Source organism: Burkholderia sp. AU4i, assembly GCF_000466765.1.
GTDB classification, from domain to species: domain Bacteria; phylum Pseudomonadota; class Gammaproteobacteria; order Burkholderiales; family Burkholderiaceae; genus Burkholderia; species Burkholderia cepacia.
Window position 1 is genome coordinate 161,960 of record NZ_ASSI01000060.1, and the last position, 48,426, is coordinate 210,385.

92 protein-coding genes (2 of these 92 only partly in view) are annotated in these 48,426 nt (G+C 60.4%); 13 read left to right on the forward strand and 79 right to left on the reverse strand.

The genetic code is table 11. The features are described from left to right. On the forward strand, window positions 1–395 hold the 3' portion of the coding sequence (locus L810_RS47150; RefSeq protein WP_155836220.1) for a hypothetical protein. The gene continues 295 nt to the left of window position 1, outside the view; 395 of the gene's 690 nt are visible here — the last part of the coding sequence; its start codon lies beyond the left edge, outside the window; the stop codon is at window positions 393–395. Between the two features lie 12 nt (window positions 396–407). On the opposite strand, the gene flhD is transcribed toward L810_RS47150, so the two are convergent. Continuing rightward, a complete protein-coding gene (gene flhD / locus L810_RS14055) occupies window positions 408–725 on the reverse strand; it encodes a flagellar transcriptional regulator FlhD (protein ID WP_021158968.1) in 318 nt (105 codons plus the stop codon). Between the two features lie 108 nt (window positions 726–833). Here flhD and L810_RS47155 point away from each other — a divergent pair, with 108 nt between their 5' ends. Further along, complete coding sequence (locus tag L810_RS47155; RefSeq protein ID WP_155836222.1) at window positions 834–1,106, forward strand: hypothetical protein; 273 nt, start codon at window positions 834–836, stop codon at window positions 1,104–1,106. Between the two features lie 279 nt (window positions 1,107–1,385). Here L810_RS47155 and L810_RS14060 read toward each other — a convergent pair whose 3' ends face one another. The 6 genes from L810_RS14060 to L810_RS14080 form a co-directional block, all read right to left on the reverse strand. Beyond that, the gene (locus tag L810_RS14060; RefSeq protein ID WP_021158969.1) at window positions 1,386–1,877 is read right to left on the reverse strand and encodes a hypothetical protein; all 492 of its coding nucleotides are present in this window, start codon (window positions 1,875–1,877) and stop codon (window positions 1,386–1,388) included. Window positions 1,878–1,894: 17 nt separating this feature from the next. Beyond that, window positions 1,895–2,179 (reverse strand): hypothetical protein, encoded by a 285-nt coding sequence (locus L810_RS14065; protein WP_042974490.1) that lies wholly within the window; start codon window positions 2,177–2,179, stop codon window positions 1,895–1,897. Next, window positions 2,179–2,373 (reverse strand): hypothetical protein, encoded by a 195-nt coding sequence (locus L810_RS47160; RefSeq protein ID WP_155836224.1) that lies wholly within the window; start codon window positions 2,371–2,373, stop codon window positions 2,179–2,181. Before L810_RS47160 ends, L810_RS14065 begins: the two co-directional genes overlap by 1 nt. A 110-nt stretch (window positions 2,374–2,483) precedes the next feature. Further along, window positions 2,484–2,663 (reverse strand): hypothetical protein, encoded by a 180-nt coding sequence (locus L810_RS14070; RefSeq protein ID WP_021158972.1) that lies wholly within the window; start codon window positions 2,661–2,663, stop codon window positions 2,484–2,486. Between the two features lie 31 nt (window positions 2,664–2,694). Continuing rightward, on the reverse strand, window positions 2,695–2,916 hold the full coding sequence (locus tag L810_RS14075; protein WP_021158973.1) for a hypothetical protein: 222 nt from the start codon (window positions 2,914–2,916) through the stop codon (window positions 2,695–2,697). 42 nt (window positions 2,917–2,958) lie between these two features. After that, entirely contained in the window at window positions 2,959–3,288 is a 330-nt protein-coding gene (locus tag L810_RS14080; RefSeq protein WP_155836226.1) for a hypothetical protein, read from the reverse strand. A gap of 255 nt (window positions 3,289–3,543) precedes the next feature. Here L810_RS14080 and L810_RS14085 point away from each other — a divergent pair, with 255 nt between their 5' ends. Together L810_RS14085 and L810_RS14090 are read left to right on the forward strand one after the other, a co-directional pair. Beyond that, on the forward strand, window positions 3,544–4,056 hold the full coding sequence (locus tag L810_RS14085) for a hypothetical protein (RefSeq protein ID WP_042974492.1): 513 nt from the start codon (window positions 3,544–3,546) through the stop codon (window positions 4,054–4,056). A gap of 37 nt (window positions 4,057–4,093) precedes the next feature. Next, window positions 4,094–4,630: a hypothetical protein gene (locus L810_RS14090; protein ID WP_021158976.1), complete on the forward strand. Its 537-nt coding sequence runs from the start codon at window positions 4,094–4,096 to the stop codon at window positions 4,628–4,630. A 59-nt stretch (window positions 4,631–4,689) separates the two neighbouring features. Here L810_RS14090 and L810_RS14095 read toward each other — a convergent pair whose 3' ends face one another. The 35 genes from L810_RS14095 to L810_RS14230 form a co-directional block, all read right to left on the reverse strand. Further along, window positions 4,690–5,040 (reverse strand): hypothetical protein, encoded by a 351-nt coding sequence (locus tag L810_RS14095; protein ID WP_257008857.1) that lies wholly within the window; start codon window positions 5,038–5,040, stop codon window positions 4,690–4,692. Window positions 5,041–5,231: 191 nt separating this feature from the next. Further along, complete coding sequence (locus tag L810_RS14100) at window positions 5,232–5,588, reverse strand: hypothetical protein (RefSeq protein WP_042974495.1); 357 nt, start codon at window positions 5,586–5,588, stop codon at window positions 5,232–5,234. Between the two features lie 464 nt (window positions 5,589–6,052). Next, window positions 6,053–6,523: a hypothetical protein gene (locus L810_RS47165; RefSeq protein ID WP_155836228.1), complete on the reverse strand. Its 471-nt coding sequence runs from the start codon at window positions 6,521–6,523 to the stop codon at window positions 6,053–6,055. 72 nt (window positions 6,524–6,595) lie between these two features. Further along, window positions 6,596–6,829: a hypothetical protein gene (locus L810_RS14105; RefSeq protein ID WP_021158977.1), complete on the reverse strand. Its 234-nt coding sequence runs from the start codon at window positions 6,827–6,829 to the stop codon at window positions 6,596–6,598. Window positions 6,830–6,949: 120 nt separating this feature from the next. Further along, a complete protein-coding gene (locus tag L810_RS14110; protein WP_042974496.1) occupies window positions 6,950–7,237 on the reverse strand; it encodes a hypothetical protein in 288 nt (95 codons plus the stop codon). Window positions 7,238–7,302: 65 nt separating this feature from the next. Further along, window positions 7,303–7,959 (reverse strand): DUF6283 family protein, encoded by a 657-nt coding sequence (locus L810_RS49050; protein ID WP_051392249.1) that lies wholly within the window; start codon window positions 7,957–7,959, stop codon window positions 7,303–7,305. 12 nt (window positions 7,960–7,971) lie between these two features. Continuing rightward, complete coding sequence (locus L810_RS14120; RefSeq protein ID WP_021158980.1) at window positions 7,972–8,208, reverse strand: hypothetical protein; 237 nt, start codon at window positions 8,206–8,208, stop codon at window positions 7,972–7,974. 47 nt (window positions 8,209–8,255) lie between these two features. Further along, the gene (locus tag L810_RS14125) at window positions 8,256–8,849 is read right to left on the reverse strand and encodes a hypothetical protein (protein WP_042974499.1); all 594 of its coding nucleotides are present in this window, start codon (window positions 8,847–8,849) and stop codon (window positions 8,256–8,258) included. A 66-nt stretch (window positions 8,850–8,915) separates the two neighbouring features. Continuing rightward, entirely contained in the window at window positions 8,916–9,065 is a 150-nt protein-coding gene (locus tag L810_RS47170) for a hypothetical protein (protein ID WP_021158982.1), read from the reverse strand. A gap of 215 nt (window positions 9,066–9,280) precedes the next feature. Then, window positions 9,281–10,336, reverse strand: coding sequence for an A1S_2505 family phage non-structural protein (locus L810_RS48685; RefSeq protein ID WP_063625730.1), 1,056 nt, complete (start codon window positions 10,334–10,336; stop codon window positions 9,281–9,283). Between the two features lie 181 nt (window positions 10,337–10,517). Continuing rightward, window positions 10,518–10,736, reverse strand: coding sequence for a hypothetical protein (locus tag L810_RS47175; protein ID WP_155836230.1), 219 nt, complete (start codon window positions 10,734–10,736; stop codon window positions 10,518–10,520). Window positions 10,737–10,800: 64 nt separating this feature from the next. Further along, window positions 10,801–11,001: a hypothetical protein gene (locus L810_RS45160; RefSeq protein ID WP_081712849.1), complete on the reverse strand. Its 201-nt coding sequence runs from the start codon at window positions 10,999–11,001 to the stop codon at window positions 10,801–10,803. A gap of 23 nt (window positions 11,002–11,024) precedes the next feature. Then, a complete protein-coding gene (locus tag L810_RS14140; protein WP_081712854.1) occupies window positions 11,025–11,309 on the reverse strand; it encodes a hypothetical protein in 285 nt (94 codons plus the stop codon). 83 nt (window positions 11,310–11,392) lie between these two features. Continuing rightward, on the reverse strand, window positions 11,393–12,244 hold the full coding sequence (locus L810_RS45165) for a TraB/GumN family protein (RefSeq protein WP_306415667.1): 852 nt from the start codon (window positions 12,242–12,244) through the stop codon (window positions 11,393–11,395). 62 nt (window positions 12,245–12,306) lie between these two features. Continuing rightward, window positions 12,307–12,678: a hypothetical protein gene (locus tag L810_RS47180; RefSeq protein WP_155836231.1), complete on the reverse strand. Its 372-nt coding sequence runs from the start codon at window positions 12,676–12,678 to the stop codon at window positions 12,307–12,309. After that, window positions 12,675–13,130, reverse strand: a complete 456-nt coding sequence (locus L810_RS47185; protein ID WP_155836233.1) for a hypothetical protein — start codon at window positions 13,128–13,130, stop codon at window positions 12,675–12,677. The genes L810_RS47180 and L810_RS47185 overlap by 4 nt, the downstream gene beginning before the upstream one ends. A gap of 19 nt (window positions 13,131–13,149) precedes the next feature. Beyond that, window positions 13,150–13,713 carry a site-2 protease family protein gene (locus L810_RS14155; protein WP_051392251.1) on the reverse strand — a complete coding sequence of 188 codons (564 nt, stop codon included), beginning with the start codon at window positions 13,711–13,713 and terminating at the stop codon, window positions 13,150–13,152. Between the two features lie 184 nt (window positions 13,714–13,897). Continuing rightward, window positions 13,898–14,047, reverse strand: coding sequence for a hypothetical protein (locus L810_RS47190; RefSeq protein ID WP_021158987.1), 150 nt, complete (start codon window positions 14,045–14,047; stop codon window positions 13,898–13,900). A gap of 52 nt (window positions 14,048–14,099) precedes the next feature. Further along, window positions 14,100–14,381: a hypothetical protein gene (locus L810_RS14160; protein ID WP_042974505.1), complete on the reverse strand. Its 282-nt coding sequence runs from the start codon at window positions 14,379–14,381 to the stop codon at window positions 14,100–14,102. Window positions 14,382–14,450: 69 nt separating this feature from the next. Continuing rightward, a complete protein-coding gene (locus L810_RS47195) occupies window positions 14,451–14,723 on the reverse strand; it encodes a hypothetical protein (RefSeq protein ID WP_155836234.1) in 273 nt (90 codons plus the stop codon). 44 nt (window positions 14,724–14,767) lie between these two features. Further along, the gene (locus tag L810_RS47200) at window positions 14,768–15,022 is read right to left on the reverse strand and encodes a hypothetical protein (protein ID WP_131754336.1); all 255 of its coding nucleotides are present in this window, start codon (window positions 15,020–15,022) and stop codon (window positions 14,768–14,770) included. A gap of 152 nt (window positions 15,023–15,174) precedes the next feature. Beyond that, entirely contained in the window at window positions 15,175–15,642 is a 468-nt protein-coding gene (locus tag L810_RS14165) for a hypothetical protein (protein WP_021158988.1), read from the reverse strand. A gap of 108 nt (window positions 15,643–15,750) precedes the next feature. Then, window positions 15,751–16,827: a hypothetical protein gene (locus L810_RS14170; RefSeq protein WP_042974508.1), complete on the reverse strand. Its 1,077-nt coding sequence runs from the start codon at window positions 16,825–16,827 to the stop codon at window positions 15,751–15,753. 80 nt (window positions 16,828–16,907) lie between these two features. Further along, window positions 16,908–17,288 carry a hypothetical protein gene (locus L810_RS14175; protein WP_042974511.1) on the reverse strand — a complete coding sequence of 127 codons (381 nt, stop codon included), beginning with the start codon at window positions 17,286–17,288 and terminating at the stop codon, window positions 16,908–16,910. Window positions 17,289–17,314: 26 nt separating this feature from the next. Beyond that, the gene (locus L810_RS14180; protein ID WP_021158990.1) at window positions 17,315–18,292 is read right to left on the reverse strand and encodes a hypothetical protein; all 978 of its coding nucleotides are present in this window, start codon (window positions 18,290–18,292) and stop codon (window positions 17,315–17,317) included. 25 nt (window positions 18,293–18,317) lie between these two features. Further along, window positions 18,318–18,761 (reverse strand): hypothetical protein, encoded by a 444-nt coding sequence (locus L810_RS14185; protein WP_021158991.1) that lies wholly within the window; start codon window positions 18,759–18,761, stop codon window positions 18,318–18,320. Next, window positions 18,758–19,240 carry a hypothetical protein gene (locus tag L810_RS14190; protein WP_021158992.1) on the reverse strand — a complete coding sequence of 161 codons (483 nt, stop codon included), beginning with the start codon at window positions 19,238–19,240 and terminating at the stop codon, window positions 18,758–18,760. Before L810_RS14190 ends, L810_RS14185 begins: the two co-directional genes overlap by 4 nt. A gap of 70 nt (window positions 19,241–19,310) precedes the next feature. Next, window positions 19,311–19,733 (reverse strand): hypothetical protein, encoded by a 423-nt coding sequence (locus L810_RS14195; RefSeq protein WP_021158993.1) that lies wholly within the window; start codon window positions 19,731–19,733, stop codon window positions 19,311–19,313. A gap of 37 nt (window positions 19,734–19,770) precedes the next feature. Continuing rightward, window positions 19,771–20,307, reverse strand: a complete 537-nt coding sequence (locus L810_RS14200; RefSeq protein ID WP_042974513.1) for a hypothetical protein — start codon at window positions 20,305–20,307, stop codon at window positions 19,771–19,773. A gap of 53 nt (window positions 20,308–20,360) precedes the next feature. Beyond that, window positions 20,361–20,963, reverse strand: a complete 603-nt coding sequence (locus L810_RS14205) for a hypothetical protein (protein WP_042974515.1) — start codon at window positions 20,961–20,963, stop codon at window positions 20,361–20,363. A 37-nt stretch (window positions 20,964–21,000) separates the two neighbouring features. Further along, window positions 21,001–21,438, reverse strand: coding sequence for a hypothetical protein (locus tag L810_RS14210; protein ID WP_021158996.1), 438 nt, complete (start codon window positions 21,436–21,438; stop codon window positions 21,001–21,003). Between the two features lie 37 nt (window positions 21,439–21,475). Then, window positions 21,476–22,003, reverse strand: a complete 528-nt coding sequence (locus L810_RS14215; RefSeq protein ID WP_021158997.1) for a hypothetical protein — start codon at window positions 22,001–22,003, stop codon at window positions 21,476–21,478. A gap of 88 nt (window positions 22,004–22,091) precedes the next feature. Then, on the reverse strand, window positions 22,092–22,535 hold the full coding sequence (locus tag L810_RS14220; protein ID WP_155836236.1) for a hypothetical protein: 444 nt from the start codon (window positions 22,533–22,535) through the stop codon (window positions 22,092–22,094). Between the two features lie 294 nt (window positions 22,536–22,829). Further along, complete coding sequence (locus tag L810_RS14225; protein ID WP_021158999.1) at window positions 22,830–23,132, reverse strand: hypothetical protein; 303 nt, start codon at window positions 23,130–23,132, stop codon at window positions 22,830–22,832. Between the two features lie 38 nt (window positions 23,133–23,170). Next, on the reverse strand, window positions 23,171–23,374 hold the full coding sequence (locus L810_RS14230) for a hypothetical protein (protein WP_021159000.1): 204 nt from the start codon (window positions 23,372–23,374) through the stop codon (window positions 23,171–23,173). A 52-nt stretch (window positions 23,375–23,426) separates the two neighbouring features. On the opposite strand from L810_RS14230, the gene L810_RS14235 reads away from it, so the two are divergent. Further along, window positions 23,427–23,681 carry a hypothetical protein gene (locus L810_RS14235; RefSeq protein WP_042974520.1) on the forward strand — a complete coding sequence of 85 codons (255 nt, stop codon included), beginning with the start codon at window positions 23,427–23,429 and terminating at the stop codon, window positions 23,679–23,681. 16 nt (window positions 23,682–23,697) lie between these two features. Here L810_RS14235 and L810_RS14240 read toward each other — a convergent pair whose 3' ends face one another. The 9 genes from L810_RS14240 to L810_RS14265 all read right to left on the reverse strand — a co-directional run bounded on the left by L810_RS14240 (window position 23,698) and on the right by L810_RS14265 (window position 26,674). Next, window positions 23,698–24,246, reverse strand: coding sequence for a hypothetical protein (locus tag L810_RS14240; protein WP_155836238.1), 549 nt, complete (start codon window positions 24,244–24,246; stop codon window positions 23,698–23,700). Between the two features lie 116 nt (window positions 24,247–24,362). After that, complete coding sequence (locus L810_RS14245) at window positions 24,363–24,686, reverse strand: hypothetical protein (protein ID WP_042974522.1); 324 nt, start codon at window positions 24,684–24,686, stop codon at window positions 24,363–24,365. Window positions 24,687–24,703: 17 nt separating this feature from the next. Beyond that, on the reverse strand, window positions 24,704–24,832 hold the full coding sequence (locus tag L810_RS49055; RefSeq protein ID WP_257008859.1) for a hypothetical protein: 129 nt from the start codon (window positions 24,830–24,832) through the stop codon (window positions 24,704–24,706). Next, window positions 24,823–25,329 (reverse strand): hypothetical protein, encoded by a 507-nt coding sequence (locus L810_RS47205; protein WP_155836240.1) that lies wholly within the window; start codon window positions 25,327–25,329, stop codon window positions 24,823–24,825. Before L810_RS47205 ends, L810_RS49055 begins: the two co-directional genes overlap by 10 nt. Before the next feature lie 15 nt (window positions 25,330–25,344). After that, window positions 25,345–25,470 (reverse strand): hypothetical protein, encoded by a 126-nt coding sequence (locus L810_RS49060; RefSeq protein ID WP_257008860.1) that lies wholly within the window; start codon window positions 25,468–25,470, stop codon window positions 25,345–25,347. 113 nt (window positions 25,471–25,583) lie between these two features. Then, the gene (locus L810_RS14255) at window positions 25,584–25,892 is read right to left on the reverse strand and encodes a hypothetical protein (RefSeq protein WP_021159004.1); all 309 of its coding nucleotides are present in this window, start codon (window positions 25,890–25,892) and stop codon (window positions 25,584–25,586) included. Window positions 25,893–25,918: 26 nt separating this feature from the next. Beyond that, entirely contained in the window at window positions 25,919–26,083 is a 165-nt protein-coding gene (locus L810_RS47210) for a hypothetical protein (protein WP_021159005.1), read from the reverse strand. Further along, entirely contained in the window at window positions 26,083–26,373 is a 291-nt protein-coding gene (locus L810_RS14260) for a hypothetical protein (RefSeq protein ID WP_021159006.1), read from the reverse strand. Before L810_RS14260 ends, L810_RS47210 begins: the two co-directional genes overlap by 1 nt. 7 nt (window positions 26,374–26,380) lie before the next feature. Further along, window positions 26,381–26,674 (reverse strand): hypothetical protein, encoded by a 294-nt coding sequence (locus L810_RS14265; RefSeq protein ID WP_042974527.1) that lies wholly within the window; start codon window positions 26,672–26,674, stop codon window positions 26,381–26,383. A gap of 403 nt (window positions 26,675–27,077) precedes the next feature. Here L810_RS14265 and L810_RS14270 point away from each other — a divergent pair, with 403 nt between their 5' ends. From L810_RS14270 to L810_RS14280, 3 genes are read left to right on the forward strand one after another with little or no spacing between them, the layout of a single operon-like run. Then, window positions 27,078–27,401 (forward strand): helix-turn-helix domain-containing protein, encoded by a 324-nt coding sequence (locus L810_RS14270; RefSeq protein WP_021159008.1) that lies wholly within the window; start codon window positions 27,078–27,080, stop codon window positions 27,399–27,401. A 10-nt stretch (window positions 27,402–27,411) separates the two neighbouring features. Continuing rightward, a complete protein-coding gene (locus tag L810_RS14275) occupies window positions 27,412–28,746 on the forward strand; it encodes a type II toxin-antitoxin system HipA family toxin (protein ID WP_021159009.1) in 1,335 nt (444 codons plus the stop codon). Between the two features lie 50 nt (window positions 28,747–28,796). Continuing rightward, window positions 28,797–29,243, forward strand: coding sequence for a hypothetical protein (locus L810_RS14280; RefSeq protein ID WP_021159010.1), 447 nt, complete (start codon window positions 28,797–28,799; stop codon window positions 29,241–29,243). 104 nt (window positions 29,244–29,347) lie between these two features. Here the strand turns inward: L810_RS14280 and L810_RS14285 are convergent, their stop codons facing one another. From L810_RS14285 to L810_RS47215, 3 genes are all read right to left on the reverse strand, one after another. Then, a complete protein-coding gene (locus tag L810_RS14285; RefSeq protein WP_021159011.1) occupies window positions 29,348–30,106 on the reverse strand; it encodes a hypothetical protein in 759 nt (252 codons plus the stop codon). Window positions 30,107–30,151: 45 nt separating this feature from the next. After that, complete coding sequence (locus L810_RS14290) at window positions 30,152–30,955, reverse strand: DUF2491 family protein (protein ID WP_021159012.1); 804 nt, start codon at window positions 30,953–30,955, stop codon at window positions 30,152–30,154. A gap of 86 nt (window positions 30,956–31,041) precedes the next feature. Beyond that, window positions 31,042–31,797, reverse strand: a complete 756-nt coding sequence (locus L810_RS47215) for a hypothetical protein (RefSeq protein WP_155836242.1) — start codon at window positions 31,795–31,797, stop codon at window positions 31,042–31,044. A gap of 250 nt (window positions 31,798–32,047) precedes the next feature. Here L810_RS47215 and L810_RS14300 point away from each other — a divergent pair, with 250 nt between their 5' ends. Together L810_RS14300 and L810_RS14305 are read left to right on the forward strand one after the other, a co-directional pair. Then, window positions 32,048–32,455, forward strand: a complete 408-nt coding sequence (locus L810_RS14300) for a hypothetical protein (RefSeq protein ID WP_021159014.1) — start codon at window positions 32,048–32,050, stop codon at window positions 32,453–32,455. A gap of 92 nt (window positions 32,456–32,547) precedes the next feature. Continuing rightward, window positions 32,548–32,832, forward strand: coding sequence for a hypothetical protein (locus L810_RS14305; RefSeq protein WP_042974533.1), 285 nt, complete (start codon window positions 32,548–32,550; stop codon window positions 32,830–32,832). 132 nt (window positions 32,833–32,964) lie between these two features. Here L810_RS14305 and L810_RS14310 read toward each other — a convergent pair whose 3' ends face one another. From L810_RS14310 to L810_RS14345, 9 genes are all read right to left on the reverse strand, one after another. After that, window positions 32,965–33,579, reverse strand: a complete 615-nt coding sequence (locus tag L810_RS14310) for a hypothetical protein (RefSeq protein WP_021159016.1) — start codon at window positions 33,577–33,579, stop codon at window positions 32,965–32,967. Between the two features lie 32 nt (window positions 33,580–33,611). Then, entirely contained in the window at window positions 33,612–34,214 is a 603-nt protein-coding gene (locus tag L810_RS14315; RefSeq protein ID WP_257008861.1) for a rhomboid family intramembrane serine protease, read from the reverse strand. Between the two features lie 51 nt (window positions 34,215–34,265). Beyond that, window positions 34,266–34,772 carry a hypothetical protein gene (locus L810_RS14320; RefSeq protein WP_021159018.1) on the reverse strand — a complete coding sequence of 169 codons (507 nt, stop codon included), beginning with the start codon at window positions 34,770–34,772 and terminating at the stop codon, window positions 34,266–34,268. A 100-nt stretch (window positions 34,773–34,872) separates the two neighbouring features. Beyond that, on the reverse strand, window positions 34,873–35,154 hold the full coding sequence (locus L810_RS14325; protein ID WP_021159019.1) for a hypothetical protein: 282 nt from the start codon (window positions 35,152–35,154) through the stop codon (window positions 34,873–34,875). Between the two features lie 71 nt (window positions 35,155–35,225). Next, on the reverse strand, window positions 35,226–35,738 hold the full coding sequence (locus L810_RS14330) for a hypothetical protein (protein WP_042974535.1): 513 nt from the start codon (window positions 35,736–35,738) through the stop codon (window positions 35,226–35,228). Between the two features lie 252 nt (window positions 35,739–35,990). Then, window positions 35,991–36,473 carry a hypothetical protein gene (locus L810_RS14335; RefSeq protein WP_042974537.1) on the reverse strand — a complete coding sequence of 161 codons (483 nt, stop codon included), beginning with the start codon at window positions 36,471–36,473 and terminating at the stop codon, window positions 35,991–35,993. 13 nt (window positions 36,474–36,486) lie between these two features. After that, a complete protein-coding gene (locus L810_RS47220; protein WP_155836244.1) occupies window positions 36,487–36,690 on the reverse strand; it encodes a hypothetical protein in 204 nt (67 codons plus the stop codon). Window positions 36,691–36,738: 48 nt separating this feature from the next. Beyond that, window positions 36,739–37,014: a hypothetical protein gene (locus tag L810_RS47225; protein WP_021159022.1), complete on the reverse strand. Its 276-nt coding sequence runs from the start codon at window positions 37,012–37,014 to the stop codon at window positions 36,739–36,741. Between the two features lie 9 nt (window positions 37,015–37,023). Next, on the reverse strand, window positions 37,024–37,263 hold the full coding sequence (locus tag L810_RS14345; protein ID WP_021159023.1) for a hypothetical protein: 240 nt from the start codon (window positions 37,261–37,263) through the stop codon (window positions 37,024–37,026). Window positions 37,264–37,274: 11 nt separating this feature from the next. Here L810_RS14345 and L810_RS47230 point away from each other — a divergent pair, with 11 nt between their 5' ends. Beyond that, a complete protein-coding gene (locus L810_RS47230) occupies window positions 37,275–37,631 on the forward strand; it encodes a hypothetical protein (RefSeq protein ID WP_155836246.1) in 357 nt (118 codons plus the stop codon). A gap of 57 nt (window positions 37,632–37,688) precedes the next feature. On the opposite strand, the gene L810_RS14355 is transcribed toward L810_RS47230, so the two are convergent. The 4 genes from L810_RS14355 to L810_RS14370 form a co-directional block, all read right to left on the reverse strand. Then, entirely contained in the window at window positions 37,689–38,033 is a 345-nt protein-coding gene (locus L810_RS14355) for a hypothetical protein (RefSeq protein ID WP_042974545.1), read from the reverse strand. Window positions 38,034–38,117: 84 nt separating this feature from the next. After that, complete coding sequence (locus L810_RS14360; protein ID WP_021159024.1) at window positions 38,118–38,492, reverse strand: hypothetical protein; 375 nt, start codon at window positions 38,490–38,492, stop codon at window positions 38,118–38,120. Between the two features lie 368 nt (window positions 38,493–38,860). Beyond that, window positions 38,861–39,499: an RES family NAD+ phosphorylase gene (locus L810_RS14365; RefSeq protein WP_021159025.1), complete on the reverse strand. Its 639-nt coding sequence runs from the start codon at window positions 39,497–39,499 to the stop codon at window positions 38,861–38,863. Then, window positions 39,499–40,134, reverse strand: coding sequence for a hypothetical protein (locus tag L810_RS14370; protein ID WP_042974548.1), 636 nt, complete (start codon window positions 40,132–40,134; stop codon window positions 39,499–39,501). The genes L810_RS14365 and L810_RS14370 overlap by 1 nt, the downstream gene beginning before the upstream one ends. Before the next feature lie 206 nt (window positions 40,135–40,340). On the opposite strand from L810_RS14370, the gene L810_RS14375 reads away from it, so the two are divergent. Together L810_RS14375 and L810_RS14380 are read left to right on the forward strand one after the other, a co-directional pair. Further along, on the forward strand, window positions 40,341–40,781 hold the full coding sequence (locus tag L810_RS14375; RefSeq protein ID WP_021159027.1) for a LexA family protein: 441 nt from the start codon (window positions 40,341–40,343) through the stop codon (window positions 40,779–40,781). Beyond that, the gene (locus L810_RS14380; protein WP_021159028.1) at window positions 40,778–42,076 is read left to right on the forward strand and encodes a Y-family DNA polymerase; all 1,299 of its coding nucleotides are present in this window, start codon (window positions 40,778–40,780) and stop codon (window positions 42,074–42,076) included. Before L810_RS14375 ends, L810_RS14380 begins: the two co-directional genes overlap by 4 nt. 215 nt (window positions 42,077–42,291) lie before the next feature. Here L810_RS14380 and L810_RS14385 read toward each other — a convergent pair whose 3' ends face one another. The 12 genes from L810_RS14385 to L810_RS47245 all read right to left on the reverse strand — a co-directional run. Then, window positions 42,292–42,684 (reverse strand): hypothetical protein, encoded by a 393-nt coding sequence (locus tag L810_RS14385; RefSeq protein ID WP_042974550.1) that lies wholly within the window; start codon window positions 42,682–42,684, stop codon window positions 42,292–42,294. A gap of 268 nt (window positions 42,685–42,952) precedes the next feature. After that, window positions 42,953–43,945, reverse strand: coding sequence for a hypothetical protein (locus tag L810_RS44005; RefSeq protein ID WP_021159030.1), 993 nt, complete (start codon window positions 43,943–43,945; stop codon window positions 42,953–42,955). A 123-nt stretch (window positions 43,946–44,068) separates the two neighbouring features. Further along, on the reverse strand, window positions 44,069–44,302 hold the full coding sequence (locus L810_RS48415) for a hypothetical protein (protein ID WP_179945671.1): 234 nt from the start codon (window positions 44,300–44,302) through the stop codon (window positions 44,069–44,071). A 59-nt stretch (window positions 44,303–44,361) separates the two neighbouring features. Continuing rightward, window positions 44,362–45,045, reverse strand: a complete 684-nt coding sequence (locus tag L810_RS48420) for a hypothetical protein (RefSeq protein ID WP_021159032.1) — start codon at window positions 45,043–45,045, stop codon at window positions 44,362–44,364. Between the two features lie 174 nt (window positions 45,046–45,219). After that, complete coding sequence (locus tag L810_RS14405; RefSeq protein ID WP_021159033.1) at window positions 45,220–45,549, reverse strand: hypothetical protein; 330 nt, start codon at window positions 45,547–45,549, stop codon at window positions 45,220–45,222. 229 nt (window positions 45,550–45,778) lie between these two features. Continuing rightward, the gene (locus L810_RS47240) at window positions 45,779–45,955 is read right to left on the reverse strand and encodes a hypothetical protein (protein ID WP_021159034.1); all 177 of its coding nucleotides are present in this window, start codon (window positions 45,953–45,955) and stop codon (window positions 45,779–45,781) included. A gap of 41 nt (window positions 45,956–45,996) precedes the next feature. Beyond that, window positions 45,997–46,458, reverse strand: coding sequence for a hypothetical protein (locus L810_RS14410; RefSeq protein ID WP_042974552.1), 462 nt, complete (start codon window positions 46,456–46,458; stop codon window positions 45,997–45,999). Window positions 46,459–46,557: 99 nt separating this feature from the next. After that, a complete protein-coding gene (locus tag L810_RS14415) occupies window positions 46,558–46,905 on the reverse strand; it encodes a hypothetical protein (RefSeq protein WP_155836248.1) in 348 nt (115 codons plus the stop codon). Between the two features lie 378 nt (window positions 46,906–47,283). Next, window positions 47,284–47,703, reverse strand: a complete 420-nt coding sequence (locus L810_RS14420; RefSeq protein WP_042974557.1) for a hypothetical protein — start codon at window positions 47,701–47,703, stop codon at window positions 47,284–47,286. 23 nt (window positions 47,704–47,726) lie between these two features. Further along, window positions 47,727–47,951, reverse strand: coding sequence for a hypothetical protein (locus tag L810_RS14425; protein ID WP_042974559.1), 225 nt, complete (start codon window positions 47,949–47,951; stop codon window positions 47,727–47,729). 24 nt (window positions 47,952–47,975) lie between these two features. Then, a complete protein-coding gene (locus L810_RS14430) occupies window positions 47,976–48,323 on the reverse strand; it encodes a hypothetical protein (protein WP_051392254.1) in 348 nt (115 codons plus the stop codon). Next, a protein-coding gene (locus tag L810_RS47245; protein ID WP_155836250.1) for a hypothetical protein crosses the window boundary here: on the reverse strand, window positions 48,320–48,426 show its end. Its footprint extends 118 nt past the window's final position; the window shows 107 of its 225 coding nt (coding positions 119–225); its start codon lies beyond the right edge, outside the window; it ends in the stop codon at window positions 48,320–48,322. Before L810_RS47245 ends, L810_RS14430 begins: the two co-directional genes overlap by 4 nt.

The window sequence follows — 48,426 nt, forward strand, 5'->3', positions numbered from 1 at the left end:
CGCCCGCCGGCGCCGTGATTCGGCTCGACGATCGAATGGTGCATTGGACGGCGGATACGGCCGTCCGAGTGGCGGCTTTCGTCGGACATTTTCCGGAACCTGGCGATGAAGTCGCGATCGCTCAGCTCGAAGCTGGCATCGCCGCCTTAGCCGAGGGCCTCTATGCGGGAGCGCCGCGCGTGCGGGACGGATTCCGCGTTCTGCTGGATGACGAGTGCTGGTCGGCAACTACGCTCGACGATGAACTCGAAACGACGCTACTGCGGGAAGCGAAGGCCGCGGGGCACTGGATCGAGATGTGCTCGTATTGCGGTAAGCCTGCCGCCAGGCCGGATCCGAAATGGCCGTACAGCATGTCACTGTCTCGATGCGTGAAGCATCTTACTGACCGCTGACAACCGACGGCCTTACAGTTGTTCTGCGGGCTGACCGGCCATCAGAATGGCAGCGTGCCTGTTTCGGTGGATCTCGCTACGCCCTTTGTCCGCCAGTGCAGACAGGAAAGTTCGATCGTCCAGCCTGAACCTGCATAGCAGCTGGTTGATATTCGCGACCTTGACGACCTGGGCGATTGTCAGATTGCCCAGGATTTCGGCCACTTCTGCGGAGATCCCCAGCCGGAACATTCCGGTGTCGCGGTCCTCGCGCAGCATACGTTGCGCGAGCAAGAGATAAGACATGTTCAGTTCCCGAATCTCGGTCGGGATGTCGTGATTCGATTGCATGGCCGGTGCCTTACCTGATTTATCGCGTGACCCGCCTCGACAGATCCGCTGTTTCGGGGTAGCCGCGCTTTCGAGTGGCGCAGGTCAGGTGAGATTTTGCAGGAACCGATGCTATACGAATTTCTTGCTAAGAAGCTACACCAGCCAGATTTTTTTGTCAGAATTGCAACAAATTCGCCTCTTTCTTCTTTTCTAGTTCCTGATGAGAACGCTTTTTTGAGCCGTGAGCACCGCGATTTCGCGCCGGTACCTCTTTACGAGATCGAGATCGCGTTGCGTTGGATTTGGAATTCGCGACAGATCGCTGTTGTCTCCGATATCGCGGAGCTTGACCTTCCGGCCGATCAGATTCGTCGCGGCCCGCTGGATGAAGTCCCATAGATCTCCCCCGGCATCCGCGTCTCGGATACGACCGCGTCGACGACACGCATGGAAAAACCTTCTGCCCGGCGCCTCGCTGCCGTTCAAACCCCACGACTGTCTTCGATTACATCATGGAGCACCAACGATGCGCTCGTCGTCAGTGTCCCCCGCGAGCATGACACGCATCGGGTGCAGGACGTAGGGATTCCCGCCCTTGTCTACCTTTCCTGAATGGACCTCGACCATGATCTGGGATCGCGCGCTCGAGTGTCGCCATGTGGCTCACCTGCCCGCCCGTCAGACACTCGGGGTGGTCCGCACCGGCGCACCGCGCTTGACGAAGAACTTGTCGACCCGCGCGTCGATGCCGGCCCGATAGCGCAGGAGCTTCGCGGCATTTGTCGCTTGCCATTCCAGATCGAAGGACTGGAGAACGGTTGAATCGATACGATGCGCGATCAGGTAGTACACCACTGCTCTGACTTTCTTCCCCTTCACATTGGCGTAATGCCGCGCGAGCTTCACCGCGTTACGCGCCGCCGGCGTGTACGACTTGACCTTGTGCGCCCGGAAGCCGCTGCACTTGCGCTTGGCCGCGAGGATCTGATCCTTGTCCGATACCCAGAAGCGGCCGGACCAGCCAACAAACCCGGCCGTGTCGACCGACCACGTTCCATCGCGGAACTCCGCTTCCACGGCGTTTCCGCTCCCGTCCTTCAGCCGATATTTCCTGGTCAGGCTCGGCTTGACGTTGAAGCTGAAATGGCCTTCTTGTTCTGTCCACTGCACGGTAGCTTTCCCCCTCACTATTTCTGCCTGTCGCTTTCGGCGTTGGCCCGCCGATAGCTCCTGTAGGTGCGCCACATCAGGGCAGCCTGGCACGCTCCGCCCAGGATACCCAATGTCGCGAGAAAACCGACATCGAATTCGCGCTGGAATAACAGGACTGCGATGATTACCAGAGTGGCGCCACAGATCAGGCGCAGGCCCCACTCCACACCGTCTTTCCGGGTAGAAGGCAGCGCTATGATGGCGACGTCGCCGATCGCCGAAATCAACAACGCCAACGCTATGATGTCCCACCCGTCCATCACTTCTGCTCCCATTTTTCGGCGAACGCCTGCATGCGCACTGTCTCTTCCGGCTCGACTTCGCGAAGCGATTTGATGACCGACCAGCGTCCATCCTGATACAGGATCTTCTTGGCCTTGCGGAGAGCCTGAACACGACGGTCTAGCACGAGATCGTATGGCTGGCGCCCGTAGCGTCGGCGAGGCGTTTGCACTCCGTTTCGATGCCACCAGTCAGCATCTTACGGAAGGTGCTCTGCCCGCTCTCGATCGCGTCGAGAATCATCGATTCGAGCTTCGTGTAGGTCGAGGTCATCGCGAGTCCCTAGAGCAGCTCGTACTTTTCCATCAATTCGAGCTTCCGGCTTTCCTTGCGACGCCGATCTTCTCGCGATTCTTCGGTCGGGACGATATCGCGTTTCGCCGCGAGCGTCGCGTCGTATCGCTCCGTCTCGGCAATCAGGTTGACGAGTTCCTTCAGTTCATTCTTTGCTCGCGTGAACATGCCAGTTCCTTCGTGTCAGAGTTGAGAGGTATTACGCGACCAAACAGACGTGGTCCGCGATCTCCGAATGCGACATTCCGCCATCGTAATAGTCCTTCAGCGATTGCTCGTTCTCGCGCACGTACGCTTCGACCTTCGTCGGGTTGTTCATGCCGACTTCGCGCACCGTCTTGATCTCACGGAGAACGTTCGGCACGACGCCCTGCTCGAGGACGTTTCCGGTCTTCGCGGCCTGGATAGCATTCTGGCCCATTTTCTAAATTTCCTGAGATTGACGAAACGGCGTGATGGAATTTTAGTGCAGCTTCTCGCCCCAGCCGTGCGCCGCCGGATCGATGACCGGACAGGCCTGCCGGATAAGACTGTCGAACTCACAGTCGATCTCGCTCCAGTCGTCAGCGTCGGCGAAAATCAGCCGACCGCGATCGGCAGCGCCGATGTAGCGCACGAGATTGCCGTGGATCTCGAACTCGTCGCCTTGCGCATTGATATCCACGAAGGTGCAGCAATACATCGCGCCGACTTCGAGAGCGTTGCCAGCGTGGTCCGTGATCACTGCAACCGGCGCATGCACGGGAGCGGTTGTTTCCGTGGGCGCCAAACGGGCGTGGTTCAATACGTTCATGGATGTCCTGTTGGTTGGTGGCTGACTTGCCATGCGCCCACTATAGCGGCGCGTACACCCCATACAAGATCGCACGAAACTCGCTTTCCCGGCTTTCCCTCGTTTTTTAGGTGTCGATTCCTGTTCGGAATCAGGTGAGCTTTTTCGGGAATCAGATCCTGATGCAATCGATTCTGGTCCGCGCGCCGGACCTTGAATGGTGCGCGCCTCCTGGGATAATCCGTCCATACCCGATCACGAGGAACGGAATTCACCATGCATCTCGCTCACACCGATCAGCGCCGGACCCCGGCACGCGCCGCCGGCGCCCTGCCACTCGGCTCCATTCTCGGCTCCGTCCAGGTGCCTGGCCACGTTATTCGCCTCTCTGACCAGTTGGCTGGCGAGTTCTACACCGCCGCCGAGGAAATCGAGTTCTGCGGCGATCAGGTCGAGACCTTCGCGATCCCGCCGTGGGCCAGCCGCGACGGTGCCGCGTGGCTTCCGGATCTCGCTGTGCTCGGCTACCGCCGCGCTGACAGCGGCCACCTGGGCCGTGAGGAACTGCTCGTGGCGACCGCGGCCGCAGACATGCACATGGACGGCGAGGGCCTGGTGCTGATGGTAGTGCTGCACAACGACGGTCTGACCTTCCGACAAGGAAAGGTCCGCCACAAACCGAAAGCGGGTGACTGGTTCATTTTCGACGATCGATTGCCTCACGGCGTTGATGAGGCACCCGGCCGGGCAGCATTTCTCGGCTGGAACATCCCGATCGTGCCGCTCTGATCGACGACTATCGCTCCCCATTCTTGAGAGGAACACGATGAAACAACAGGACATCAAGGTCGGCTGCATCTATACCGACGGTAAGGCGGGCCTGCGCCGGGTAACGGCTGCTGGCCCGGAATACAAGCTCTACGACAGCCAGGAGGAAACGGACTGTCTCCAGTACGAGGTCGTCACGAGCGCGGCGGCAGGGTCTGTTGTCGAGCGTGGCAAGTCAGTCGACGGTAAACCGCTCGCCCACTCCACACGCCAGTCGTTCGCGGCATGGGCAAAGGCCGAGGTGCCGGCCGACCAGCTTGAGCAAAAAGTCGCTGAGTTCGGCGCAAAGCGGGTCAAGCTGACCCCACCTCAGGCCACACTCATGCGCACCTTTGACCCGGCGGACGAGCTCAAGACGGGTACGCATTGGTGCTGTGAGCCTGACGAGCTACGCCCAGCTCGCGCGTGCCAGGACAAGGGCCTGCTCGCGATCGATGGCGAGCCGGGCCGAGGCGAGCATTTCGAGGTCAAGCTGACGCTCCTCGGCATCGAGGTCGTGCGGCTCATGACGACTGGCGTAACGGTGCCAGCGTAACCGTACTTCATCTGGTCTATTGTCGGTCGGGCCACAGTCCGCGGCCCGACGACACTCGATTACCTGGCGGCGTTAGCGCGAGCATCAGTGCGCGCGACCATTCTCAGCAGTTCGGCCCGAATGAATTGCGGGAGCGTTTCACCATTCCCCATCCTAATGAACGCCGCCCGATGCTCGCGTGAACGCGAGCACAGCGCCTCCAGCTTTTTGAATGCCTCAAGTGACGCCCGGTAGTTATCTGTCTGGCGCACGAACTGACTCCACCAAAATTCAAGCGTGGTCACCCTACTGCGCATGAGCGCGGACGCGATCACATGGTCTCTGACCTCGCGCTCTTCTGGCGGAATGCTGCCGACTGCAAAGTGATCGAAGGGTTCGGTCACATACCTCTCGTCGAGAGGAGTGTCCATGTGCCGAGTCCGCTGACCGTCGTGCATAAAGGTCAGGCTCGGATCGAACGGTTCCTGAGCGTATTCCGACGACGGCCGCGGAATAGAGCCGGCCGGCGGAGCACCTACGCCCTGTTTGTCGTGGAGATGATGCATGGTGATGTCTTCCTGGCTTGTCACAGCGGCCAAAAACTCGGCGCACCTGCTTCTTTTCAGCCTTGGTCGCTCGTCGGCTGTTGGCCGGCGCGGGCCTCATCCTCAAATGCGCCATGGTTTCCCGGGCACACCTCTAACGGTTGTTCGTCGTAGCGTCGCATGTCGATATCGCGCAAAACTTTGGCGCTAAGCCCGAACTCCTCACGATACGACGCGATACCCCGGCTGATGACTTGCTCGAATCGTCTGAAATCCTCCTCCGTTTCGGCAAGCACGAGAGCCATAACGGGCTTTGCCTCGGTGTCCCCGAAACCCACTCGTGGCAGAGTGTGCATTGCATAGAACGTCTGGCCTGCCGGGAGCGCGTTGCAAAATGCCTCTACGGCTTTCTTAAGTTGTTCTTCGTTCAACATGACGTTTCCTTCTCACTTTTTCTATGGAGCAGCAGGCGTCGACCAGGGCCACTTCGAGGTAACTGCTACGTTGAACGACGCAACCAAGCAGACCATTGCAAACGCACTCGCGCGGGCCGAACGCATACGCCCGCAGACCCCGGCCGCCGACACCGCTCTAGCAACTGCAGATCGGCTTGTTTCTCTGCTGGGCTGCATCAACGTCGCGCAGCACTTGCCGCAGTGCCTGACGAGGATGGACGTACGCACAACCAAACGCCCCCTACCGGATCGATTTGCTTTTAACGCCATCGTCCCACGCCTGCAGCGCAGCCGACTTAGTTCGCATCGGGGTACCACGGACTCCCCCCGGAAAGTGCGACTTCGCGCAATACGCGGTCCAATACGTCGGCCCCTTCGTCACGGCCGGCTGCTCACCACATCGCGGACAGGGTTCGTGCATCAAATCCATCATTGTTCTTTCGTCAGTGCGCCGGAACGACGTAGTCCCCGTTGGGGCGCTTGACGACCGTCGCTGGCATTCCGTCGTGCTCGCGATGCTCGACGGTCCACGCTTCCACCACTGGCGCCTCACCAGTCAGTAGCTGGACGCGCACGGTGTTCGTGCCTGGTTTGACAACGACACATCCGGTGGACGGGCGAAGGCCATCATCCGGACGGCCTCCGAGCCAATACGCTTTCCACGGACGAGAATCTTCGGGACATGGGTCGAAGCCAAGAATCGGTACTGCATGGCCATCAACCTGCACCTTGTATCCCGGCCCAATGACAATGTCCGGGTTACCCATGCCGGATTGGTCCATGTAGTAACGAGCCAGATCCCGCGCGTACGGAAACGCGATTGCCGATGCAACGATTAGACCGGTGATGCCTACTGCGACGTAACGCGCTCGACGTTCGAGCTTACCCAGCGCCGAAGTGAATACATTTACCATGTCGATCCTTCCCCATTCATACGGGATTAGCTGCGACCACCCGATTTACCAAGCAGCCGAGCCCAGCTTGTATTATTTGCCCCGCGCCGCCGCGTAGATTGCAGCCATGTCGACCTCGCCGGCGACGATCGCTTGCAGCACGTCATCGGAGAAAGCCTTGACGACGCCGAGCTTGCGCGCCTTCAGCTCGACAGCTGCAGCTTCTTGCCACTGCTCGCTGTCGGTCAGTTCCGGCTCCAGGTCGGGATGAGTCGACACGTAGCCAGCCATCACATTCTTTGCTTCGCTCCGAATTTTTCTCGGCATTTCTCTGCTCCTTTCAGGGACTATCGGCACACTTTCAAAGTGTGCCAGCCGGTTCCCACGAATCTAGCCATCGCAGCGGGCCGAGCGGATCGTTTTCCCGATCTGGATTCTCGCCGCCAACTATCGCGTAAAGACCACACCGATCGCTGGCAACATGACCAGCAGGCCCAATCCGATCAGGAACAGTACCTTCGCTCGCCAGCCCTTGGCCAGGTCGATTCCGATACGGTTGCTCAAAGCTCCCCACACCATTGCTACAAAGAGCAACACCCCGCCCCTGGTCGTTTCGTGAACGCCCAGGGCCATCATTGCCAGCTCGTACACCGCAAAAACCGCCGTGCCCATCGCGGCGGCGAATGTCACATCGTTGAACGTCGGACGACGAAGCTTTACTCCAAGGATCTGCATGGCTGGTCTTTTCGGGTTAGCCGGAACTTGGCAACCACAGGTTAACGGATTCGAACGGAGCAGCCTTAAATGCGGATGGCGGCCCGCACCGCGTCACCAGCGGCCTTCTCGTACAGCCGAGCGCTCTCATGGCTGTCGTCGCATGCGCGGCTGATCACACGGGCAATATGCGGCACCGCACTCCGGCCCGGTTCACCTCCCTCGGCGGCCTTCAGCTCGGTCAGCACAGCGTCCGCGACGTAGAGGTAGTCCTGCCATCGGTATTCATTTCCCGCAGCGTCGCCCTGATGCATCGGCTGTTCGCCACAGGCCGAACAGATTGCACCGGCAACCCGCTCCCGAGTTGTCGGGTCAGGCTGAGTAGCGCGAAGTTTCTCCATGACCTGCTGGTAGTTCTCGTGGAGCACCGGCCAGTCCGGACCCCGCTCGAGCGCGTCCGGATCCAGACGACCTTCGAACACGGCAAGACGGACCTGCGGATGCTTGTGGCCGACCGTGGCCAGCCAACCCGCGCACGCGAGCTCTGCGCCGATCCTCGACTGGTGGCAAGCAAAGATCCCCGCTCCAATCTCCGGTCCCATCCCGCGATGGTCCGGACAGGTCGCCGCCAGATTCTCGGCAAATTCCATGTCGAATTGGGGGATATCGGTCGCCGAACTGTCGAGCCGCCACGGGCACGAGGCACACGGCTTGGTCATGTGGTGAAGCGGATTGTCTGCCATTTCCTGTCGCCTCTACTGAACCTCGGCACGGCCCGATGACGACACCAGCACGGCCTCTCCGTTGATCCCCGGCGCATAGCCCACTCTCCTGAGCGCGTCCAGCGTCGGATAATACGTGAACTCCCCGAGTACTTCGGCACCATCGCCTTCCTGATAAGATCCGCACAACATGACCGTGCGATCCATCACCTGGCAGGAGAGCCCCGGTCCCGGGTTCGCCACATCACGGACGAAGCCGTCTTCGTCCACGAAACACCCTTTCGGGTAGTTGGAGTTCGACACGGATGTGCCCCCGATCATGCCTTGACGTCCTGCAGGAATGCGTTGACCCGCGCCGCCATCAGCGGATCCAGTCGGCGCTCGATCGCGTCTTTTAGTTCCTGGCTGACAGCGATCTGGTAACCATGCTTACGGCCAAGCGCGAGGAAGGGTTCGTTTTCGGCGCACCACTTAACGAAACTGTCCAGCGCGTCGACGCCGAGCACCTCCCCTTCAACGAGTTGCGTTTCGCGCTCGAACAGCATGTCCCCGTCGCCCATTTTCGCGAGAATCACGGTCTTGCCGACTTTCGTCGGGATCGCGGCAAACCACAGGTCGATCACGGATCCGTCGATTTTGGCTCTCAGCTTCGCGGTCTGCCGGCGGTCATCGAGCTGGTAGGTAGGATGGGACGCCACCCTGGAGTGGGTGTTGTACAGGTACAGAAATGCGGTATGGGCATCCATGACGCTAAGTGAAAGACTCAGACTGTCTCCCGGCTGCTGCTCGCCATAGGTGATGACCGCCGTGTCATTGTCGTCGCTGATCTCGCATTTGGCGATGTTCCTGCCCGCCGCAAATTGGCGAAGGATCGCGGCTGGGAGCGTGGGAATTCTCTGGTCTACGTGCATTTTTCTCGTCCGGATTGAGCGTGCAGTGGCGAGACATCGCCAACCGCGTGATTATCGCTTGAGAAGTCAAACTTCCAGAATCGTGAAGTCCGGGTCGACCTCGATGAGATTGCCGAAATCGTCCTGGACAGCGAGATACGGTCCGGTGCCATGCTCGAACACATAGGTCCACCGGATATCCAGCTTCCACTTTTCGATCGTCGCTTTTCTGTACATTGCCGAATCCTCCATTTGTCTTGACGGGCTGATCATGGCGACACATTACTGGTCCGGCGCCGGGTTTCAAGCCTCTGCGCGAAAACTCAGTTCCTTCGACATGCCTTGAATGCGCGAGAACGCCGCGTATCGCGCCGACATGATCGCGAGCATGAAGGCCGTCGGTCACGTCATCTACACCGACCACTGACCTCGCCGCTGGCGCGCTGAATCACCTATTCGCCGAACAGGTCCGACTGCTGGCCGCGGGCCGTTTCTCCCCTGAGGACGGCCTCCTCGACTTGAGCGGCGGGCTCGACTCGGACGAGCCATTCCTTCCACGGTTCCGGCAGGGAACAGTTGATGGGTGCCCAGGCGAACAGCGGCGCGATCTCACTGTCGCGGTACCCCGCCAGCCCACATCCGATTTTTGTCACAAAGAACCGCTCGGCCGGGTTGTTCTTCGCGTATTCGATGAATTCTGCGACCGCGTCCGCGATCTGCTCGAGCGGCAGGGTCTGTTCGGGATCGTCCAATGGCGGACGGGGATTTCCTGGCGTCGGACGGCCATCCTTCGTCGGAATCGCATAGCTCTGGCGGCTCCTGCCCGCCGGTTTTCCGGCAGCAGCGCCGTACTTTTCGCGGGCGACAAGCGCAGCCCCTTTCCCATGCCTCGAGGCAAGATTCGATCCGAACACGAAGATTTCGCCATCCTTCGGCAGGGTTCCGTCGAGATGGAAAATCCGATGTTGCCCCAGCATCCACAGCACAAAACGATCGTATGCGCCGTCGTTGGCAAGATTGAACACCGGCACGCGATGGCGACTGGCCAAGACGATCGCTGTTGCCGTTCCGCCCGTTTCGGGAGATCGAGCTGCCTCCGATTCGCACCCGTCCGGCGTCCAGCAGAGGACGAATCGAGCCGGCCTATCGAGGTTCGGCCCCAGAAACTGGCCGACGTTGCGGGAATGTAGCCGGCGATCGCCTTCCTTCAGCCGGGACCAGGCCGGATGCACCGTTGCCGCTATTTCGGAGTGCCTGGGTGTCGGGAATTGGGCATGATCCGCGGAATGGCTGTTGAAGCCCGGCCACGGAAGCCAGATCTCCTTCGCGCCGCCGACGGCGTCGCATCCGGCCTCGAAAGCTGCATCGGCCCGATCAGCGGCGCCGGAGCGCAGGACGTAGCCAAGCGCGGAAAGGCGCCTGGCGATCGCCGTCATGCGTCTGCAGATCTCAACCGGGGTGTCACTGGAGCCGATGCCTGCATAGTAGAGCGTGTCCGCGTTTTCCATACGGCCAGCATACCTGCCCAGTAAATCCCGACAAGAGCTCGTAAGCCCTCGTTGCTGCGGGAATATCGATTGACCGCTATGTTGTGAGGCCACGCCGGCAAGAGCGACGTGATCACTCGCGGAATGCCGACCGGCATTCCGCTCACCTGATGCCCGCGTGGGGGCGGGCACCAGGCTGAATTTACGCAGTCTTGATGTCGACGCGCAAGTTGTTGAACCATGCAGCGAAGTCGGCAGCGTCGGTGAAAACCTTCGTCAGGGCACCTTCATTGCTGATGCCGACCGTGTAGCCCTCGTTGAGCAATCCAACGATGTGCGTTTCAAAGAGAGCAGGATTCCCTTGTTTGGTAAGCGAATCGCTGATCGTTTCTACGGAAATGGTGACTACGGGAGTGCTCATAGTTCTCTTCGTTCATTTTCACGGCGGCCGGCCGTGCGCGGGGCGCGATCGCGCCGAAGTTTTCCTACCTGTCGGAACGTGTTTTAGTGCCCGTCGCGCGGCCCCATTCCATCATCGTCTCGCCGCGCTTGGTGTCCATGATTCGACAATAGTCGCCGTGGCCGCAGAAGAACGTCGAATACATGGATGCGACCCAATACCAGGGCGCGGAAAACTTGGGCTTCGCCGCGCCGCGTTGAGTGAATACTTGAAAGCGCTGTGTCATAGCCCTTCCCTGTCTTTCCGTCGTTACGCGTCGGACTGTTGCCGGGATCTCTTCGTCGCCAACTCGAGCTCCGCAGCCGTCAACTGACGGAGGTGCAGATAACTTCCGGGGACGGCCGGTACCTGGATCAGGCGAGGTGTCTTCCCTTTACTCCCGTCCTCCCGACCGAATGCACCGATGAGGCCGACCACTTCCCCTTCTTCGGTCAATCCCCACGCGGCAACGTGCCAAACAACGGGCGGTGCATTTTCATTATGACCATCATGCACGAAGAACCAATCGGTCGACGGCGTAATCTCTTTGTACATAGCGTTCCTGTCCATCGCGCCGGCTACCGGACACGGGGCGCCGCTGGCGCCGGTTGTTTTTCCTATCGACTCGACTTGCGGCGTCACGGCAAGGCAGGCACTCGCACCAAATCTACGCCATAGCCGTCTGCGCGCAGAAGTGCGACGAGGCCATGCGGCCCAGGCAGGTGAAGGGCGCCGACGACGATTGCAGCATCACCATCATCCAGATAACCGCGCAGGCGGTCCATCCATGCGGCATTGCGTTCGTCGACCATGATGTGCCGATGCGTGGCGGCGTCGGCCGAATTGGCAAAGGAACCGTCTACGAGACGCTGTAGGGCATCAAAGTCGCCGGCATTGAAGGCGCCAGCGACCGGAACAAGCACCGCGGCCGGATCATGGGACAGCGCCCATCTGAACCCGCGCCGCTCGATGCCCTCGGGCACTGCGAGTCGTTGACGCTGGGCGAATGCGTCGTCCTCGAGATACTCAGGCTTCAGGTGGTAGTCGCGCATCGCGGATAGCGTGAGCGCGAAATCCGCTGCCTGAAACGGAGTCAGACCACACACCGTATATGCGACCTGATTGGCATCGCGCACTTCGGGATGGGTGAGCAGTTCGTCGGCCTGCTCGGGCGTCTTGCCGGAACAGGCCGCTCGTCGATGATACGTATCGAGCTCGGCCGCGCTCAGCCCGGCAGCCCATGCAGCTGGTTCGGCAGGTTTTGTCGTTACCGCCTGCGCTACACCGAGTTTATCCGGCGACGTCGCTCCCATATGTTCGAGGACGTAGTGTCGTTTGCCGGCAAGCACTGCGGGCGACGGCCGCAACAGTCCTTTGGCAGGGACGTGCATGACACCAATCAGGAGACTCTGTCGTCCGTTGGGGGCTGTGACCGCGAATGCAGGCACGCCCTCAGTCGAATGATTAGCCAGCGGGCCGGCGCAAGCCACGCGAGTGCAGCACAAAAGAAACAACGCGAGCAAAGTTCGCTTCAATTTTGGTTTTCCGACGATTACTTGTTCAATTCCCGATGGAGGTAGAAGAACACCATTGCGACGCTTCCAGTCAAGAATCCTGAAAGCGTCAAAGGCACCTCCGCTACGAGTCTACCCGACACAATCCATGCACCCAGCCATAGGGCACAGGACAAAACCGCCCACCGCCCGGCGAATGCCTTGGCGCGTGGTTTCAGCCACTCGCGGTTGGCCTCACGGCTTTGGCGGTCAGAGTGACGCGTCCAGACGTTCACCGCACTCCTGTAAGCATCGCCGAGTTCACCCCACATTCCAGCCGCTTTGATGTCCGCCCGCAGGGCCTCAACCGATTCTCGTGATATTTCGTTCGGCGGCGCCGGCACAAAATACTGGAATATTGATTTGATCATGTGGGTTTCCCATTCTCCAAGTCGGGCAAGACATCATCGATATGGGTGAACACCATCAGCTCATAGGGCGCTCCAGGCCGACATAACAGCGAGAAGAATCCTCCGGTCACACGCGGATGCGGCACGAATGGGAGAGCCGGCTCGCCCTCCGAGAAGGTCGGGTCTAACAGCATGCCGTCAACATTCCGTACGATTGAATGCGCAACGAAGCGCAACGACGCACCGTCCTGTTCGAGTGCGAGCCACCCGCGCACGGCTTGCGTGCCCGTATGAGTGGCAACCCACGCGTCGACGGCATCGTGACAGTTCGGCCGCGGCGTGGCTGCTGGCCGCACATGTTGGATCGGGCGTGCCCGCCGTGCGGCGGCAAGGCCGTCAACAAGTGCGGTGGCCAGAGGCTCGTTTCCACTCGGGTGTGTATGAGAGACGCGTGTGCGCATGCCGTTTTCCATGGTGTTTGCCACCGACGTTTCAGCTATACCTTAGCAGTCCACGAATAGCCTGGCCGTCCGAATATACCCCCTCCTCCTCGCACACCTTCCGGGACGTGCTGTAAAAAACGTTGGTCGCACTTGAGATGCAAAAAATCAGCACGGCCTCGATGCGGAGCCAACCGACGCTCGATGGAATGAGGAACCATGCAATGGGCACCGCACTCAGTACGCAAACCACTCCCGCCGCGAGGATCCGGATGCGCTCAGCCCTAGAGATTGGGAGGGATTCGAAGTCCACACGTCCGCCGAACGGTAGCAGGCAAAAGGTTATCTGTGCGTGGTCAAGTCGCGCGGCGGTAAAGCGTTTGACTTTCAGGCCAACTCCGAACTGAAGTTTGGCGACACGCACGCCGAATCGCTTCCCAGCGAGTACATGTCCGCCCTCGTGAATCAACGCCTCCAGATAAAGGATGATGTAGCCGCCGACGGCGAGAAGGGCCGATCTCCAGTACGGGTACACTCCGGTCCAATCGGCGAACCAGGCTGTGATGAGCAGCGTGACAAGCGAAAACAGGATCAAAAAGGTGTCTCTTTTCTTCATGTTTGCTCTATTAGTTTTCCGGGTATCCGGTTTGCGCGGTTGATTTGGTACTAGATCCGGGCATCACCATTTCGTCGGTCGTGAGACGCCGTTTATCGCTGCGCAGATTCTGCTCGGTCTCGGCTTGCGTCGGTGGATCCCGGAAGACGCTGATACCACCACTTTCGGCCGTCATCCCACACCCTTAGTCGTCTTTACTCGACGAAACACCGCTCTCCGGAGTCCCTGCCCGGGAAATCTTGGAGATGTCCTCTTGCGTCAGCGCCAGTTCCCGATACACCTCCTTTTGGTCGGCATCGGTGGATTTCGGGATGAAGGTCTTCGATTCAACCATTGCCTTGACTCCTGTTGGATACTCAATTTTCTGCTACGGCATCTGAAAGCCGCTATTCGGGCCAGTGCCCTTGTGTGCAATCGAGCGCCTGGACTCGCCACCCTTCCGGATTTGCAATCATGTCCCGCCGGAGCTCGACCTTGCACTTCTGGCCTGCGACTTGCGCAGCGACAGTTGCACTATCCCCGTGAACGTTGGGAGCGCCGATCGCGATGAACCTACTGGCGAGGAACTTCTCTGCGACGCGTCCCGCACTGCTTTCTCCGTTTTCGTCTGCCGCCATCGCCCCGCCCCACACACTCGCCAGCGCGAGCAACACAACCATCTTCTTCATCCGAGTCACCCTTGTAGTTCGTATCTTGTGGCCCAACACCTTCGGGCTGAACCTCGCAAGTGTTGATGCTCACTCGCGAGAGTCTTCGTTTGGCGCCGTCGTCAAGGGGAAGACGCCCGTCACATAAAGCAGTCCGGCCACGCCAGCGATGATTGCGACGAGTGCCGGCAAGCCCATCACGCCTGGCGCCATCCACGCAGCTGTCATTGGCGCGTCTTTGAGACTTCCGGGAGGAAGCGGTTTCGCGAGCCATCCCAGCATCCATGCCCAAATGCATGCACAAAATGCCAGTAGGAGCAGTCCCTTCAGCCGGTTCCAAATATTTCTCGCCATGTCGTTCATAGACCCGTTCCAGATCAACCGCAAAATCATGTTTTTGCACCCACTCAACGCGGTTGGGCTTCAACCGGCGTCAAGATGTAGCGCTTGTCGGTGCCATCCGACTGACGTACAGTGATCCCGCTCTTCATTATGCGTGTCAAGGCCGAAGCCCAATTTCGGGCCGCTTCCAGTTTCCCGTCGGAGCTGCCACGCTCATACCCTTTGTGAAAGGCGATGCTTGCGCTGCCCACCGCGGACGTGACGGCTACAATCGCCAATGCGGCGGTCACGCTTGCCGGATGAAGTGCAATTTTCTTCACGATTATCCTGACTCTTTCCCCACCGCTTGCCGCTTTACTTGGCACCTGCTACGCAGTTGCAACGAAATCGGCTTCCGTGATCATTCTGACCTAGGTGTTAACGGCCGCGACTACCCGATTCTTAACCCACTATATCCAGCTGCGCCCCCTATTCAAGCTGCCTCAAGATGCCGCAATTTTGCCCGCGCGTACTCGGCCCAGGCCTGCACCAGCACGACCAAAAAAATGGCCTGGTCCGGCGTATCGCAGTTATGGGGCGTGTATTCCACCTCTGGACCGATCCAGTCGAGCCGATCGGGTCTTTGCAACCGACCGAACGCCTCAGGATCTGCGCCCAGACTCCCGCCAAACAGGGGATCCGCAATGAATGCCCTCGGGCACGCCGTTCCCTCGACGAAGAGGATCTGGGCCTGCTGTCCCGCCTCACGCACGGAACCGCCCACCCTCTCGATTCGCCGCTGGATGGCAGACATCAGGCGCTCGATCTCGACGGCCGGGACCTGAATCTGGATCAGATCGCCCAACGCCTGGGTCGAGACGGAAAAGCAGAATCCGGCCGTCTTGTTGCCCGGCACGAGATCGAGGCCGTCGATGCGATAGAAGAAGCGGTATTTGTCCATTGAGCGGCCTGGCGCAAACTCGGTTTATGGCGGGTACCTCGGCAAGCCTCGCGTGCGTCCACTCCGCGGTGAGGTTTGGTCAGCGGACAACTTCGTGATGGTCCTCGCTCAGCTCGCTGCCGGTGCCGAGCTCCAGGCCTGCGGTCCCGGTGTACCGACATCGGTACGGGGCAATGCCATGCAGCCGTGGCCCGCGCAGTACCCCCACGAAACGCACCGCGCGCACGGGGAGGACGCCGCCACTGCAGCGGTGGGATCGTTGCCGGCGGGCGGCACGTTCCTTTTGACGCACTCGCTCGACGAGCACGTACCGGTTCCAGCCTCCTCGTTCAGACGACACGCGCTGAGCCGTCGGCTTACCTCCTGCACCCACGATGCGTGATCCTCCGGCCTCGCGTCGGCGTGCGCGCACAGGCACGCAACCACGTCCTTGGTCGAAAGCTCATCATGCAGGGCCTTCCAGAGGCGTTCGAGATGAAAACGGTTGGTGATACCGTCGCTCGGCGAGAACTCGTCCAGCAGCCTCGCTGCCTGGCGCGTACGCACATCCTTTCGATCGAATTCCGTGGTGATGTTCAGCAGCCAGCGCAACGCATTGATGCCGCCGAAAACGCTTCTGGCGAGATCCTTGCGCGAATCGGCGCCGACTTGCGAGGCTTCCGTGACGTTGAACGCGACGAAGTGATCGTGCCCGCCGTTTTCGGGCCGGCATTGGCACGGGCGCCGAGGTGTGTGTTCGCAGCTCACGCCCGCCTGGAGCAGAGCCGGGGAGCAATGCACCCACTGGCCTGCCCGTGCTGCCATTTGCGCATTCTCGTCGACGAACGGGCGCGGCATCCAGTGGGTCGCTGCCCGGCATATTTCCGGCTGATCGTCTGGCGATTCGTAGGAGTTCTCGTCGAGCGAGTCAGCTTTCACGTCGAAAAACTGTTCACCGTTGAAGTCCATGCCCTCGGTGTAGATCAGTACGCGGGGATGCCTGTCGGAGTCGGGGAGGCTCTCTGTCAGCCGGCACCATCCTACGTTCACCATGCGGTCAGAATCTTCGCTGGCCCTCTCCGGCGCGGTGCTCTCGTAGACTTCTAGCGCACGGGCGCGCAGCTCGTGATCATCGTAGGTCTTGGCGATCGCGTACAACGCGCTGCGCGCCTCGGCAAGCAGCGTCAGGATGTTGCTATTCGACATGGGGTTCCTTCCGGGGCGGTGGGATTGCCCCGTTCTGCGGACACTCTACCGAACGAGCCTTCCGGTTCAAGTCTCGGCAATCAACCGACCTGGGTCTTACGACCGCGCCGCCACAGCTTGGCGGGAGTTTGGTCGGCGATTGTCACGCCGTCTCGTTCCAGTACGCACCGGGTCTTTCCGGTGTCGAGGTCCGTGACCAACCACTTGCCTCTGGACAGCGCCGTAACGCGCGTGCGCGGATACCGCGCCTCGATAGCAAGGCGGCGCCGCGCGGCGCGAATTGCCATGAAGGTAACAACGGGCCTCGCCAAGATTCCGATCAGGAGGAAGAGCGCGAACGGGCCGACGAGTACAGCACCAGTAATTTCCAGTGCGGATTTCGCGGAATGCCCCATGTGCGTGGCGAAACCGTATGTGGCAATAGCCTCTGCCAGCCCCCACAGCGCTATGCTTCTAAACATGCCTCGACTCCTGACGGAAAATTGCTTCAGACAGCGAACACGTCATGCTCAGCCAGCCTTTCGAGGCCGATCAGCGAGTAGTAGGCCTCGTCGACCTCTGCGGCTTCAAGCCCGATGTCCCACGCTTCGCTTCCATCGGCGGCATAGAGCTTAGTGCCGCCAGTGCCGTCGTCCTTGTTGAATCGTCGCCCGCGATAGAAGCAGCCAAGGACCGTCGGCATCCCCGGATGTTCGAACAGCGCATAGCTGGGCCAACTATCAAGCTGATTGGCCTGCGCTGCCGGCTCTTCCGGATCGCAGGCGTTGAAGATCCGATCCGTCTCGTTCCAGACGTACAGACGCACGAACCCGGCCTCACGACTGCCTTCCGGCGCATTCCGGTTCCACCAGTCACAGAGATAGTGGACAGCAGGATGGGCCTCATAGTCCTGCTTGGCGGAAGACCGCAGCGAACTTTGCTCAAGCAGGTCGATCGCGACCTCAAGCACCTGATAGGGACCGGCGACGGTCTGGTTGGCGCGCACCGTATCCAGGCCCGGTCGCTCGCGACGCTTGGCGGCCGAGACGCGTGTGCCGTGGAAATCTGCGACGCTGCGTAGATCCACGCCTGCCAGATCCTTCAGAACCCCGCTGCGCTTCGGATGATCCGGATTGTTCCAGATTCCCCAAAGCCATTCGTTGCCGCGATATAGGAACACGAACTTCTGCCCAACAGAGCTTTCCGGGCTCGATGCGATCGCGTCGCCGAGCGAGGCCGCATCGATGTCCAACTCCTTCTTCCACGACCCATACGCCTCGTTTTGGTCCAGCGTACGTAGTATCTGGATGCCCCGCTCGACCTCTTCCGGCTCGACGAACTTGCCCGCGAACGTGACATGGAAGGAGGAGCGCATCTCCCGCATGGCGACGCCGGTCACGCGGCCGTCCGGCAGTTCGCGCAGCACGAGTTCCGGATACCCGGGAAATTCTTCGGGAGCGCTGCTCGCGGTATTGGGTTCCTGCATGGAATTCTCCAGTGAGGTTTGGGGATTACGACAGGCTGGACGGGGTATCGTTGGTTTTCCAGCGAGCCATCGGCGCCTTGTCCAGATCCGCCCGTACGTCGAAGATGTTGGCGAAAAGCGCATCGGCGAGCTTGCTGCGAAACGTATCCGGGTAACCGTGCCAACCGTGCTCCATGACGGCTTTCTTGACCGCCAGTGCCGGCGTGTACCCTGTTGCGTCGTGCTCGATCCGACCGTCATGGAAGACAAGCGCGATACTATGCATCCGCAGATACTTGAGCATCCGGTCTACGAAGTCGGGCATGAGATCCACTAAAGCCTCTTGCCGCAGGCGATTCAACTGTTCAACGGTCAGGTCCGTGCATGGATCGGTCAGCTTTGCACGGATTGCCATGTTGAGCCGGTTGCGCTCGGCAACGAGTTCGTCGAGGCTCTGTTCCAGAATGGATTGCTCCGCGCTCTGATTCATGCGTCGCTCCCGTAGTAGCCGATCGACTCGTCCATCTTCGGCTCGATGACCGGTTGCCAGTAACCTCCGTAGGCATCGCAGTCGATCGCGGTAGTGATGCCGTATTGGCCGATGCTGACGAAGCACTTCTTGGTGCTTCCGGACCAGAGCACGGACAGCGGCACCGGACGGGCGTCGAGGTCGCCGGTCCAATGCCAGTACAGGCCCTGCTCTTTCGGCGGTTCCTTCGTCCATGCGAACGCGGGCACGTCAGCGCTGGCCGTCGCGCGACCGAACTGGACGCCGCGCGAAAAACCCGCGCCGAAATCAAATTCGGCAGAATCGCCGGGCTTTGCGCCGTAGTCGCGCAGCGCCATCTTCTGGGCATCAACGTCGGAACGGATCACCCCGGTCCGCGTGAGCCCCCATGACGGCATGAGCTGCGCACCAGCCGGCAGGCCGTTCGTTTCCATTCCATTGCTTGCTTCTGCATTCGACATCGCAACCTCCATCAGATCGTGCCGCCAGTCATGTCTTTTCGTGAGTCACCGTGGCCACGCCGTTCGTGGTTTATCGATTGCGGCTGGTCACCACGGTTTCGAGGTGCTCTTTCATCTGCTCGAGCAGCAGCCGCGCATTGTTGTCGCCGCTCAACCACGTGTCCTCGGTGTCTTCGTCCGGGACATGAAGATCCTTCTCGTACACTTGGCAGAGCCAGCCGCCTGGGTACATGGCATAGCCGGTCGCAACGAGCCTGCGCTTGCCGGTCGATATCTCGACGATCTGGCTGAAGTGCTGCGGAGTCTCGCGTGTCAGCAGCCAGCGGCGCGCACTCAGGAAACTTGCAGGCGCTTCCTTCAGTCCGAACCCTTGCCCCAGGAAATTGATCGTGAACCGCAAGCCGAGGATGTGTTCGGTCGAGTAGTCCCACCGGCCGAGCGCGACGCGACGCGCAATACCGCGTGGGCTGCAGTTCCGCATGACGTGGTTCATGGTCGTTACTCCGCTAGCGAGGACGAGTTTCGGACGGTCACTCAGCGCAGGTAATGCGGGCGGTGCCTTCGATCTTCACGCCGTCGAGCGAGCACTTCGGCCGCTCGGTACCGGCCATGTCGTGATTCGCGCCAACGACCTTGGCCTCGGGCGCGCTGGCGGCACTTGCCGCGCCGGCCACGCCGGCGGTGGCAGTCACGTCGGGAGCCTTCGGGCCGCTCACGATGACGGCTTGGCGCTGACCTTCCTTCAGGACGATGACGATCGGCGCATCCGCGGGCGTGCGGTACAGGACATATTCCATGTGGTCCTTCTCGGCCACTTCCTGGAAGAGCGCCACGCGATTCTTGCCGGCCTCGTCCTGGAGCAGCACAAGCGGGCGCGGAAGGATCGGGCCGTGACCGAATATGAGGTGGATGCGGCCATCGGGGCTCGTGACCGCGTTCGGACGCAGTTCGTCGGCGCCGGCGATCGCGAAAGTCTGCGGGATCGGCTGACCAGCAGCGCGCTTGACCGGTTCGGCGTTCGCAACGCCGACCACCGCCAGCAGCGCCAAGATGATGGTTGTCTTCATGGATTTCATTTCCTGATTGGACGGGTTGAATGAATGGCTCTGCAGATCGCCGATCAAGCTGACGGCTTACGCTCGGACACGCGGGTCTCGCTCACCAGCCCAGTGAACAGGCTCCAACCGATGCCCGCGCATCCCAGCAGCCAGATGATCTTTCCGATGAGCATCCACATGGCGACCGCATGCATATCCATCTGGACCATGTCGATCCTGATGGGCACCGGCGTCTCGTTACACGGAACTTCCTTACCTGTCCGCGCATGCGGCTTCGTGTCCAGATACGACGTACGCCATTTCACGTCGTCGGCAAGCAGACGATCGTGAGCGACGGACCACGCCAGATGATCAGTCTGGTCAACGTTCCAGCGGCACACGACCTGGTAATCCGTCACCGTCTGTAGTTCACGGAATACGGCCGGTACCGTGATTTGCGAAACTGCGACCGTCGCCTTGGATCCCACATACGCGCCGAGAAATAGCGCAACGGACGCGAGGTAGGCGATGCCGGCACGTCGCTTCGTTGCAGCGGACATGGACGGGGCCCGCTTAAGCAAGAGTACGTATGCGAGAAACGGCCCAAGCAGGATCGCGGTGACGACAGGGACATCCAATGCCAGCAAGTGCGGCCCATTTATCAGGATGGTCCAGAAGTTGTGCATGTGATTTTTCTTTTCGTGATTGGTGGCACAAGGCCGGCTACGCAGCCTTGCGGGCCGACTTGCGACGGTCCTCGTCGCTCCGCTCCCTGACCCATGCTTCGATCTTCGGCAGCAGCGCGGCCAGATCCTCGCCGTACAACCACTCCGTTCCGTAGTGGCCCCAGCTGAATCCGAAACTGTTGCTGTCGTCGCCCTCGAAGTACTCACGCACCGGCGTGGCGACGTTGACGAGGAGCCCCGTCAGATTCTTGTCCAGCACGTATTCGACGAATTCATCCGTCTCCATCCGAAGCGCCTTCTTGCTGGGAACGCCCACGGCCTTCGCGATTTCGACCAGTTCTTCGTCGATCGCATCGCGGAATGCGGGCGGCAGCGAGTCGTGCTGGGCGATCGCGCCGAGGTGGAATATCGCTTCAAATCGCCAGACGTTTTCACGCGCCGAGCCGGTGATCTGCTCGTTGATCTTCTTGGTCATGGTCGTGTCTCTGCTTCGGATGGAGTTTCGGGGCCGCTTACAGGCCGCCGTTCTGGATCAGGTACTTCAGCGCGTCCTGATTGCCGGCCGCTGCTGCGCGACGCATGAGCTCAAAGCCCTTCGCCTTCACCTGGGAAGCCGACATTGACGGATCAATCTTGATCACGCGCTCGGGATGGTCGGATCCGCTCATCAGGCGGCCGACCAGGAACATCGCCGTCGGCTCGCCTGCGTCGACTTCCTGCTGGAGCAGGCCCGGATAGTCCTTGCGGAAGTGCAGCGCGAGCCACGTGCCGGCAGCGCGGTTGCCTGCTTGCATCGCAGTCTCCATCGCGGGACGCATCTGCTTGTTTTCGTACGACTTCGACCAGGCGTCGATCGGATCCTTGATCGGCAGAAGAATGCCGAACACCAGCATGGCGATCATCCATCCAACAGCCTTGAGCCGTTTTCGCTGAGCCGGATCCGGATTGAGCAGAAATGGCGTGCTCTCCGGCCATGTGAGTGCCGCGGCGAGGTTACGGCGCTCGAGATGCAGTTCCTTGTTACGTTCGTTACGGGTCATCGACTTCTCCGAAAGATCCAAACTTGCGCCCGCTAGCACCTACCGTTCGGACATCAGGCATGGAACTAGCCGGCGCCTCCACACAGCATCACTGCTGTTCGGTTGTCAGTCGCTCGCGCGCATCGCTCAGCGTCGCGACCGGGTAGGAAGCGATCTTTCGGTCGGCAGATTCGAGCCAGACACGGATCAGGTGCGTGGGGACCTTTGCGTCGTGCATGCCGATCCACTCGAAATGGCCTGGATCGATCGCATCCTCGAAAACCGACTCACGCGGGCCAATCGCCAACATCAGCTTCGGCTTGCGCTCGCGGGCCAGCCAGAAGGTCCAAACCTCCCCTTCCGCCTCAGCCACGTCAAATTGCGCACAGACTCCCGACGGAAGTTCCTTGAGTGCGACGGTCAGTTCCTCGATCGCCGCTTCGAATGCTTCCATCGCCAGTTGGCTGGCCCGCTCATAGATGTAGGCTGGCTCCATCGGCTGGATGATCCTGCCCCACGCCCGCTTCAATTCCCGAGGGGAAATTTCCGGCATGATGCGCCCCACGGCTGAACACGTCGGCGCACGAGCGCGCAAACGACACGGCAGGCTGGCCATAGCACCTTCTCTGCCTTGTAGCCAAACATTCTAGGGAGATCGATTCTTGTCAGGAATCTTGAATCGTGACCTATCAGGGATGTCTTTCGGTGGGATTTGCGCCCAATAGTCCTTGGGCCGCGTCAAGCACAGCCAGGTCTCGGCGTTTCGCGCCATGCAAACGGCGCCATCCGATATCGCCGGATAAGACCGCAAGATCGCGGTCGAGGCTCAAAAGAATCTGCCTGCGTGTCAGGCGGCAAGCGCGATCACGCGTGGATTCCCGGACGCGGTCGCGGCGCCGGGATTCTTTCGCTCGAGCGAACTCGCCGTGCGCCGACCGCGGCTCGAGGCGATATCGCGGGCGATGCTCTTCGAGAGGTGAATGCCCCAACCCATGTCGCGGAACAGTTCCTCACGATCGGCAAGTTCATCCTTGCGAATTTCGATGATGCGGGCCATCTCCTGGCCGATGTCCTTGCGCATCCACTGGAGCGCGTAGCGGCCGTTCTCGCGGATCATTCGGCGGGCGATGCGATACTGGTTCTTGTTCATGGTCGGAGCTCGCTGGAAGGGATCGTACTGGTGCGCGGTCAGGTACGGCCGCGTGCAGCTACACGGGCGGCCGTCTTGAACGCGCCGAAGGATTCCTGCAGGTTGGCCTGCCAGGCGCCGGTCGCGCGGCTTTCGCAGAAAACGACACCCTGCGAGACCGCGTAATCGAAATGCGTGCCGAGCACGCGGCGAGCGATCTCCTCGCTCATTTCCTCGTGCCAGTAGCAGACCTCTTTGGACATCGCTGTTTTCCCCGTGATTGGCAGCAGTACGCTTGCGTGACCAATACTAGCGATGTCATCCTTCGTTTCAAGCCAGCACGTAGATCTTCCCTATGCGGTCTTCCTGGACGCCCACAGGTCTATTGCTTTCCTATCGGCCATTTCGGAACTCGTCGTGGGCGGCCACAACGAACGTTGCGATCGCAGCATCACCCTGAAAATGGCCAATGCGCAAGCCATTCTCGGATCCGTCATCGGCAAAGATCTCGCCGGCGCAATTCGAGCGCCATGGAAGCGTACGGACGTCCTCGGCGATCGCCGAGTGTAAAAAGTTGATCTTCGCTTCAACCGTCATAGCCGCCGCCGCCCTTCGCGAGCAACGCGTCAACACAACGAGGGCACAGATCGAGGGGCTGGTCGAACAGTTCCTCGAACGCAATTCTCTGATCATCCTTGCTCCAATCCCATCGTTCCGCGCAGATGGGATGGTCGTAGTAGCCGCTGAATCCGCCGTCCACCTCTTCTGCGACATGGAGCACACCGCCGGCTTTTAGGAAGCAGCGCCGATTCTCTTCGAATCCCCTGCTGAGCGGGTACAAGAGTCGATCGTCCGTTGCCAAACCGAACAACGGCTCGCCATAAATCTCTCCGCTCGCGGCGAAACTATGCCCGTGAGCCAGCACCTTGCGAATCACCCGCACAATGGTGCTGTGCTTCGGAACGGCTGCATACAACGCTTCCCCGTTTTCGTCCCGGTCATAGACGCGCCACGCCTCTGCTGAGTCGGCAAAAAGCGGCGGCATTGACCATCCTGACGTGTCGCAATGAATAAAGAACCGGTTCGGCTCTTTTGCGTTGGCTCCATACTCCACGCGACCCAATATGCGTCCCATATTTTTTCCCGAGTGGTTTCAACCTGGGTGGTGTGAGGTGCGCGAAGGGCCTCATCGTCGCACGTCATCGTTCAAGTCAAGATTCCCAGCGGGAATTCCCCGCCTTCCTAGTTCGCCTATATCGCGTTCTCGCACGTTCCGGCTGTAGGCACGGGCGAAACCAGCGTGGCGATCAGCACGTACCCCGGATACTGCGTTTGCGCGCTCTTGATGAAGATCTGAAGCGCGGTGCTTCCATCGTCAGCCGTCAAGATCGACTGAATCGGCTTGATGACGTCCGTGCTGCCGTTCTTCCGCAGCACCCCAGACACCATAAAGCGGGTCGGCTGACGAACATGCCAGCCAATACGAGTCGATCGGTCACCGAACCCTTCCGCGAGCGCTGCCGTAGAAATCACAAGCAAGGTCGCGACAAACAGGCCCTTGAACACCCCACGCATGTCGTTTATCCCTTCAATCAGGTTACTTTGATTACAATCAGCGCGACCATGCCCAAAATCCCGGCATACAAGAGGGCGTTGACAAATGCTGCCGTCATCGCCTTCACTTGGCCTGCGCTTCCGTCCTTCCATTTATTCAGCAACATGCTTTTCCTTGTTCCGCTTGTCCGCCTTGGCTCGGAACCAGATTCCACCCACTGGCCGGGTCCATCAGCAAATCATTTGCGTGAGCGCAGGCCTCCGGCGTCAGCAGCTGCATGCGAATAACTCCCGGCTGCGGATTTCTCACGTGACATTCGACTGTGTCGCCCACCCGGGCAAACTGGGTCACATCCATATCGCATTTCCTTTGCCCTTTCCACGTACGCTCCCACGTTCTCGGGCAATGTTTGACCAGCTCAGCAACAATCGATCGGATGTTGTCATGATCGCGGCACCGATCAACACCGCTTCCCGGTATGCACTGAATTTCCGGAATGCCATCCAAGCTACCGGCGAAAAGGCCAACATAGTCAGCCTGGATCAACACTCGACGTTGCAATTCGTCGCGGCTCATCCCTTTGACCTCTGCCACAAAATCCGGGCGAACATGCGTCAACTTCGTGGCAAGCTCGTCGATCCAGTCTTTGTCCGGTTCTCCCATTTCTGTTCCGTTCAATCACTGGCTGTGTTCGTCGCGCTCGAGCGAGCTTTCGACCAGACAGCATCCGCGCTCCGCTAGCACGACGTGCTTCACGCCGGCGGCCTGCTCGATGTTCTCCAGGCTGATGGACGGGCGGCTCACGCAGTTGCCGGGGATCTGGTGCTCTTCCCGCCAAAACGTGCCGGTTGTCGTTCTTCGAAAGATGCGATCGCCGATCCGCACACGCGTTCCCGCTGAGTAGTTTTGCAGACTCATTACGCCCCCTTGCCGAGCAGCAGATCAACGTTGACGCCGGCATCGCGCAGCAGGCCGGCGGCCTCGTCGGTATCGATTCCGACGGCTTCTTCGACGTAGTCGGTATTGATCGCGGTCATCTGCACGCGGCGGTCTGGCGTGACCTCGACCAGCATGACGGTCGTTTCTCCAATCAGGTCGTAATCAATCGCATGCTCACGCATGTAGGGCATGTCGGTCACCGGGAGTTTCTTCGTATAGAAAACGCCCTGCTGACCCGGGTATTCAACGGCCACAAACCCGGATGCCTTGAGTACTTCGATGTTCATGATGTGCAATTCCTTGTTCGTTACTTCTACCGCTCGAGCGAGTACTGCTTGGCCGGGTTCTTGGCGGCACGGAGGTTCATCTCCTCGCGCGCCGCCTTCTGCGGTTTCCACGTGCTGCCGATATCGATCGTCACGCGACCTTGTTCCTTCCAGACGGTTTCGACGACCCGGTAGAGCGTCTGTGTCATCATCAGGCGGCCTCGCCGACGCACACCCAACCCTTGCCCGTCGACCGGATTTTCTCGGCCTTGCGAAGCGCCTGCAGGCGGCGATCGATGATGCGCCATCCCGGGGCGGTGCTTTTCCCGTGCCTGGCTTCGGCCTTTTCGATCTGCGCAAGGCGTTCGCTTTCGGCGCTGATCGCGGGATTCGCGCTGAGCAGGAGGAACGGCACCGGCTCGGCCGACGTCAACAGCCCTGGTGCCGGCGTTGCGCCGATCCGGTCGAGAATGAGTTGGTCCAGCTTTTCGTACTTGCTCATGAGATCCTCAAGCGCCTGCGCGCGAAGTTGTCCCCATCAGGACGGCCATCGCCTCATCCTTCGTCTTGAAGCCCGGGCCCAGCAGCATGGCTGCACGGGTGCCGCGACCCAGCGTAATCGTGCTGCCGGCCTGCTTCGCAAACCAACGCCACCGCTCGGCCGTCACCCGTGGCGCCGTGAGCTTGCTCACGACGACCTTGACCTTCTCGCGCCAGATCTCCCCGACGGCGTTCTCGCCCACGTGGACCTGCTGATGCGCGGACTTCTCGCTCCCAGCGACCCTCGTCAACTTGGTAGTCATGGTTAGATGCTCCTCTATCGGTGCCAATTCTAGCGACGCAGCCCAACGGTTCTAGCCCTCGCGGATGCCCTGCCGCATATCTCGCCACACGACAATGACGGGTCGCCAGCCGCGCGATTCGACTTGGGAATCTCTGGCCATCCCTCCCTGATATCGGCGTCTGCGCGCACAAATCCAGTCCGGAATCGCTGTTTCTGCTTCTCCCCAGCGGATCGCTCATCTATGGCTTCATTTAAAGCCGTTATCGCGAATTTTTATATTTGTGGCTCTTTTTGAAGCCCTTGAGACTTCAGGTATTGCATTCCGCGAGCCATTTACTACAATGGTCTTGTTTAGAACCCTTGTTGACCATCATCCGGTGGCTGCGAGCTTAAATGAGGCCATTATGGCAACGTCAAAGTCTATGACGCCCGACCAGATGGTCGCTCGCGTCGGCGAGAACATCAAGGCGCTGCGCCTGCAGCGGAACATCGAACAGATCACCCTGGCCGAGCGCGCCGGCGTGAGCCGAACCGCCCTCAAGAACCTTGAGAACGGCAGCGGCTGCACGTTGCGCACGCTCGTGAGCGTCTTGCGAGCACTGGGTCAGGAATCGTGGATCGACAGCCTGGCACCCGTCGCGACCATCAATCCGATGACGATGCCTCGCACCGGCGCCGTCCGCACGCGTGCGCGCAGCAAGAGCAGCGCGAGCGCGAAGTCGATCCGATCCACCCGCTCCTCCTGAACGAAAGCGCATGGCCACTACCGCACCGAAAACCCGCCGCAAGACACCGCGCCGCGCCGCCTACCAGCACGTGGACCGCGTCGAGGTCTATCTCTGGGACGAACTGATCGGCGCCGTCGCCCTCGATCCCGGCTACGGCTACTACGCCTTTGCCTGGGCGCCCAACTTCATTGAGTCTGGCGTCGAGCCGGCTCCGCTTCAGATGCCGACCGAGCGCAGCGGCCCGTTTCTGTTCCCGAATCTCCCGGAGGTTACGTACAAGCGCTTACCCGCGCTGCTGGCGGATGCTCTGCCCGACGACTTCGGCAACGCGCTGATCGACCGCTACATGGCCGAGCAGGGTATTTCCGCCAAGGACGTGACGCCACTCGATCGCTTGGCGTACATGAACTCGCGTGCGATGGGTGCCCTGATCTTCAAACCTTCGCGCGGTGGTCACAAGCGCGTGCCGACCTCGATCAAGCTGAGCGATCTGGTTGAGGAAGCGCGGCGGGCTGTCCACGGCGTCGCGGACGGCGATGACGGCACGAATGCGGCGTTGCGCAGCATCATCGACGTCGGCACGTCGGCCGGCGGAGCGCGGGCAAAGGCCGTGATCGCCTTGAATCCGGCAACGAACGAGATCCTGTCCGGACAGCTGGACGTACCGGACGGATTCGAGCACTGGCTTCTCAAGTTCGACGGAATGGGCAAGGACCACGAGCTCGGCGCCAGCCAAGATTATGGCCGCATCGAATACGCCTACTACCTGATGGCCACGGCCGCGAAGATCACGATGTCGCCCTGCCGGCTTCTCGAGGAAAACGGTCGTGCGCACTTCATGACCCGCCGGTTCGATCGGGAAACGGGCAATGTCCGTCACCACATGCAGACGTTGTGCGCGATGGCGCATATCGACTTCAAAAAGAAGGGGACGAACGCCTATGCTCAGCTGTTCGGGACGATCCGCGATCTGGAGCTGCCGTACGAGGACATGGAAGAGGCGTTTCGCCGGATGGTGTTCAACGTCATGGCGCGCAACTGCGATGATCACTCGAAGAATTTCTCATTCCGTCTGCGCCGCGGCCGCGCGTGGGAACTGGCGCCGGCCTACGACGTGACCTTCGCGCATAACCCGAATGGGGAATGGACGCATCAGCACCTAATGTCCGTGAATGGCAAGTTCAAGGACTTCACGATCGACGATTTCCTGGATGAGGCCGATCTGTTCGGCGTCGGTTCGATCCGTCGCGTCATCGCCGAGGTTCAGGATGCGGTCGCACGCTGGCCCGAGTTTGCGGCTCAAGCAAGCGTGAGTCCCATGGAGACACATCGAATCCAGTCGCTGCTGCTGCCCATGGCTTGATTGCCGGGCCGCAGGCATTTCGCCAACAATTCTCGACACGGGACCACACCATGGCCACGAGCCAAACCGACAAGAAACTCGAATCTGCTTGGGCGACGTTCATGATACTGAACGCGAAGGTGCCGTACATTCGCCGCTCGCAGGTGATCGAGTACCTCGCGAAAAGCGTGAGACGCGATCAGCGAGAGCTAGCCATCAAGGCGGCCGATCTGTTTATGAAGCAAGCCCGCAAAGAGGACAAGCTGGTGAAGTCGGGGCACGTCCACTGGCGTTTTGTGGGCGTCTCCGACTGCCCGCGCAAACTGATCGATGGCCGGCCGGTTGCGGAAACAGCACTGACTAAACTCGAGATCACCTCCCGCTGCCCAGCAAAGTGGCTGTCCGTAGATCTCGAAACCGGCGACGTGTGGCAAGCAAACGAGGCGGGCCAGTGGGTGCGGGCCACGTCCGAGAACGTGCTCACGCTCAAGCTTCTGGCCGAGAAGATCGCCGAATAACCCTCATCGCAGCGGCGGCGCGCCGCTTCAGACGCCTGCTGATGAGACTACCCCGCGCAATGAAAACAGCCGGGCATCGCCCGGCCGTCCTGTAGCCGCGTAGCCTACTTGCCCGCCGCGGCCACTCGACGCAGCCGCTCCACGGCAGACTCCGTCGCCGGGTCCGCGCCGCCGGCGGCGATACGACGAGCTTCTTCAACGGCATTCTGGCGATCGATCGGCTTCTGGCCGATGTCGGCAATCGTCGTCGCGGCATCCGCACGCACACGAGCGGCGTCGGCCGCCCGGTTCAGCGCGGTGAGCCCCGTCGACGCGCCGCCCGTACCCGAGCGCAGCGCGTTCAGTTCGTCCTGTTCCTGGCGCCGCAGGTTCGCGCGCTCTTCATCCGCACGTGCCTGGTTGAGGCTGCTGATCGCGGCTTTCGCCTTGGCGTCGAATTCGTTGAGGTTTTTCTCGACGGTGTTCAGGATGTCCTGAAGCGTGTCGACGAGCTGCTGCGTGGCTGCCGCATCCTGCTGCAGGCCCGGCAGCTTCGCTTTGTTCGATTCGAGGTTGCTCGTGAACTCGTTGAGCGTCGCTTCGTCGATCTCCTTCTTGTCGAACTTCGCGATCAGGATCTCGGCCGCTTTCTCGTCGGTCGCGATGCTCGTCGCCAGATCCGTTGCCGCCTGCTGCGCGGCCGCGTTTTTGTGCTTCGCGTCGGCGAGTTTCATCGCGACTTCACGCAGCTTCGCAGCCAAGTTGTCCCGGTCCACCTGCGTTGCGGTTTCCGGGTCGAACGAAGCGATGGCCGTGGCGATGTTGTCGCCGAGAACACCGACGTGCTTCTTGATGAGGGCTGCCGTGAGGCTCCAACCAGACATGTGCAAAACTCCTTGAGAGGGATGGCGAAAGTGAAATGGCCGGCGCTACAGCACCTTGACCTTATTGCGGTCGAGCGCGAGCCCGGCCAGGAAATCGACGTACACCGCCGCTGACGTCTGGCCGTCGCGACTGAGCACGTTTTCGAACGAGATCAGGAGGCGTTCAGACTGCCCGCCAGCAAGCGTCCGCGTGTACTGCATGAACGAGAGATCCTTCTTCATTCCGCGATCGCCAACCGCGTCGTCCAGCCGGTTCTCCGTGGCCCGGAAGGGAGACACGTACTGGCCCACGCCCCCCTCGCGCGTGAAATGAATCTCAGCGATGTCGCCGGGCAGCAGCGCGTCCAGACGGGAATCGCTCATACCACTGATCTGCGAAAGCTGGTCTTCCGCCATGTAGTAGTCCATCTCGCCCAACCCGAAGCCTTCGCCGCGGAACGGTGCCTGTTCCTCGGCTGTCACCGGGTACTGGCGCGTGAGGAACTGGTAATACGCGACGTCGCGGATATCCTCGAGGCTGTCCGCGCCGCAGAGCACCTGCAGAAACGCGCCGCCGATGCCGAGCCGGCCCTCGCCTAAGGACGTGTAGAGCCGAAAGAGCTTGAGGTCCTCGTCGCCGTTCATATGCAGACGACTTGCCGATTCGATAGGCAGGTGAGCGTCCTTCGGCGTATCCAGCAGACTTGCGTCGAGCAGCGCGAACTCAGCGCGCGGGATCACCAGCAGCGCGCCGATCTGCGCGTTGAACGGCAGACCCGTATCCACGCGGTCGAGCTTCGGGGCATGGGCGCGAGCAGCGTCGTCCAGCTTCTGGTCGACTATGCGGCTGGCGAAATTGAAGAGGCTCATTGTGGGTCTCTGAATCGTGATATGCATGGGTCGCCATGAGGAGGAAACGGCAAGCCGGCGTAACCGGCTTGGTTTCCCGTTCCGCCTCACAGCTTGTAGTGATTCGTCGCGGTATAGCTGTCCTTGCGGGCCGACCAGTTGGTCCAGAGCCTGTAGGATCCGAACCCGATCACACCAATACCTGCGATCCACAGCAGGACGTGCAGGATCTGGCTACCGGTATGGGCTACTGACGGCGCTACTGCGTCCGTCGACGATCCAGCGTTGCTTGCCGGCTGCGATCCAGTGTCCGCGATGCTCCCGGACTGCACGTAAACCGGCTGGGACGGCCGCTGCTCGATCACGACCGGCGCGGAGCGCGAGCTTTCATGTCCAAGCATCCATCCGAACAGGAAGTTGCTACTGCCACTTCCGGAGTTGTCGTAGTGGTGCACGACGATCGGCGCAGGCGAGTTGTAGCGGTTCCCCGTTGATGCACTGCCCGAATAGTCACCGGTGCCACCAGCGTTTGTGTAGACCGGCGCCGGGGCCGGGGCCGGGGCCGGACGGTTGTACGTGGCAGCGGCCTGCCGCGACGCCTGGCTGTTGTATAGCGCGGTGCCAAGGGACGGGCTGGAACGAGAGACACTCGCACTCGAGCTCGAAACGTTCGAACGTGAGCTGCCGAAGCCGCTACCCAGGCTGCTACCGCTCGACGAACTGTGCGAGCTGGACGAGGCATGGCTTGAACCGAAGCCGGAGTGGCCGCCACCGCCCCCACCCCCGCCTCCGCGGGCCCAAGTGACGGGCGAAACCGCCAGGGAGAGTGCAACAGCCAGCGTGGCCAGAAAGCTGCGATTCATGTAGAGGGCTCCGTTCCAGAAATCGACCGGTCTGATAGCCAGACGTCATCAGTCGCGGCCGGATAGCTGGATGTTATTGACCGCCGGGCCCGTCAGAAACGCTGAATCAGGGTCTATACGGGGCATCTTTCGCCACGACAACCGTGGGAAGACGATGTGCCGCCGAAATCCAAACGTGGTCCTCCACGTACCGTCTTGCAATGGCGCGCTGGCATGGCACTCTGGCCTCTCCTCACCGGAGCGCCAGCCCATGACCGACGTCGCATACGAAACTGTCCTGCCCGATCAGCCGCACGTGAGCACGCCGCCGGCCGCCCCGAATACTCCCTTCGATAGCGCAGCATTCGATGCCACACGAGCGAAGAGGATCAAGGCGTCCAGAGAGGCCGGGAACATCCATCTCGATCAGATTCCCTGGTATGTCGAAACGATGCGCGGCCGCGAGATCTTCTATGTTCACGATCCGAAGGTCCTCGGTGTCATCCGAACCGTGAGCAACAACGGGAGCATCTACATCGACTGGGCCGACGCCGACTCGGCAGAGAAGGAACTCGCCTCGCCCGTCCAGGACGGCAACAAGACCGTTTTCCGGTCCTCTCTCGGCCAGCACGACTTCAAGGACTACGCGCTGGTGCAGCCTGCTAAACGGCCGCAATAAGCGCCCATAGAGGGCTTGTTGGCTTATGGCTACAATGCCGCCACCAGGCCGTCAAACGAGCGCGCGGTGATCTGTTTTTCGGGGATATTCAAATGAAAGTTTTGGGCGTGACCATTTACAAGCCGGACGCGCGAAGCGTGCTGCTGAGTCTTGGGTCCACCGTCGCAGTGTTCGCGATCCTGATCGGAATCGATCGCATGATCAACAGGCATGTGGACCTGACCTTCATCGGTCTCATTTTCACGGTCCTGATTTGGTACCGGTTGTCCGAGCTCATTGGCCTTAACCCGAAGCAAGCCGGCTGGAAAGGCCTCGTGCTCCAGATAATCTGTACCGTGCTGATCGTCATCGGCTACGGATTCGCCACCATGCGCTGATCGATCGTTTGCGCAAGCCATACGGCCGCTGGCACTCCTCAGGGGAGCACGCCGCTTTTGCTTTGATCGGCTCAGGCTATCCGCGATCGCCTTGGGCGATTCGCTCGGCGAGAAACTGAAACTATCGGAGTCTCAGTTTCCGTCGACTACCCGGTACACCGGCGCTCCGCTGGTTCCAGCGACCACGTTGAACGAATACTTCCCGGATTCGGTAGTGATCGTCAGGCGGCGTGGCCCGGTTATATTCGGACCGCCGATCATCGGCGCGTACTTCAGGGCGACGTAGTGATGATCAATCACGGCCTGAACCTGAAGAGCGAGCGGGCGCGTCCACTCGACGTGCTTGACCGTGGCAGGAAATTCGAGGACCGATACTCGCACCGGCGCGAGTTCGAGTGTTCCATCGTTCCGCATGATCCGTCGGTCGGTGTTCAGATCCACCCGTCCGTCTTTTGCGATGTCGTAGGTCACGAGCCCGGTCGGCGTCACGAAAATCATGTCCGTCGCAGTCGCGTACTGCGCATTTCGCTCGATCGTGACCGCTCGATGATCGTCACGGACGCGGACAAGCCATCCGATCGAGTTTCCGATCAAGACCTTGCTGATCGGAGTCTCCGACTGGATGCTGATCGGTTGGATAGGTGAGCCGGCGTACGCAGTTGCAGTGGAAATGACTGCGATCGCCGCGGTGACCCAGTGAATGATCTTAGGGGTTGCCTGTCTCTCGTTCATAGCAGCGAGGTTCATGGGGTTCCTTTGAGCTTCCTGATCAGATTCGCTTACGAGCGCTCGCCACGGGAGCCACGCGCTGCCAGAAATCCACCAATCCCGCCGCCCAGATGGCTCTGCCACGAGATTCCTGGATAGATCGGCAGCACGCCGAGCAGCATGCTCAAGCCATAGGTGCCGACGACGAACAGCGCCACCACGATCGCGAGGACGTTGCGCGTGTAGACCCCACGGCCGACGAGGTATCCAGCAAATCCGAACACGACGCCACTTGCCCCAATATGGTCGGACCAGGCCGCGCCGAAAAGCCAGGAGCAGAGCCCGGCGCCCAGCATTGAGCCGATCAGTGCTTCGTAGAAGTTCGAGATGCGCGGCCACATGACCAGCCAGCCGAGGATCAGCAGTCCACCCGTGTTCGCGACGAGGTGCCCGATGTTCGCGTGCAACCAGGGAGCAAACAGGATGCCCTGCAGACCGCTCAGCGTGCGCGGAATGACGCCATGCCGGTCGAGATGCAGCCCCGGTATGGCAACGGACAGGAAGAACGTCAGCCACATCGAGCCGACGAACATGGCGAGCAGTAACGCTCGTGCTCGGATCTGTTCGCCGGCGGTGCGGACCGCACGGGTCATGGAATAGGCGTTCAACATCATTCGGTTGCGAAGACCCGCAGCGGCGATGGTCGCCGCGACGGGTGTACCTGTTCAGAGGGAGATCGAGAGGTAGGCTGAGCCGACCTCGTCGCTGTCGGGGCGGTTGAGGCGTGCCGCAACACGGTCCATGTGGGCGTCGATTCCCGCGAACAATTGCGGCAGATCCGCATCGCGAGCGCCGCGGGCGTTATCGCAGCCGGTCCGCTCGCGCATGTACGCGTCGAGCGCCTTCAGAACCGCATCGCGGGCACCGTCGCGGAATTCGTCGATCGGTATCGTCTTCGTATGCGCTGCTGTCGGCACGTCACTGAGCTCGACGATATCGAAATCGGAACTGGTGATGGATTCCCCGTTGGGATCCCAGTATGCGGAGTGATCCGTCTTGTGGAAAGCCTCGTCCGTGTAATCCTCGGCGTTGGCCGGCCGGTACGCGACCTTGCAGTAGTCGCCATTGCGCATGCGCACGAGTACTTCCCCTTCGGCCTCGCAGCGCGCCTTGAGCGCGAGCGTGAACGGGTTGAAATCCTTCCTCGTGGCCAGTACCGTGGTGTTCCGCATCAAAACTCTCCCTCTTATTTCGATGCTCTCATTCTATTGACTCGCCCCGCCACTTCTAGATGCCTCGGCGTGTGTGACTTTTTCGCCTATGGATCGGCTCTCAGTAGACTTTGTCGTTGATCGCGAGGCCGGCAGGACGCGCTTCAAAGCGGTATTGCCGATGCTTTGGATATTCCGGGTCGATCTCGCGTACCAAGCGGTCGAGCTCGCGCATCATGTCGCCATTGTCTGCACCCATCAGATGGACCGCCTTCGCAAGTCCCTCACCGTACTTCTCGACCATGAGCGCAGCAAACGCGGGCGTCTCGGCACCGCGAGCAACGTCACTCTTTCGGCCTTCCGCGTAGTTCCGGATTTCCTCGATCAGGGAAACTGTTGTCATTCCAGATCACTCGTTTCTTCGGCCACCGGCCGACCTGAGGGGCACTTGCGCGTCAAGTGTTTTCCGTTCGGTTAGTGGCAGATAACTCGATCGGGATCTGCTCGGCCCGATTGCACCGCCAACATTCTTTGCATCGTGACGTTCAATAGGTCGAATGGCACGGCCAGAGTTACCGTGCGGCCGGCAGCCAGCATCTTCCCAACTACTCGGCCACGATCCGCTTCGCTCGTCGCCTTGCCGAGTGTGGCATCGACAGCACCCTTGACGTGCTCGCCGAACGCTACGAAATAGCCATCCATGCCGTCACGAATGAGATCATTCATGCTGCTCGCGGTGCCTGCCGGTAGGGCCTGAGCCTTGTGATTGAGAATGGTCGCGACGGCCTTCTCCATCCAGCTCTCCAGTTCCGTCAGGTTGATGATCCGCAATACCGATTTGCCGACCGCTTTCAATGCGCTCATCACCTCTTCGTGGGTCGCGCCGACCCAGACCGACGCGCTGCCGGTCGCTGGCTCGGCAATCACAAGAAAGACCCTGTCACCAGGGATGAAGCTCTGAGTGTCCATCCCGCTCGCTACCATCATGTGTGTTCCTTGGCGTTTTGACCGTAATGCGCGTCTGACATATCCGGTCAGGAAGCGGCCAATCGGTGCCGCGCAGACAGCACTGCGCCAAGACAGCCTGCGAACCCGCGCCTAGATCACTCTCTTGCGGCCAGTGCAAGCGATTGTAGGGAGAACGCTTCCAGTCCGGAATCTCGAAAGAGTGCCCATGTGGGCGTCTTTCCGGTCAGATTCCTAGCTGGACGACATTCTAGTAGCCAACCGAACGGGTGATCAGGCGTCGTGACCGCTCCCGAGACGCGCTAGCGTTTCGAGTCCGTCCTCAGCCCATCTCACGAACTCCTTGATGTCGGTGCGTAGAGCCACGAGCTCACTCGCATTTGATGTGGGTTTCATGCCCCGCAACATGGCGAGCCATGCTTTTCCCGTCTTCTCGAAACCTTCGAGGAGCGATTTACGCCGCGCCATGAAATGAATCTTGAACGCATCGTGCAGCGGGATCTGCATATCCGTTGCCTTGCGCCACATGTCCATACTCACTCGAATGAACGATGGGTCCAACTCGACGGGAAAAGCGGCGTCGCGCTCCCCTGGCCGAGGCGACAACAACGCACTCAATTCGTCCGCGGCAGCTGCATGAACCGCAGTTCCATCGTCGCCAAGCGGTTCCCCGGATGGCATCTTTCGGGATTCCGCAGAATCCCGAAGCAGATTGATGGCTAGGCGCATCGCGTCGGCAATGGTTATTTCACTCATTGCGGCTTTTCCTTCACAACAGTTCAATCTGACCAAGGTTGGTTTCGCGGAGGTCTCGCTTGCCTTCGGTGATTTCGCTGGTCGTTCGCCGCGCGGATTGCGTGACAGACTTAGACTGTGCGGCAGGTGGATACTGCCGATGTTCGCGGCCCCATTCGGGACTCAGCACTTCGGCAGCGAACAGGACGCCGGGAGCGATCTGAATGTAGCGACTCATTGGCGTTATTTCCGTTTAAAGGGTTTCTGACCTCCGCGGGATATGACGTCAATGGCAATTTCCCGAACTGAGTTTTTCGGCCCATGCCCGGTCCTTAGCGGCGTCGCGCACGGTCAGGGCGTGATATGCACGAGCCTCATCGATGGCGGCCTCGCCGGCCCGATACTTCTCTTCCGAGAAGCCATCGAGAAATGCCACTTTCTGTACGCTGCCGTCAGGGTAATCGTGTTTCGTTCCCCCCGTCACCCCGTGCTTGCGGAATGCGTCGCGGCCTTCGCGCTGGCAGTCGCCAATCGCCGGTGCTGATGTCATGAACAGATTCATTGATTTTTCCTATTCCTGTTGGAGTCGGTCGCGCAGCGCCAAACCTGACGGCGTCGCTCGCCAGCATCCCTGATTGTCACGGGTAGCGAACCCCGCGCGATACAGCGCCTGCATCGTATCCACGTTGCAGATGCGGGCGCCGTTCACGATTACGGCTGACCCGGCGCCCGGCTCGGCCGCCCAACCTCGAGACAGCCATCGCATGACGCGGACCTGCGCATCCGTCAGCTTGGGTGAGATCGCTTCCATCGATCTGCTCCTTGTTGGTTGCCGATTCAAAAGTCGATCACGTCGACTGGAACATCAATCCCGTGGTGTTTGAGAACTGCCTCACGGAACGCTTTCCACTCGGCTTCCCCGGCTGGCTCATGCGTACAATGCAGGCATTGATCGGCACCCTCCAGCTGCTCCGTCACGGTTCGATGCACGTCGATCCCAAAGCGCTTGCTGAAGCGCCCAACGCACGAGCCATCGTGCGCCGTCACCCACACGGTATCTCCCCTCGAGGACACATCGATGCTGTGAGGTTTCGTCACGCTTTTTCCTATTCCTTGGCTGTGGCGGGCGGCGCTGAGCAAGCAGGCAGCGCCAGCCCGTCGCGCGAGTCCACCCCGTAGTGATTGGTTGATATCGGGCGCTCGAGCGCCGGATTCTTTCGCTCCGGCGTTCGGATATCAAAGCCGCTGGAGGGCCGCGAACGCAACACGCGCGAGGTCTTCCGCCGACAAAGTCACCCGCCTCTCGACTTCCCGCTTATCAGAGTCGGGCAGGACTCCATCGTCAGCCGAATCGATACGCCCATCCTTCCAAACGATGATCGATCGTCGAGCGTAGCGCGCGTCCGAGCGGAAGAAACTGAACTCGACGTCCGATCCATCGCCCCGGTCGGTGAAGTAGCGCAGTTCCATAGGCTGTCCCTCGACCTCGACTGGAATAAAGGCTTTCTTCACGACCCCTTCCGGATTGAGTCTCTTCGCAAGTTCGTACAGAGCGACCGAGCTAAACGAGGCAAGATTCATCGATTTTTTCCTTTATACGCTCGCGTCTGCGAGTTTCAATCGCATCCCTTACGGCCTGCTATCTCAGCTCGCTCCTGCGTATTCTTATGCGGCCGTGTCACGCATAGCTGCCGTGACGCGCTCCATAAGACCAGCACGCATCGCCAGATGCAACACCGCCCGTGTATATGCCTGCACGTTCGTACCCGCCTCTGACACCTGTGCCTTGATAAACCGGTTCATCGATTCGGGAACGCCAATCACCACAGATACCAGCTGGTCGAGCGGATCGATGTTGCTGTCGCCGGCCTTCGCACGCCTGCGAGGCTGCGCGACTGATACAGCCTCCGCGAGGAGTGATTCGATGTCGAGTTCCTCCGCAATTGCGTTCGTACTCCCTTCATACATCGGGACAGCGGTCTTGAGCAATGCGTCGAGCGCGGATTTTTCAACTAAAACCTTCATGATTTCCCCGTTCATACGGCAGGCGCCGTGCAACCATCTTCGTCCTTCGCTGCCCTTTCGCATTCGACGCAACGTACATCATGCGGTAACGCCATGAACTCGGCCAGCGGAACGAATGTCGCGCGCACGCTCGGCCGAGATGTGTAGCGGCAGCGCGATCGACCTCCAGTATCGTTGGCGAGGTGAATCCGTCTCGCCTTCTTCTGCGGTTTGATGGGAAGCGTCATCGCCTTTTCCTTCGTCGCTTAGCGCGTTTCGAATCAACACTGTACTGAACAGCGAGCCTGGATCAAGCTCTCCCGACGAGGCAACGAATCGCATGTCCGATGCTTCTTCGCTCTGACCGGAACTTCAAAAGAGCGCCCATGCGAGCGCCTTCGCGGTCAGATGACGGAGATCTTCAGGCTGTCCGCCAACTGCAATACCTTGCTCCGGAGCGGATCGACCGCCAGTGAGTCATCACCGAGAACGTAGAGACCGGGTGATGACAGCCTCTGCCCGAAAAGCATGACGCACCGGCCGGCGTCATTCCTGCGGGATCCGTACGCAATCCCCTGAGCTGTCGGGCATTGATCGTGTGCAGCCTGCGACCACTGGCGGGTCTGCGGATACTTGGCCGGAATGCTGTCGATCAGATCGGCCCGCGTCACCTCGAGGGCGGGCAGATACGGCGTATGGAAGCTGACGCACTGGATCGGGTCAGGCAGGAGCACCTTCGCGATCCGGTAGTGTATAAGCCGATCGAGATAGAAAACCCCGGGTGGATTGAGAGTCACATCGTGGAAAAGCGACTCCATGATGGCGCACTCGAACGAGCTCGCGCCGTACCACGTGTGGACGGGCGAGCCGTCCCGAAGATTGATCGGCGCGAACCGCGTATTGCCCCAGCCTTCGGAGAACGTGGTCGACGTCGTGCCGTGAGGGTGGGTGCAATACGCGTGATACCAAGCGGGTACATCCTCTCGGGAAATGGGCAGGACGGTGAACGGCTCCGCCGCGCCGGGTACGTGCAGGCCGGTCATCAGGCGACGTACTCCCCGTGCAGATGATGGGCGGCTTCAACGACGTCATCACGACGATCGAGCGCGTCCCGCGGCGCAACCGGCTCGGCCTCATGCGCGCCACGCCCGGCAATCCATCCGTTCGGGAAATGGAACCACGCGGCGACCTTCCACGCATCCTCTACTGGCCCGAGCGCCTCGAGGATGTCTTTGATCACTGGCAGTGGCTGGCACATCGCGTCGAACTGGTAGCCCGCGAAGTATTCCTTGCCATTGAACGTCACGCCAAAGACACGCCCTCGCCGCTTCCAGTCACTCGCGGGTTGAGCCTTGTTGGCGGGCGGCGTTGCCTGCAGCGCATTGATCTGCTCTGCCGTGAGCCAGTCTCCCCGCGCGAAAACTTCGCGCATGGTCTTCTGGCGTCGGATACGCTCCTCGATCAACGGCGCTGCCGGCGCCGACAGGCCCGAGAAAGCCCGGGCGATTTCATCCGCGCGCTGGAACAGCCCTGTTTCCCATTGAGGCGTGGACAGAATGACAACCAGCAACTCTTCGATCCCCTTTTGCAGCGAGGAAGCAATGACCGGATCGGTGCCGCGCGGGAGCGGCAGGCTCAACACTACGTCCGTGTTTGAGTCTTCATGGACTTGAATCATGACTCCCTCCGAAAATTTGCGACTCTGCCAACATTATAGTTGTCGTCGTCAAAATCGCAAGATTAGAGGGTTGGGTACGAGAGGACGACATCACCGCGCTGGGCGGCATATCGGCAAAAAATGCTGCGTCCGCACACGCGAAATTTCGCGCCCGGCGTCCCTTGGTGCAGAATACTGTGTTTTTGTACAGTACCCAAGGATTCGCCATGTCCGCCACCCCGGATCCCAACACCGCGCCGCAGATCGACTGTGGCAAGCCCGTTCCCGTGGCCGAAGTCCTCGCGCGCGTTCCGGCTGGCTTCCCGTCACCCGCGCAGGACCACGCCGTCTCGCGCATCGACCTGAACCAGGTCTTGATCCGCCACCAGCTCGCGACCTATTTCCTGACCGTCAGCGGCCCCTCGATGCGCGACGCCGGGATCGACGACGGTGACCGCCTGATCGTCGATCGTGCGGTGCGACCGCGCCACGGCGATATCGTCGTGGCGGTGGTCGACGGTGAACTGACCGTCAAACGGCTCTATCAACGCGGCGGCGTCGTCAAACTGTTGGCCGCCAACCCCACGTTCCCGGACATCCGCCCACGTGACGGTAACGTGCTCGAGATATGGGGCGTAGCGACGTTTTGCATCAAGGCGTTGCCGTGAAGACGTCGCGCCCCGTCGCGCTGATCGACGGCAACAGCTTCTATTGCTCGTGCGAACGGGTGTTCCGCCCGGCGCTCGTCGGCAGGCCGCTTATCGTTCTGTCGAACAACGACGGCTGCGCGATCGCACGCACCGCGGAAGCCAAGGCGCTGGGGATCAAGATGGGCCAACCTTGGTTCGAGATTCGGCACCTGGAGCACGACGCAGGCCTCGTCGCGCTGTCCGCGAATTTCGAACTGTATGCGGACATCAGTGATCGCATGATGGCCATCATCGGGCAGTTCGGGCCGGACCAGCACATTTACAGCATCGACGAGTCGTTTCTGTTTGTCGACGGCATCCGTGGCAATCTGACCGACTACGCGCAACAGATGCGCGCTCGCGTGCTGCAATGGGTCGGCATCCCAACGTGCGTCGGCATCGGCTCAACCTACACCCAGGCGAAGCTCGCCAATCACGTCGCCAAGAAGCGGCCACACTGGAACGGCGTGTGCAACCTCACTGCGATGCCGCGCGGTGCGCTGGCAACCCTGATGAGGGAAGTCGACGTCGGCGACGTATGGGGTGTGGGGCCGCGCTTAGCGCCGCGGCTGCGTGAACTGGGCATCGCGTCCGCACTCGACCTCGCACGCGCCGACCCCGAGGGGATCGCTGGCGAGTTTTCGGTGGTTCTTGCCCGAACTGTGCGCGAACTGCGCGGCAGGCCCTGCATCGACCTCGGCGCGGACACGGCGCCGCGCAAGCAGATCATGACGTCGCGCTCGTTCGGCCGCGTCGTGCTCGAGCAAGCCGAACTCGCCGAGGCGATCGCGGAATTTGCTGAGCGCGCTGCGCACCGGCTGCGCGCGCAACGCTCGCGGGCGGGCGCACTGCAGGTCTTCATTCGCAACAGCCCGTTTCGGGAGCGGGAAGCGCCTTTCTCCGCGTCGACCTCGATCCGGCTGACACCGGCAACTCAAGACACCCGGCAGATCGTCCAAGCCGCACGATACGCGCTACGCGGGATTTTCAGGCAAGGGGTGCGCTACGCGAAAGCGGGCGTGATGCTGTTCGACCTCAGTTCGGTCGATGTCGAGCAACTGGAGCTGTTCGGCGCCGACGAGCCGACAGTGACGGGAAATGGCCGAGATCCGCAAGCCCTGATGCAGACGGTCGACGCACTGAACGCGCGCTTTGGTCGCGGCACCGTGAAGTTAGCCGGCGCCGGATTCGCGCAGGAGTGGCGGCACCGACCGGAGCGGCTAACACCAGCCTACACGACCGATTGGAACCAACTGCCAATCGTACGTGCATAGGCTGCACGACCCTAGACAGGCGGTGTCGACGACACGATGGATAAAAAAAAAAGCATCGCACTTTTCAGGGCGACGCTTCAAAAGTGTTCTAGCAAATTCCGAGGGCCGTGCTAGAACCTGAGAGGACTTCAGTATGGCATAACTGCTTCTTGTTGGGAAGCTGTTTCTAATTTGGTGTTGTCGTGCACCAGATTCAGTGATCGCCGGTCACCTCGTCAAAGAACTCGGATATTCGAAAGCATGACGTCCAGCGTTTTCTGTTCCGGCCGGGCGGTGCCGACACCGTTTTCGCCGGGGACTTCACCCGGTTCGGCGAACGCGGCGAGACAGACCATCAGTTCTTTCGAGACGCCGAGGCCGATACCCATTGATGCCACCTCTTCCTGCAGGAGGGATCCGTTCATCAGGACCTTCGCCAGACCGCGCACGCTTTCCACGAGCGTGCGATCGCTGTCCGTCCACACGTCCGGCGGGAGATCGCGAAGTTGCAGGAGTTCCTTCAGCCTTGGCGGCATGGGCCGCCGGCCGACGCGAGTCGCGTACCCCGACGTCGCGGAATCCATGATGGTGGTCCCCACGAGCATATTCCAAAGGTGTTCCGGTTGCATTCGAGCTCCTATCAGTTATCCGATATGGGCGTGTCGCTGTTCAAGGTAGCGGCAGAATCCCTTGACCAAAATTCTATTGACGCCGCTTCCGCGCAGGAATCCGGAATGAGCGCCTATTCGGGCCTCTTTCTGACGTACGCGTGGTCGGCTCGAATGTTCCCCGACACGAAATTGCGAAATTTCGCAAGTTCGCAAACTGGACGCACCAATAAAAACGCCCGCCGGCGCTCCAAAGGAGCACACAGCGGGCAGACTTCATGTTGATGGATTACATGGTGGGCGAAGACGAATTGCCCTGGTGCCTCGGGTCTTCGAACGGAATGGCGAAGTGCGCCGCCAGTTCCGCGATCGGTTGTGACGCGCACTCGACAGCAACGTCCGTGTGCTTCACATAGGCTCGAAAGTAAAACGCGTCATCGGTAACCACCAGCATGTCGCACTCGGAACGGACGGCGTTCTCTTCGCCCGCATCCAGCGCGTCATCGGGATCAGTCTCCGGATCATACTGAAGATACTGAGCTCGACAGTCGTACTTCTCGACCTTGTACAGGTCGTTGGCCCTGACCACCGAGGACAGCTTGATGATATTCCGGGCCGACTCCTCACTCACCTCGAAGATCGCGACACCAGGCGACTTATCCAGATCGCCGCCGCCCGTCACTTCGACGCGGTAGGCCTTTGGCGAGCTCGCGGGTGCGGCCACCGAGACTTCCGGCAGTTTCCCCGTTGCCTGTCCTACTACCGGATGGTTCTGGTAGGCCGACCATGCTTCATCGCTCGTCTCGGGACGATAACCCAGGTTCTTCCATGCCAGTACGCCACGGACATAGCCGTGTGCATAGGCGCGATCCTGATGACCCTCCATGTCCCTGACCGCCGCACGTTCCGCTTCGGCCGTGCCATCGTGAAAGCCCCAGTTGAATCGCACGCGCTCCGGGAAGGAGCCATTGCGCTGCCCGTTCCTTTTCATGATCGTCAAAACGTCGCTGGGCGTGCCGCGTTCCAGCGCCTCTTCGACCATCTTCAGGAATGTCGCCTTGTCCTGCTCGGGGCCCACATGGGCAGTTGCTGCCGGATCCGGCTTCCCGGACCACGAGTTCTTTTCGCCTTCCGAGTTGTAAAGAACCACCTCGTATGCGTCGTCGTAATCCGGACGGCCGCGGAGCGCTACGTGACCGATCGCAACTCCATCCACCTTCGCGATTTCCGTAGCGAAACCGTTGGACGCCCAGACGATTTCCGGCAATTTCACTTGATTCATGTTGCTTCTCCAAAGTTGATTGCGAGAAGCGCTCCCCACGATCGGGGAGCGTCCCCGCGAGGGTTTGAAAAGTCACTTGAGGCCCGTTCCCCCCCCTCGAGGGGGAAACGGATATCGAGTCGACTACTTACGCTCGAGCATGCCAATCGCGGCTGAGATGGCCTCGGCCGATTCATGGCGTTTGCCGAGCTCGTTGAAGCGGAGGGCGTTGCGCAGCATCTGCAACGGATCCGGAATTGAAACTTGCGTCACCGAATCCGGTTGCGAAACTTCCTGCTCACCGCAATCGACGGAGTCGACCGCGCTCGACAAGCAGTGCCGTTGTACTCCTCGAGCATCGCGGAAACGACGTTCCAAGCCGAGATTGCGCGAGGGTTCGCGCTCTTCCGTACTGCTTCGCCCGAGAATTCGAAACCCTAGGCCTTCAGAAGAACGCGCGCCATCCGTTCGGCACCTTCCACGATCTCCACATCGGTCATCCCGATGGGATCCTCCGGTGAATTGAGAGGTTCCTGCATTTTCCGGGTGAGATCGGGATCCGCCTGAAGCGCGCGAAAAGCATCCGCCCATGCTTCATTCTCGGTTCGGAAATCACCGGGGCATGTCTCCGGTTCCATCCAACCCGGTTGAATCACTGTCCACCACCAGCGACCGTTGAGTTCCGGGCCATCAGTTGCACTGCCCAGATGAACCTTGAAGCCGGCCGCCTTAACGGCCTCGAGCTGCTTTTCGGTGACATGCAGCAGTTTCGCGTCGGGCAAACGAATTCCGACCGACTCGAACGCACGGTCAAACGCACGGATCTCATGCTCCCAGTACGCCTTGTCATCGACATCCGGATCCTGACGCTTGGCACGGTCCAACGCGATATTCAACGCTAAACGCCAAGCTTCGTGATTCGATCGGAAGCCATCCGGAATCGAACCCGGTGCATACGCCTCGAATGCCCGGTCGAACGCTTGGATCTGGATATCCCAGTTCAGCGGTCCATCGTCCAAGCCCACAAGACAACCGTCATCGCGGACGAGGAGCAGCGCATCGCGCCACGCCTTGCGATGAGTGACAAAATCATCGTTCTCCGGCAGTTTCCGTTGTTCCATTTACTTCTCCACCGTGTGTGTGAGAAGCGCCCCAGCGGGAGCGCTTCCCCGCAAGGGTTATAGAAAGAGGGGACTTTCAGGACACCGACTCCCCTCTTCATGCATGCCCAACAAGGGCGCACAACAAAGGAAGAGGCCCTTACGGCCCCATCCTGCAACTGACGCCTGGCGACGTCACTCCGCTACGCGGAGGCCGTTGCCATAGCTGACCAGCCTGACCGACGCACCGAGGCGCGGCTGATGCACGCGATCCGCGGTGGCGCTATACACCTCGCCGTCGCTCGCGCGCACGCCGACTTCGACGAGATCCTGCGCGGATACGCCCTGGACGGCATGGTTCCCTTGCGGGACCGGCGCCGGAACGAGACGGACACGCACGACAGTGCCAGTCGCACCGAGCATCGCCTGCTGGTCGGCTTGCTGCGCGAAGGCGTTCCCGCCGGCGAGCATGCTAGCGACGGCGAACGAAATGGCGACGACCGGGGACATTGCGATTTTCAACATGGTTTGCTCCTGAAGAGAAATTGGGGGCAAACCGACCCCTTTGGGGAACGGAGCCCCAGAGGGAAAGACAAGATGCCGGCAGGCGGCAATACGAATCACGGACGAGGAATCGACCGAGCAGGCTGGAATACGGACCAGCTACCGAGGGAAAGCGGTTACGAGTATAGCACCGGACTTCCTGATGGGAATCATCCTCATCCGAATTTGAAAATGCGGCGTGGACTTACGCTCAATCTACCTTGACAATTTCAAGGTCGTACTCGGCCATCCAATCAGCTCCGGCACCGCCGTCGCTCGTGACAACGCCGTTATCCAGCTGATTGCGGATCTGTTCCTCGAACTCGTCGATAGAGTCGCACTCCATTGCTTCGAGGTCGGCGTCCGACACTTCAATCCTGATAAGCATTTGTCTCTTCCTTCGCCGGCGCGGCCGGCTCTGTTGTTTTCCTAGCTCTGAATGTTGCGCACGATCAGCGTGGCTCGCTTGCCAGTCGGGGTCGTCAGGATGAGCGGCAAATCGCGTTTGACAACTACCGGAGCCTGCGGCCCGAACCAGCCCTTCTCTGAAGGACTGACTTTTTCATCCGATACGAAAAGCAGACCTTCGAGCGCATCATCATGCAACGAGTGTTGGGCCATGATTTGTACCGTCACCCCATCGGCACTTGCCGACTTTGGCGAGCCACCATCCTCAAGGTTAAGGGTGAAGGGCTTGCCTGCAACTTCGACGGCGACCGTGTACGAGCGGAGCTCCATCGAACCATAGGTTTTCAGGCACTTCTCGTGAGCATCGGTGCCCTTCACGTTTTGACACGCTGACACCACTTCGGAGGCTTGCATCGTGTGCGCGCCCGCGATTCGCGACAAGGCAACCACCGCGATTGCGACGATGAACGGTTTACGTTTCATATGGGGCTGACTATTCGTGTTCCGGTTTAAAAAGGGCCGCCAGTACGGGCCGGCCAACACGCCGCGACAGGGACGTACTGCCACGGTAAAACCCTTTTCCTAGACGTCGATGCAACGGCCGTGTGTTGCATCTTCGAGCGAGCAGGCGGCTGCCGCGTCATGTCCGTGCCAGCTCAACCACGGCTTGCCAGCACGTTCGTAAAAGTAAAGGCTACCATCCAACGTCCAGTCGGCCGGCAAAAGCGACTGACTGTCGGCGCGCAAGTCGGATACATCGCGCGGGAGCGTTCCGCGTCGCATTTGATACTCGAGCGCCGCATGGGCAACGACGCCCAGGGAAATTTCCTGCTGGTGTCGCGGATCAGACGGAGGCAGCGCAGCACTGGCAGCAACCGCGTTGAGCATCATCAGGCTCGCAACAGTCATCGCTCGAAGTGAGATTCGCATAGAATGTTTACCTATCGAACAGTGCCGTTCTTGCAGTGACCGCACCACATCCCTTTACTCGCGCTGGACAGCGCCGAGCGTCCGCAATGTGGGCAGCGGATCGTGATCGCTCCGAGGTTCACCATGTCTTTCTCTGCTTCCTCATTGCGCCGTTGTCAAAGCGCGCTCTAGGTGCTGCAGCGATCCGGCTTTCGGAACGTCGTCGACGAGCACCTGATCGAGGGTCCGGAAGCAGAACTCGCAGTGCCCCTTTCCCCAGCCACCACCGCTCCAGCGATGTCGCTCTCCAACACGCTTCCCCGTCTTCGGGCTGCGACCGCCGAGGGCGCCGCAGGACAAAACGTGCTTCCCTTTCATCGTCGTGTTTTCCTATGCCAATCAGTTCGACGAGCTTTCCACCAGCGACACCAGTGTTCCCTGTTTCGCGGGAAAACCCGTCTGAGCGATATTCATAGTCCACGAGTCTGCGGCCCCATGCGCGACACCGGACTGGTCGACCCACCCGCCGTTCGGACCAATCAGCACCGCGTCGTTTCGAGCGTCAGCCTCGCTCTCCACCTTGTCGCTCACGAGAATCGCCTTCGCAGCGCCGCCATTCAGGCGAACCACTGTGAATGACGTATGCGTTCTTTCACCGCGATATGTGTCACGATGCAGGATCGTGGCCACGCCGTTCGCGTCCTTGAAATCACAAGCTAGGGCAGTTTGTGCAGACAGCGCCCAGGTAGGCCCCGCACATGGGTTATGCGTCGCTTCTGCGGGCGCGAGGCCGATAAGAGCCAGCAATGCCATCAACATTTACATTCCCCCGTTTTTACGATTCAGGCCGACCGCTTCAGGACTGCCGCGCGATACTGCGAGCGCAGCAACAGATCCGGAACGGGAGCAAGCATCTCCCCCATAAATTGCAGCTCAACGCACGCGCTTACGCCGTGCTTCGGAGCCGCACGATCGAATGCCGCGCGTGCAGCATTGACACTCTCCTTATCCCCAGCCGCTACAGCGCGGATAGCGGCCTTTTCAGCTTCAGTGAGAATCTCGCTCATCAATGTCTTCCCGTGTATGGTTGCTCAGAACTCGTCCGAGTCCGTTTCTGTTACAGGTGCCACGGGCATACCGGGTTTGGGCAACAGGCGGTAGTACGTCACGGCCTCGAACATCGGCTCAGTAACGGGAAACCATGAGTTACCGTGGGTGCTGCATTCAACGGGGTAGCCGTCTTGTTGCAGGGCGAAGGCTAGTGCGCGGACGGCCAACGGGACGTGGCCGAACGGCTTAGCGAGTGCCTTATTCACCGACACTAGGGCCGCGCTTGAGCGAACGCCACCGTCAACGTACAGAGTGAGGCGGAAGCCCGCGTTGTACGCATCCGAACTGAACGTAACGAATTCGTCGTGGCCCTGCTGTTCTGCGGTCATGGTGCGTTTTCCGAGGCTGATCGAAGATGGTCGGGCAGCACGCGCTCCAGTGCTGCGGCTTCTTCTTCGGCTTGAACGTTCAGCTCGTCCAGCTCTCGGGCCG

Coding starts and splice junctions, on each gene's coding strand:
- L810_RS14200 (WP_042974513.1), bottom strand. CDS start 20,307: ATGAAGACAACCATCATCTTGGCGCTGCTGGCGGTGGTCGGCGTTGCG.
- L810_RS14430 (WP_051392254.1), bottom strand. CDS start 48,323: ATGACCGCAGAACAGCAGGGCCACGACGAATTCGTTACGTTCAGTTCG.
- L810_RS14240 (WP_155836238.1), bottom strand. CDS start 24,246: ATGGGACGCATATTGGGTCGCGTGGAGTATGGAGCCAACGCAAAAGAG.
- L810_RS14205 (WP_042974515.1), bottom strand. CDS start 20,963: ATGCACAACTTCTGGACCATCCTGATAAATGGGCCGCACTTGCTGGCA.
- L810_RS14125 (WP_042974499.1), bottom strand. CDS start 8,849: ATGCACGTAGACCAGAGAATTCCCACGCTCCCAGCCGCGATCCTTCGC.
- L810_RS47155 (WP_155836222.1), top strand. CDS start 834: ATGCTATACGAATTTCTTGCTAAGAAGCTACACCAGCCAGATTTTTTT.
- L810_RS14070 (WP_021158972.1), bottom strand. CDS start 2,663: ATGTTCACGCGAGCAAAGAATGAACTGAAGGAACTCGTCAACCTGATT.
- L810_RS14365 (WP_021159025.1), bottom strand. CDS start 39,499: ATGACCGGCCTGCACGTACCCGGCGCGGCGGAGCCGTTCACCGTCCTG.
- L810_RS14085 (WP_042974492.1), top strand. CDS start 3,544: ATGCATCTCGCTCACACCGATCAGCGCCGGACCCCGGCACGCGCCGCC.
- L810_RS14155 (WP_051392251.1), bottom strand. CDS start 13,713: ATGAAGAAAAGAGACACCTTTTTGATCCTGTTTTCGCTTGTCACGCTG.
- L810_RS45160 (WP_081712849.1), bottom strand. CDS start 11,001: ATGACACAGCGCTTTCAAGTATTCACTCAACGCGGCGCGGCGAAGCCC.
- L810_RS14255 (WP_021159004.1), bottom strand. CDS start 25,892: ATGAACATCGAAGTACTCAAGGCATCCGGGTTTGTGGCCGTTGAATAC.
- L810_RS47240 (WP_021159034.1), bottom strand. CDS start 45,955: ATGCTTATCAGGATTGAAGTGTCGGACGCCGACCTCGAAGCAATGGAG.
- L810_RS14225 (WP_021158999.1), bottom strand. CDS start 23,132: ATGAACAAGAACCAGTATCGCATCGCCCGCCGAATGATCCGCGAGAAC.
- L810_RS47195 (WP_155836234.1), bottom strand. CDS start 14,723: ATGAACGACATGGCGAGAAATATTTGGAACCGGCTGAAGGGACTGCTC.
- L810_RS47210 (WP_021159005.1), bottom strand. CDS start 26,083: ATGATGACACAGACGCTCTACCGGGTCGTCGAAACCGTCTGGAAGGAA.
- L810_RS47220 (WP_155836244.1), bottom strand. CDS start 36,690: ATGAGTCGCTACATTCAGATCGCTCCCGGCGTCCTGTTCGCTGCCGAA.
- L810_RS14330 (WP_042974535.1), bottom strand. CDS start 35,738: ATGATGGTAGCGAGCGGGATGGACACTCAGAGCTTCATCCCTGGTGAC.
- L810_RS14275 (WP_021159009.1), top strand. CDS start 27,412: ATGGCCACTACCGCACCGAAAACCCGCCGCAAGACACCGCGCCGCGCC.
- L810_RS14190 (WP_021158992.1), bottom strand. CDS start 19,240: ATGTCGAATGCAGAAGCAAGCAATGGAATGGAAACGAACGGCCTGCCG.
- L810_RS14415 (WP_155836248.1), bottom strand. CDS start 46,905: ATGCGAATCTCACTTCGAGCGATGACTGTTGCGAGCCTGATGATGCTC.
- L810_RS14260 (WP_021159006.1), bottom strand. CDS start 26,373: ATGAGCAAGTACGAAAAGCTGGACCAACTCATTCTCGACCGGATCGGC.
- L810_RS14105 (WP_021158977.1), bottom strand. CDS start 6,829: ATGCCGAGAAAAATTCGGAGCGAAGCAAAGAATGTGATGGCTGGCTAC.
- L810_RS14345 (WP_021159023.1), bottom strand. CDS start 37,263: ATGGAAGCGATCTCACCCAAGCTGACGGATGCGCAGGTCCGCGTCATG.
- L810_RS14285 (WP_021159011.1), bottom strand. CDS start 30,106: ATGTCTGGTTGGAGCCTCACGGCAGCCCTCATCAAGAAGCACGTCGGT.
- L810_RS14290 (WP_021159012.1), bottom strand. CDS start 30,955: ATGAGCCTCTTCAATTTCGCCAGCCGCATAGTCGACCAGAAGCTGGAC.
- L810_RS14410 (WP_042974552.1), bottom strand. CDS start 46,458: ATGAAACGTAAACCGTTCATCGTCGCAATCGCGGTGGTTGCCTTGTCG.
- L810_RS14100 (WP_042974495.1), bottom strand. CDS start 5,588: ATGTTGAACGAAGAACAACTTAAGAAAGCCGTAGAGGCATTTTGCAAC.
- L810_RS14300 (WP_021159014.1), top strand. CDS start 32,048: ATGACCGACGTCGCATACGAAACTGTCCTGCCCGATCAGCCGCACGTG.
- L810_RS14375 (WP_021159027.1), top strand. CDS start 40,341: ATGTCCGCCACCCCGGATCCCAACACCGCGCCGCAGATCGACTGTGGC.
- L810_RS14405 (WP_021159033.1), bottom strand. CDS start 45,549: ATGTTGAAAATCGCAATGTCCCCGGTCGTCGCCATTTCGTTCGCCGTC.
- L810_RS14230 (WP_021159000.1), bottom strand. CDS start 23,374: ATGTCCAAAGAGGTCTGCTACTGGCACGAGGAAATGAGCGAGGAGATC.
- flhD (WP_021158968.1), bottom strand. CDS start 725: ATGCAATCGAATCACGACATCCCGACCGAGATTCGGGAACTGAACATG.
- L810_RS14090 (WP_021158976.1), top strand. CDS start 4,094: ATGAAACAACAGGACATCAAGGTCGGCTGCATCTATACCGACGGTAAG.
- L810_RS14335 (WP_042974537.1), bottom strand. CDS start 36,473: ATGAGTGAAATAACCATTGCCGACGCGATGCGCCTAGCCATCAATCTG.
- L810_RS49055 (WP_257008859.1), bottom strand. CDS start 24,832: ATGTTGCTGAATAAATGGAAGGACGGAAGCGCAGGCCAAGTGAAGGCG.
- L810_RS47170 (WP_021158982.1), bottom strand. CDS start 9,065: ATGTACAGAAAAGCGACGATCGAAAAGTGGAAGCTGGATATCCGGTGG.
- L810_RS47215 (WP_155836242.1), bottom strand. CDS start 31,797: ATGAATCGCAGCTTTCTGGCCACGCTGGCTGTTGCACTCTCCCTGGCG.
- L810_RS44005 (WP_021159030.1), bottom strand. CDS start 43,945: ATGAATCAAGTGAAATTGCCGGAAATCGTCTGGGCGTCCAACGGTTTC.
- L810_RS14165 (WP_021158988.1), bottom strand. CDS start 15,642: ATGGACAAATACCGCTTCTTCTATCGCATCGACGGCCTCGATCTCGTG.
- L810_RS14110 (WP_042974496.1), bottom strand. CDS start 7,237: ATGCAGATCCTTGGAGTAAAGCTTCGTCGTCCGACGTTCAACGATGTG.
- L810_RS47165 (WP_155836228.1), bottom strand. CDS start 6,523: ATGGTAAATGTATTCACTTCGGCGCTGGGTAAGCTCGAACGTCGAGCG.
- L810_RS14245 (WP_042974522.1), bottom strand. CDS start 24,686: ATGCGTGGGGTGTTCAAGGGCCTGTTTGTCGCGACCTTGCTTGTGATT.
- L810_RS14265 (WP_042974527.1), bottom strand. CDS start 26,674: ATGACTACCAAGTTGACGAGGGTCGCTGGGAGCGAGAAGTCCGCGCAT.
- L810_RS14185 (WP_021158991.1), bottom strand. CDS start 18,761: ATGAATCAGAGCGCGGAGCAATCCATTCTGGAACAGAGCCTCGACGAA.
- L810_RS14160 (WP_042974505.1), bottom strand. CDS start 14,381: ATGAAGAAGATGGTTGTGTTGCTCGCGCTGGCGAGTGTGTGGGGCGGG.
- L810_RS47185 (WP_155836233.1), bottom strand. CDS start 13,130: ATGGAAAACGGCATGCGCACACGCGTCTCTCATACACACCCGAGTGGA.
- L810_RS14420 (WP_042974557.1), bottom strand. CDS start 47,703: ATGTTGATGGCATTGCTGGCTCTTATCGGCCTCGCGCCCGCAGAAGCG.
- L810_RS14360 (WP_021159024.1), bottom strand. CDS start 38,492: ATGAACGGGGAAATCATGAAGGTTTTAGTTGAAAAATCCGCGCTCGAC.
- L810_RS14215 (WP_021158997.1), bottom strand. CDS start 22,003: ATGACCCGTAACGAACGTAACAAGGAACTGCATCTCGAGCGCCGTAAC.
- L810_RS14065 (WP_042974490.1), bottom strand. CDS start 2,179: ATGGACGGGTGGGACATCATAGCGTTGGCGTTGTTGATTTCGGCGATC.
- L810_RS14325 (WP_021159019.1), bottom strand. CDS start 35,154: ATGACAACAGTTTCCCTGATCGAGGAAATCCGGAACTACGCGGAAGGC.
- L810_RS14320 (WP_021159018.1), bottom strand. CDS start 34,772: ATGCGGAACACCACGGTACTGGCCACGAGGAAGGATTTCAACCCGTTC.
- L810_RS47180 (WP_155836231.1), bottom strand. CDS start 12,678: ATGATCAAATCAATATTCCAGTATTTTGTGCCGGCGCCGCCGAACGAA.
- L810_RS14310 (WP_021159016.1), bottom strand. CDS start 33,579: ATGAACCTCGCTGCTATGAACGAGAGACAGGCAACCCCTAAGATCATT.
- L810_RS14095 (WP_257008857.1), bottom strand. CDS start 5,040: ATGGACACTCCTCTCGACGAGAGGTATGTGACCGAACCCTTCGATCAC.
- L810_RS48420 (WP_021159032.1), bottom strand. CDS start 45,045: ATGGAACAACGGAAACTGCCGGAGAACGATGATTTTGTCACTCATCGC.
- L810_RS14175 (WP_042974511.1), bottom strand. CDS start 17,288: ATGTTTAGAAGCATAGCGCTGTGGGGGCTGGCAGAGGCTATTGCCACA.
- L810_RS14370 (WP_042974548.1), bottom strand. CDS start 40,134: ATGATTCAAGTCCATGAAGACTCAAACACGGACGTAGTGTTGAGCCTG.
- L810_RS14180 (WP_021158990.1), bottom strand. CDS start 18,292: ATGCAGGAACCCAATACCGCGAGCAGCGCTCCCGAAGAATTTCCCGGG.
- L810_RS47190 (WP_021158987.1), bottom strand. CDS start 14,047: ATGGTTGAATCGAAGACCTTCATCCCGAAATCCACCGATGCCGACCAA.
- L810_RS49050 (WP_051392249.1), bottom strand. CDS start 7,959: ATGGCAGACAATCCGCTTCACCACATGACCAAGCCGTGTGCCTCGTGC.
- L810_RS14305 (WP_042974533.1), top strand. CDS start 32,548: ATGAAAGTTTTGGGCGTGACCATTTACAAGCCGGACGCGCGAAGCGTG.
- L810_RS14080 (WP_155836226.1), bottom strand. CDS start 3,288: ATGAACGTATTGAACCACGCCCGTTTGGCGCCCACGGAAACAACCGCT.
- L810_RS47205 (WP_155836240.1), bottom strand. CDS start 25,329: ATGGGAGAACCGGACAAAGACTGGATCGACGAGCTTGCCACGAAGTTG.
- L810_RS47225 (WP_021159022.1), bottom strand. CDS start 37,014: ATGAATCTGTTCATGACATCAGCACCGGCGATTGGCGACTGCCAGCGC.
- L810_RS14210 (WP_021158996.1), bottom strand. CDS start 21,438: ATGACCAAGAAGATCAACGAGCAGATCACCGGCTCGGCGCGTGAAAAC.
- L810_RS14280 (WP_021159010.1), top strand. CDS start 28,797: ATGGCCACGAGCCAAACCGACAAGAAACTCGAATCTGCTTGGGCGACG.
- L810_RS47175 (WP_155836230.1), bottom strand. CDS start 10,736: ATGAGCACTCCCGTAGTCACCATTTCCGTAGAAACGATCAGCGATTCG.
- L810_RS14425 (WP_042974559.1), bottom strand. CDS start 47,951: ATGAGCGAGATTCTCACTGAAGCTGAAAAGGCCGCTATCCGCGCTGTA.
- L810_RS14195 (WP_021158993.1), bottom strand. CDS start 19,733: ATGAACCACGTCATGCGGAACTGCAGCCCACGCGGTATTGCGCGTCGC.
- L810_RS14315 (WP_257008861.1), bottom strand. CDS start 34,214: ATGATGTTGAACGCCTATTCCATGACCCGTGCGGTCCGCACCGCCGGC.
- L810_RS14170 (WP_042974508.1), bottom strand. CDS start 16,827: ATGTCGAATAGCAACATCCTGACGCTGCTTGCCGAGGCGCGCAGCGCG.
- L810_RS14385 (WP_042974550.1), bottom strand. CDS start 42,684: ATGCAACCGGAACACCTTTGGAATATGCTCGTGGGGACCACCATCATG.
- L810_RS14270 (WP_021159008.1), top strand. CDS start 27,078: ATGACGCCCGACCAGATGGTCGCTCGCGTCGGCGAGAACATCAAGGCG.
- L810_RS48685 (WP_063625730.1), bottom strand. CDS start 10,336: ATGGAAAACGCGGACACGCTCTACTATGCAGGCATCGGCTCCAGTGAC.
- L810_RS14355 (WP_042974545.1), bottom strand. CDS start 38,033: ATGAATCTTGCCTCGTTTAGCTCGGTCGCTCTGTACGAACTTGCGAAG.
- L810_RS14075 (WP_021158973.1), bottom strand. CDS start 2,916: ATGGGCCAGAATGCTATCCAGGCCGCGAAGACCGGAAACGTCCTCGAG.
- L810_RS14220 (WP_155836236.1), bottom strand. CDS start 22,535: ATGCCGGAAATTTCCCCTCGGGAATTGAAGCGGGCGTGGGGCAGGATC.
- L810_RS14140 (WP_081712854.1), bottom strand. CDS start 11,309: ATGTACAAAGAGATTACGCCGTCGACCGATTGGTTCTTCGTGCATGAT.
- L810_RS14235 (WP_042974520.1), top strand. CDS start 23,427: ATGTCATCCTTCGTTTCAAGCCAGCACGTAGATCTTCCCTATGCGGTC.